Raw genomic sequence first — 56,253 nt, 5'->3', positions numbered from 1 at the left:
ACAGCAGCAGCACGGCCTTGATGATCTGCACCCAGGTGGTTGCCGTCATGCCGCCGAACAGCACGTACACCATCATCAGCACGCCCACGATGATCACCGCGAAGATGTAGTCCAGGCCAAACAGCAGCTTGATCAGCTGGCCGGCACCCACCATCTGGGCGATCAGGTAGAAGGCCACCACCACCAGCGTGCCGCAGGCGGCAAACGCACGGATCGGGCCCTGCTGGAAGCGGTAACCGGCCACGTCGGCAAAGGTGAACTTGCCCAGGTTGCGCAGGCGCTCGGCCATCAGGAAGGTAATCACCGGCCAGCCGACCAGGAAGCCGATGGAGTAGATCAGGCCGTCATAGCCGTTGGCCATCACGGCAGCGGAAATGCCCAGGAAGGACGCCGCCGACATGTAGTCACCGGCAATCGCCAGGCCGTTCTGGAAGCCGGTGATGCCACCGCCTGCCGTGTAGAAGTCGGAAGCCGACTTGGTCTTGGAGGCAGCCCATTTGGTGATCCACAGCGTGGCCAGCACGAAGATGCCGAACATGATGATGGCCGTCCAGTTGGTGGACTGCTTGGCGGTTTCGCCTACGTCACCACCGGCCGCCATGGCGGCGCCGGCAGCCAGCAGGGAGCCCAGTGCAAAAGCGGTTTTTTTCATTTGCTGGCGTCCTTCAGGATGTCTGCGGTGATGGCGTCATATTCCGTATTGGCGCGACGCACGTAAATGACGGTGATGATGATGGTGAACACGATGACGCCCATGCCCAGCGGAATACCCAGCGTGGTGACGCCGGAACCAATCGGCTGCGCCAGGAATTCCTTGTTGAAGGCGATCAGGGCGATATAGCCGTAATACACGATCAGCATGATGATGGCCAGCGTCCAGCCAAAGCGATTGCGCTTGGCTTTCAGCTCCTGGTACTTGGGGTTGTTGCTGATCTTCTGGACCATCGGATCGAGCACAACGTTGGGATCACTACTCATGGGCATGTCTCCTTGTTGATAAATGGATATGGGCTGCGTTCACGGGGGCTTTTTCCAACTGGAACAAACTCGCAGCGCACACTGCAACCGGAGGGAATTAGACCGGGTTACAAGACGTCACATACATGGAGAAAACCCGTAAATTCACAAAAAATGTTGCAGCGCATGAGCTGGTTTTGATGCAGATCAGTATTCACGATTTTTCTGCTAGGGATTAACCCTGAACTTGCGCGTAACGGGACTCAGGGTTAGCCCGGAGATGCAGTGATGCTGTACACAACGCACCACACAGGGTCTGCACCACTGCCGCCCTTGCCTGCTTGACGCTAGACTGACAAAAGCTATTTCCCCGCTTTTTGCCATGCCCAACGCCTTCAATTTCTCCGCTTCCCCGTTCGACAGCCTGAGCAAGGGCGAACAGCAACTGGTCCGAGACAATATCGATATCGCCTATTTCCGCAAGGACGATGTCATCCTGGATACCGGGGACGTCCCCCGCTTCCTGTACGTGGTGATCAAGGGCCATGTGGCCCAGATGGAGGGCAACGAACTGCTCTACATGTACGGCCCCGACGACACCTTTGACGGCCGCGGGCTGGTATCAGGAAAGAGCAGCCACCGCTTCGTGGCCCAGGAGGAGGTACTGGCCTACGAGCTGGCGCAGGACACCGTGCTGTCGCTGATTGCCGACAATGCCACCTTCAGCGCCCTGCTGTTCTCCAATCTGGGCGACAAGCTCAGCGCCCTGTCGCAGCGCCACGACGAGCAGGAAATGCAGTCGCTCACGCTGGCACGGCTGGACCAGGCCGTGATGCACCCGCCACACTACGTGGATGCCGATACCGACATCGTGGAAGTGGCACGCGTGTTTTCAGCGCACAACACCTCGCACGTGCTGGTGCGCGACGACACCGGCACCCTGCCGCGGCTGGGCATTTTCTCCAGCACGGCCCTGCCCAAGGCGATTCTGGATGGCCGGCCGCTGCACGACTTGCCGGTGGGCGACCTGGCCACCTACAACCTGATCACGCTGCCGCCCGAAAGCCTGATGGGCGAGGCGCTGACCATGATGCTGCGCCATCGCATCCACCGCATCGTGGTGTCCGGCAAGGACGGCGTGCAGGGCGTGATCGAATCGCTGGACGTGTTCAGCTTCCTGTCCAACCACTCGCATCTGATCCTGACCCGCATCGACCAGGCCACCAGCCTGGACATGCTGGCCGATGCCGCCGGCCAGACCCGGGGCATGGTGCAGCAGCTCTACCGCAGCGGCACCAATGTGGGCCTGATCGGCAGCCTGGTGCAGGAAATCAATGCCCGCCTGTTCGAGCGCGCCTGGGAAATGGTGGCGCCGAAAGAACTGGTGCAGAACAGCTGTCTGATCGTGATGGGCAGCGAGGGCCGTGGCGAGCAGCTGCTCAAGACCGACCAGGACAACGGCCTGATCCTGCGCGACGACTACACCCCGCCCGACAACCTGCAGCAGATCTGCGATGCCTTCTCGGCCGCGCTGACCCGTTTTGGCTACCCCGAGTGCCCGGGCCGCATCATGCTGAACAACCCGGAATGGCGCGGCAGCCGTGCCGAATGGGTGACCCGCACACGCGGCTGGCTGATTGGCGGCCAGCCCGAAGGCATGATGAACCTGGCGATTTTCCTGGACGCCCATGCCGTGGCCGGGGATGGCCGCCTGCTCTCGCACGTCACCGAGCGCCTGTGGGAACTGTCCACCGACAACGATGCCACCCTGAACCGCTTTGCCGCTGCCATTGACGCCTTTGGCAGCGGCAGCAGCTGGCTGGGCCGCATGTTTTCCATCGGCGAGGACAGCGACCTGCTGCACATGAAGAAAATGGGCATTTTCCCCATCGTGCACGGCATGCGCAGCCTGGCGCTGGCCAACCGCATCCAGGCCACGGGCACCGTGGAACGCATCCAGGCCATGGTGCTGAACGGCCAGTTCAAGCAGGACTGGGGCGACGAGCTCACCCACGCCCTGCACTTCTTCATGGGCCTGCGGCTCAAGGCCGGGCTGAAGGAACTGGAAATGGGCCGCCCGGTCAGCGGCGAGGCCGACCCCAAGGAAATGAGCAGCCTGGACCGCGACCTGCTGAAGGACAGCCTGACCGTGGTCAAGCGCTTCAAGGCCACCCTGCGCCAGCGTTTCCGGCTGGATGCCCTGTAAGCGGGGGCAGCCATGGTCTTCGGCAATCTTGCACCTTCCGCCTGGCTGGCCGGCGTACGCCAGGGCTGGCAGAAGAAACATCTCGCCTCGCCCGAGTTCAGCTTCGTGTTTGACGAGCCGCCACCTGACGAATACGTGGCGCTGGACTGTGAAACCACCGGCCTCAACGTCCGCTCCGACGACATCATCTCGATCGGCGCGGTCCGCATCAAGGGCCGGCGCATCATGAGCAGCGAGCGCCTGGAGCTGCTGGTACAGCCGCAGGGCGCAGTCTCGGCCGAAAGCATCCGCGTGCACCGGCTGCGCGAAGCCGATGTGGCCTGCGGCATTCCGGTGGACATCGCCATGCTGCAGCTGCTGCGCTTCATCGGCAGCCGACCGCTGGTAGGCTATTTCCTCGAATTCGATGCCGCAATGATCAACCGCGCCATGAAGCCGATTCTGGGCATCAAGCTGCCACATCGCCAGATCGAGGTCTCGGCCATGTACTACGACTACAAGTTCAAGCGCCTGCCCTCGTACAAGCAGCTGGACAATGCCGATATCGACTTGCGCTTCGATACCCTGATGGAAGACTTGGACCTGCCCAAGCGCGATGCCCACGATGCGCTCAACGATGCCGTGATGGCGGCACTGGCCTTCATCAAGCTGAAGGAGTTGGGACAGTCCTGAAGCTGGCGCGGTTTCCGCCGTGACAGAGTGCAGGGTGCGGGCAGCCGGCTAAAATCGGAAGCATGACTACACATGCACCGACACCCCCTGCTGCGGCCGAAGACACCGGCAGCAAACCGAGCAACTTTCTGCGCCAGATCATCGAAACCGATCTGGAACAGGGTACCCATGCCCAGCGCCACTGGGGTGGCTCACCGGGCGATGCCGCCCACCACCAGGCTGGCGCGCTGGATCCGGCGCGCATCCGCACGCGTTTTCCGCCCGAACCCAACGGCTACCTGCACATCGGCCATGCCAAGAGCATCTGCCTGAACTTTGGCCTGGCACAGGACTACAACGGCGTCTGCCACCTGCGCTTTGACGACACCAATCCGGAAAAGGAAAGCCAGGAATACGTGGACGCCATCATCGAGGCGGTGCACTGGCTGGGCTTTGACTGGACCAGCAACCTCAACGGCCAGCCCGAAACCCACCTGTATTACGCCAGCAACTACTTCGACCTGATGTACCGCGCGGCGGTCTACCTGATCGAACAGGGTCTGGCCTATGTGGACGAGCAGAGCCCGGAAGACATGCGCAAGTCTCGCGGCGATTTCACCACGCCCGGTACCGACAGCCCGTTCCGCAGCCGCAGCGTGCAGGACAATCTGGACCGTTTCACGCAGATGCGCAACGGCGAGCTGGCCGATGGTGCTGCCGTACTGCGCGCAAAGATCGACATGGCGCACCCCAACATCAACATGCGCGATCCGGCAATCTACCGTATCCGCCGCGCCCACCACCACAATACCGGCGACCAGTGGTGCATCTACCCGATGTACACCTTTGCCCATCCGATCGAGGATGCGCTGGAAAACATCACGCACAGCATCTGCACGCTGGAGTTCGAGGACCAGCGCCCGTTCTACGACTGGCTGCTGGAGCACCTGGCTGCTGGTGGCATCGTCAATACGCCGCCCTCGCGCCAGTTCGAATTTGCCCGCCTCAACCTGACTTACGTGGTCACCAGCAAGCGCAAGCTCAAACAGCTGGTCGATGAGGGCCATGTGCAGGGCTGGGACGATCCGCGCATGCCAACCCTGGCCGGCCTGCGCCGCCGTGGCTACACGCCGGAAAGCCTGCGCCTGTTCTGCGAGCGCATCGGCGTGACCAAGGCCGACAGCTGGATCGATTACGGCACGCTGGAAGGATCGCTGCGCGATGTGCTGGATCCGGTGGCCCCGCGCGCCATGGCGGTGCTGGATCCGCTGCGCGTGACAATTACCAACTGGGACGCGCTGATGGGCGCCGATACGCTGGAAGACTGTCAGGCTCCGGTGCACCCGCACCACCCGGACATGGGTCAGCGCCGCATGCGTCTGGGCCGGGAGCTCTGGATCGAGCGCGAGGATTTCATGGAGGTGCCGGAAAAAGGCTATCGCCGCCTGTATCCGCCGCACACCCATGCCAGCGGCCAGACCGTGGAAGGCAACAAGGTACGTCTGAAGTACGGCTATGTGGTGGCCTGTACCGGCTTCAACAAGGATGCCGACGGCCATATCACCGAGGTGCTGGTCGAGCTGATCCCCGATACCAAGAGCGGTACGCCGGGCGCGGACAGCGTCAAGGTCAAGGGCGTGATCGGCTGGGTGGGTGCCGCAGACGGTGTGCAAGCCGAAGTGCGCCTGTACGACCGCCTGTTCAGCGAAGCCCAGCCGGATGCCGGTGACCGGGATTTCCTGACGCTGCTGAATCCGGACAGCCTGAAGACGGTCACGGCCTGGATCGAGCCTTCGGTGGCCGACGCTGCACCCGAAAGCCATTTCCAGTTCGAGCGCCTGGGTTACTTTGCCACGGACCGGATCGATCACCGCAGCGGCAAGCCGGTGTTCAACCGCGTGACCGGACTGAAGGACAGCTGGGCGAAGTAAGGCGACCAGCCAGTTCCTGCACAACAGGGTGGTCAACATGGCCACCCTTTTTTGTGCGAAAACAGCATCCGGCTTGCTGCAGCCGGTCTGGTTCACTACAATCTACAAATCATGAATATATTGACCACTCCGTTCCCGCATGGCTGGCTCCACTATTTGGTGGGCGGCATGTTCATTGGCCTGGGTGCCGCGCTACTGTACGTGCTGACCGGCCGCTTCGGCGGCCTCAGCCCGGTCTACACCACCACCTGGTCGTTTTTTCTCAAGCATCCGTTCTTTCAGCAGGCGCGCTTCATCGCATCGCGCAACTGGCGGCTGGTATACGCCCTGGGCGTGATCCTGGGCGCTCTTGCCTGGTGGCTGCTGCTGGGTAACGGCGAGCGCGTCACCACCACGATTCCGGGCTGGCAACTGCTGCTGGGTGGCCTGTTCGTGGGCTATGGTGCCCGTCTGGGCGGCGGCTGCGCCTCCGGCCACGGTATCTGTGGAATCGGATCCTTCCATCTGCCCTCGGTCGTCGCGGTGCTGACCTTCATGGCCACCGGTCTGCTGACGGCCAACCTGATCACGAGGTGGTTCTGATGGCAAAGACCCTATCCACCCTGCTGGCCGGCCTGCTGTTCGGCTTTGGCCTGGCACTCTCGACCATGATGATGCCGGAGATCGTGCTGGAATTCCTGATGCTGGATGACCTTGGCCTGATGCTGGTCATGGGCGGCGGCATTGCCGTGGCCACGCTCGGCCTGGTACTGGGACCGAAACTGCTGAAGAAACCCGTGTTTGCCGAGACCTTCGACCGCTATACCAGCGGCGTCACGCGCAACATGCTGGTGGGCTCTGCCCTGTTCGGGATCGGCTGGGGCCTGTCGGGCGTTTGCCCCGGCCCGATGCTGGCCGGTCTGGGGGTCGGCAACTGGGATGTGCTGTGGGGCATTACCGGCATGGCGCTGGGTGCGCTGGCACACGGCCTGACGCAATCCCCGAAACAGTAAGCTTTACAGCTTCTTGGCCGCCGGCGGCATGCCGGTGCTCAGGGCCTCCGTATCCACCTTGGGTTCGGAGGCCTTGCTGTCTGCAGGCTCCATCTCGTGCATGGCCTCGGTCGGCGCAATCACCGCATGGTCTGTCAGCGTGCTGCCTTCGGCAGCTTGCTCGGCCTGTACTTCATTCAGGGAATCGGCGGTGCTGACCACGGCTGCGGCGCCCTGGGCCACGGCGGCCGAACAGGCGGCAGCGGCGATCGCGGCGACCATGGCCTGGGCAAAGTTCATGCGGGTAGCGGGTGTAGACATGGTGTTCTCCGGTTATCTTGAACAATGTCTTCACTATAGAAAAGCCGCTGCCGCCAGTGTGTAGGACACGAACCAGCATCGTTGCCGGAATCAGGATTGCAGCAGATCGCGGATGACGACCAGATGGCTGTGTTGCGGATCGCGTGCGGCAGTCAGCAGCGTGACTTGTCCATGCTGCTGCTCCAGCAGACGGATACGTGCCAGGGCCTGTTGCGCATCGGGCTGTGTCAGCTCCTCGCGCAGACGCTGGACAAAGGCATCGAAGCGATGCTCCCGATCCTCGTGGAACCAGACACGCAGGGCGCTGGAAGGCGTGGCCGCCTTTTCCCAGCTGACCTCCTGCAGATGTTCCTTGCGTACGCCGCGTGGCCAGAGCCGGTCCAGCAGGACGGCCGGCAGATCACTGGCCGCATCGAAATCCTTGACGCGCATCAGGGTGTACATGACAGCTCTCCGGCAACAGCGATGCTTCCCATGATACGGATCCGGCCATGGCCGGGCCGACCTGCCCCACTGTCAGCAGGGTCATGCGCTCAACGCATCGCCTGTACCAGCTGCGTCACGTTGTAGCGCATCAGGCTGACATAGCTGTTGGCCGGACCATCGACCGGGCTGAGTGCGTCCGAGTACAAGGGCTGCTCCTGGACGGTCACGCCCGCCTCCCGGCTGATCTGCTCCACCAGACGCGGATCCTTGATGTTTTCCACAAACACGGCCTTGACCTGCTCCTTGCGGATCTGGGCAATCAGGGCGGCCACGGTGCGCGCCGAAGGCTGGCTGTCGGTGCTGACGCCTTGCGGAGCCAGGAAACTGACCTGATAACGCTGACCCAGGTAGGCAAAGGCATCGTGGCCGGTCACGACCTTGCGCTGTGCCTGCGGAATGCCCGCAAACTGCGTTTCGGCCCAGCTGTCCAGCTCACGCAGAATCTGCTGATAAGCGGCCAGACGCTGCTGATAGGCCTCTCTGTGCGCCGGATCGGCCTGGATCAGGGCCTGGGCCACGTTGGCGGCATACGTCTGCATCAGCACCGGGTTCTGCCAGATGTGCGGATCGGGCGCACCGGCATCGTGCCCATCGGCCTTGTCGTCATGGGCATGACCATGGTCATGATCATGGCCGTCATCATGGGCATGACCGCCCTTTAGCGGCTCGATGCCTGCGCTGGCCAGTGCCAGCGGCACCTGGCTGTCACGCACGGCGCGTTCCAGGGCAGCGCCCTCGTAGCCGAGTCCGTTCATCAGCACCAGCTGCGCTTCGCGCAGGCGACGGATATCGGCCGGCGTGACCTGGTAGACATGGCCGTCCTGGCCCGGGCCGACGATGTCCGTGACCTGCACCTGCTCGCCGCCGATCTGGCGTGCCACATCACCAAGGATGCTGAAACTGCTGATGACGCGAAGCGGCTGTGCCGTGACCGCTGCGGCAGACGCGCCGCTGGCGGCTGCACTGGCAGCCGGTTGTGCCGTCTGGCGCTCGCCACAGCCGGCCAACAGCAACAGGCCGGCAACTGCGCCGGTCAGCGTCAGGCGACGCCCGGGTGAATGTCGATGCATGTCGATTTACTCCTTGTGGTCCTGGGGATCAAAACCGGCACGCTGATGGCGCCGGTGCGACAGCCAGCGCGGCAACAGGCCGCCCTGGCTGGCAAACAGCAGTGAAAAGAAATACATGGCACCACACAGCAGGATGATGGACGGGCCCGATGGCAGGTCCAGGTGGTAGGACAGCAGCAGACCGCCGTAGCCGCCCAGCCAGGCCAGCAGCGCCGCCAGCAGCATGATGCTGCCCATGCGCACCTGCCAGAGTCGTGCCGTAATCGCCGGCAACATCATCAGGCCCACCGCCATCAGCGTGCCCAGCGCCTGGAAACCGGCCACCAGGTTCAGCACCACCAGCATCAGGAACAGCACGTGCCAGACCGCACCGCGGCTGCCGACCGACTGCAGGAAGACCGGATCGATGATCTGCACCACCAGCGGCCGATAAATCAGCGCCAGCACGATCAGCGTGATGCTGGACACGCTGGCCACCAGCGTGAGTGCCGCTGCGTCCACCGCCAGCACCGAACCGAACAGCAGGTGCAGCAGATCGACCTGGCTGCCGCTGACGCTGACCACCAGCACGCCAATCGCCAGGCAGCTGAGATAGAAGGCGGCAAAGTTGGCATCCTCGCGCAGCGTGGTGTAGTGGCTCACCAGACCGACGCCGAGTGCCACGACCAGCCCGGCCAGCAGCCCGCCCAGCCCCATCGCCATGACGTTGAAGCCGGCCAGCAGAAAGCCTGCGGCCACGCCCGGCAGCACGGCATGGGCAATCGCATCGCCCATCAGGCTCATGCGGCGCAGCAGCAACAGCACGCCGATAGGCGCAGCGCTGAGCGACAGGAACAGCACGCTGGCAAGCGCGCGGCGCATGAAGGCAAACTGGACAAAAGGCTCCAGCAGCAAACCGTACAACAGGGTATCGCTCATGGCCGGTCTCCGTGCGCATGGGCGTGATCGTGATCGTGATCGTGATCATGCACATGACCATGGCCGATCTGCTCCGGCTGGACGCGGCACCATTCGTCGTCGGTAGCGGTATCCTGACGGAAACTGCTGGCACGCTGCAGATTGGCATCGGACAGCACCTGCTGCGCCGGGCCGCAAGCCATGACCTCGCGCGCCAGCAACAGCGCCTGATCGAACCACTGGCGCGCCTGCGCCGCATCATGCACCACGGCGATGATGCCCTTGCCCTGCTGCTGGCACTGCCGCAACAGCATCAGCAGCGATTGCGTGGTGTAGGCATCCATGGCGTTGAAGGGCTCATCCAGCAGCAGGAAGCGCGCGTCCTGCACCAGCATGCGCGCAAACAGCACGCGCTGGAACTGCCCGCGTGACAGCGCCGCGATCTGGCGCTGCGCAAACGCCGCCATGCCGACCTGCTCCAGTGCCTGCAGCACACGCGCGCGCTGCGCACGACGGATGCCGCCAAACGCCCCCAGCTCATGCCACAAGCCGAGAGCCGTCAGCTCGGCCACTGTCATCGGCAGGCTGCGGTCGATTTCCGCCTGCTGCGGCAGATAGGCCAGGTCACGACGCTGCAGGCCCTGCCATTGCACACTGCCGGTGTCGCAAGGCAGCAGGCGCATGACGGCCTTGAGCAGCGTGCTCTTGCCGGCCCCGTTGGGACCGAAAATGGCCCAGGAGCTGCCCGGTTCGAAGCGCGCATAGGCATGGTGGACCGCCGGCACGCTGCGGTAGCTCACGGTGATGTTGTCGAGCACGATCGCCATGCTTACACCACCAGGGCGTAGACCAGCCAGATCAGCAGCACCAGCAGCAAGGCGATCAGCAGGCGGAAACCTGCGCCGCGCAGCAGCCAGGAAGAGGATTCCGGTGGGGAAGAGGATGGGGAACGCATGGGATCGGGCAGGCAACAGCAGCAGTCTGCTGCCTCATTATTGCAACAATGTTGCGATTATACGCCTGATCCGTTCATGGCTTGCCACGCGGCATTTGCCCGCATGCTGCAGCGCGGCGATAATTCCCTGTTGCGCGTATCTGCGCTTTGCTTTTCAACTTCATGGCCTACCAGATCAAGGAAATCTTCTACACGCTGCAGGGCGAAGGCCTGCAGGCCGGTCGCCCCGCCGTGTTCTGCCGCTTTGCCGGCTGCAACTTCTGGAATGGCCGCGAGCAGGATCGCGCCCAGTCCATCTGCAACTTTTGCGATACCGATTTCATCGGCACCGACGGCACGCTGGGCGGCAGTTTTCGCGATGCCGGCACGCTGGCACGCCACATTGCCGCGCAGTGGCCGGCCGGCTTGCCCGGCAAGCCCTATGTGGTGCTGACCGGTGGCGAGCCGCTGTTGCAGGTCGATGACACCCTGGTCGATGCGCTGCATGCCGAAGGCCTGGAAGTGGCTGTCGAAACCAATGGCAGCATCGCCGCTCCCGCCGGCATCGACTGGATCTGTGTCAGCCCGAAATCGCTGCAGCACTGGGTGCAGCGCAGCGGCAACGAGCTCAAGCTGGTCTGGCCACAGCCGCACATGACGCTGCAAGCGATGCTGGACGACACCGATTTCACGCACTACCTGCTGCAGCCGCTGGACGACGCACAACGCGCACAGCACACGCAGACCTGCATCGACGCCTGCCTGCAGGATCCGCGCTGGCGGCTGAGCCTGCAGACCCACAAGATCACCGGGATCCGCTGAGCCCCATCATGCAATTCGAACTCTCCCAGACCTTCTTCTTCGAAGCCGCGCACACGCTGCGCCGCAAGCTGGATGATGCCGCCGAAGTGGCCGGCAGCAAGCGCATCCACGGCCACACCTACCATGCCTCGGTCAGCCTGTCCGGCACCCCGGCAGCCGATTCCGGCATGGTGATGGATCTGGCACTGCTGCGCGCCCAGATCGCCACGCTGCGCAGCCAGCTGGATCACCATTTCCTGGACGAGGTCGAAGGCCTGGGCCAGCCAACGCTGGAAAACCTCTGCCTCTACATCGCGCGCCACATGCAGGAACAAGGCACCCGGCCCAGCCAGGTTCGTGTCTGGCGCGAAGCCAGCGGCGACAGCTGCACGCTGACGCTGTAAGTCCCGGCCTGCAGTCATGCCGGCATTGCTGCCTTCCCTGCTGGCGATTGCCATCGGCGCTTCGGCCGGCGCCGTGCTGCGCTGGCTGCTGGCACTCTGGCTCAACGCCCTGTGGCCGGCGCTTCCGCCCGGCACCCTGCTGGCCAACCTGATCGGCGGCTACCTGATCGGTATCGCGCTGGTGTTTTTTGCCCACCACGCCGAGCTGTCACCCGTCTGGCGGCTGCTGGTAATTACCGGCTTTCTGGGCGGGCTGACCACCTTCTCCACCTTTTCCTCCGAAGTCTCGCACCTGCTGCTGCAGGGACGGCTGCTGCTGGCCACTGGTGCCATCGGTCTGCATGTGGCCGGATCACTGCTGATGACGCTGCTGGGCATGGGCACGGCACAGTGGCTGCGGCGCTGGCTGGCCTGACCCATCCGTTTTACCGCCCCGTTTGCAAGGTCATGCCAGCCGTGCGACCATGAACCGATCCCCGTTTCCCCCGAAAGAAGAAAGGACTGTTCATGTCACTGTTGGCGCAAACCCGACTTTCCATGCTCGATCTGGTACCCGTACGTGAAGGGTCCGGCGTGGCCGATGCGCTGGCCCAGGCCGTGCGCACCGCGCAACATGTGGAACAGCTCGGCTTTACCCGCTACTGGCTGGCCGAGCACCACAACATGGCCGGTATCGCCAGTTCCGCGACCGCCGTGCTGATCGGCCATATCGCCGGCCAGACCCGCAGCATCCGCGTCGGTTCCGGCGGCGTGATGCTGCCCAACCACGCGCCACTGGTGGTGGCCGAGGCCTTCGGCACGCTGGCCACGCTCTATCCGGACCGCATCGACCTGGGTCTGGGCCGGGCCCCCGGCACCGACCCGGTCACCATGCGTGCACTGCGCCGCAACCGCACCGAATCGGCCGATGACTTCCCGCAAGAAGTCGCCGAGCTGATGCACTACCTGGACGAGGTGCAGCCGGGCCAGAAAGTGATTGCCAATCCGGGCAACGGCACCCGGGTGCCGGTCTGGCTGCTCGGCTCCAGTCTGTTCAGCGCCCAGCTGGCCGCCGAGCGCGGCCTGCCCTACGCCTTTGCCTCACACTTTGCGCCGCAAATGCTGCTGCAGGCGATCGAGCTGTATCGCCGCAACTACCGGCCGTCGCCTCGCCATCCCGAACCCTATGTGATGATTGGCGTGCCGGTGGTGGCCGCCCCCACGGACGACGAGGCGCAATTCCTCGCCAGCAGCAGCTACCAGCGCGTGCTCAGCATCCTCACCGGCCAACGCGGACTGCTGCAGCCCCCGGTGGAGAACTTCCTGCAGCAGCTCGGCCCGCAGGAGCTCAACGGCATCCGCCAGTTCCTGGCCTGTTCGGTGGTCGGCAGTCCGGACACCGTGCGCCAGGGTTTTGACCAGCTGCTGGAAGCCACGCGCGCCAACGAACTGATTCTGGTCAGCGACCTGTATGATCCGGACTTGCGCCTGCGCTCGCTAGGCATTGCTGCCGGGGTCTGGCAGCAGGCACGTGCATCTGCCACCTGATACCGACTGCCATGACCCGACTGTTGCGCCTGTTGCCCCTGCTCCCGTTTTGCCTGCTGCTGCAGGGCTGCGGCGTCACCGCTGTTGCCGGCGCTGCCGTGGGAGCGGCGATCAGCGTCACGGGCGCAGTGGTATCCACCGGCGTCAAGCTGACCGGCAAGGCCATCGGAGCCGGTATCGATGCCGTCAGTGGCAGTGATGCTGCCGCAGAAGGCGTTGCCGTGGGCCAGCAGGCCGCACCAGTGCCGGCCACCGAGCCCGTGGCGACACCGGCACCCGCCTACTGATTCCGCCATGTCGCTGCCGCAACGCCTGCTGCACCCCCTGCGCTATGCCTGGCACCTGCTGCAGACCACGGCACGCGAATGGCTGGATGACGGCTGCCCGCAGTACGGGGCAGCGCTGTCCTATTACGCCGTGTTCAGTCTGGCCCCGCTGCTGGTGATTCTGGTGGCGCTGGTCGGCCTGTTCATTGGCAGCGGTGCGGCCCAGCAGCAACTGATCGGCGAAATTGCCCAGATGGCCGGCCCCCGGGCCGGGGAACTGGCGCAATCCCTGCTGCAGGCGGTGAACCGGCCGGGTGAAGGCACGCTGGCCTCGCTGATCGCGCTGACCGTGCTGCTGGTGGGCGCCACCGGCGTGCTGGTACAGCTGCGCACCGCACTCGACCGCATCTGGCTGCACCGGCCACAGCCGCAACCGCAAGGCCAGCTGCTGCATACCGTCTGGCGCACCATCTGCACGCGCATGCTGTCGCTGTCGATCCTGCTGGCGATCGGCTTTCTGATGCTGGTATCGCTTGCTGCTTCGGCCTATCTGTCGGCGCTGGACCGCTGGATTGCCGGCCAGACCTCGGGCATGCTGGAGTTGGCGCGCGTGCTCAACCCGCTGCTGTCCATGGCCGTGCTCACCTTCTTTTTCGGCATTCTGCTGGCCGGACTGCCCTCGCGGCCACTGGGCTGGCGGCAGATCCTGCCCGGCGCGCTGCTGGCAGCCGTGCTGTTTACCGTGGGCAAAAGCCTGATCGGGCTGTATATCGGCAGCACCTCCACCACCTCGGTCTACGGCGCTGCCGGATCGCTGGTAGCCTTGATGATCTGGGTCTATTTCTCGTCGCAAATCCTGCTGTTCGGCGCCGAATTTGCCTGGGTGCTGCACATGACACCGGCCGGCCAGCTGCCCGGCTCACCGGCCTATCTGCAGGCGGCCGGACAGGCGCTGCGTCGCTACCAGCGCCAGCTGCTCGACAACGCGGACCCGCCCGGCAAGGCGCCGGCCAGCTGATTCAGGCCAGCCGCTCGATCGCCTGATCGGCCACCGCCTGCAGCATTTCCGGCGGCACCAGTTCCGCATCGATTTCGGCCAGCGGTACCAGCACGAAAGCACGCTGCAACATGCGCGGATGTGGCAGCTCCAGCTCCGGCGTCTGCTGGCGGACACCGCTGTACAGCAGCACATCCAGATCCAGTGTGCGCGGCGCATTGCGGTAGGGCCGTTCACGGCCAGCCTGCTGCTCCAGCCCTTGCAGCGCCTGCAGCAGCGCCAGCGGGGCCAAGCTGGTGCGCAAACGCGCCACGGCATTGATGAAATCCGGCCCGCTGGCATCCACCGGTGCCGTGCGGTACAGCGACGAAGCGGCCTCCAGCCGGGTCTGCGGCAGCGCATCCAGCGCCTGCAGGGCCTGCTGCACCGACTGTCGCGCATCACCCAGATTGCCCCCCAGCGCAACCCAGGCCAGCGACGGTGCCACGATGGCGGACGTCATGCGTCTGCGCCGGAGTCGCTGCCGGCATCGCCTGCCGGCTTGCGGCGGCGGCGCGGCTTGCGCACAGCAGCAGTGTCGTCCTGCGCCGGCAAGCTGTCTGCCGCCTCGTGCGCCACAGGGGCTGCGCCATCTGCCGCTGCGGCCGGCTTGCGACGGCGGCGACGGCGTTTTTTCGGCGCGTCGGCATCGGGCAGTACCGATTCCCCGGCCACCTCGGCTGCCGGCTTGCTGCTGACCAGATGCACCTTGCCGCCGGCACGTCCCTGCTGCTGGACTTCACGTTGGCGCTGACGCTGCTGTTCGCGCGCGGTCGCGATCAGGTCTTCGCGCAGCGCATCGTTGGTGGTGCCGCTGAAGGTCTGCCACCAGTCCGCCAGCGATTCCTCCACCTCGCCGACGTGCGAACGCAGACGCAGGAAGTCGAAGCCGGCGCGGAAGCGCAGCTGCGCCACCAGGCTGTAGGGACTGTTGCCGCTGCGCTTTTCGAAGCGCGGCTGCATCATCCAGATCTCGCGCATGTCGGCGGCCAGCTTGCCGCGGCCGGAGACATCGCCAATGCAGGCGTCGAACACCTCGTCGATCGCCTCCTGCAAGCCGACAAACGGCGGCTTGCGCTCGGCGGTCTTGCGCGCCCAGGCCTCGCGCACATCCTGCCACAACAGGCAGGACAGCAGAAAGCTCGGGGCCACCGGCTTGCCCTCGCCCACCCGGCGGTCGGTATCCTGCAAGGCGGCGTTGACGAAGGGATCATCGGCCCGCTGCACCGCCAGCGTCAGTAGCGGATAGATGTTGTCGGTCAGCTGGTGCTTGCGCAGAATGCCGATGGTGCCCAGCGCATGGCCGGTCTGCAGCAGCTTGAGCATTTCGTCGAACATGCGGCTTTGCGGCACGTCGTGCAGCAGCGGCAGCGCCTCGCGGATCGGCGCCGAAGTCGCCTTGTCGAGACGGAAATCGAGCGGGCTGAGCTTGGCCGCAAAGCGGATGGCGCGGATGATGCGCACCGGATCCTCGCGGTAGCGCGCCATGGCATCACCAATCATGCGGATGGTGCGGTTCTTCACGTCCGCCATGCCCTTGTGGTAGTCCACCACTATCTGGCGCTCCGGATCGTAGTACATGGCGTTGATGGTGAAGTCACGGCGTGCCGCGTCCTCGTCCTGCGGGCCCCAGACGTTGTCGCGCAGCACGCGGCCGGAGGCATCGACTGCATGCTGCACGCCCTCGAGCGCGCGGCGGCTGGTCTTTTCGTTGCCGTTCACATGGGCGGCATCGGAGGCATGCAGATAGGCGCGGAAGGTCGAGACCTCGATCACCTCATGCTCGCGGCCACGGCCGAACACCACGTGCACGATGCGGAAACGGCGGCCAATAATGAAGGCGCGGCGGAACAGGCTCTTGACCTGCTCGGGCGTGGCATTGGTCGCCACATCAAAGTCCTTGGGCCGCATGCCGACCAGCAGGTCGCGCACCGCACCGCCGACGATATAGGCTTCGTAACCGGCTTTCTTGAGCGTCTGCACCACATTCAGGGCCCGCTCATCCACCAGGGAGACATCGATCTGGTGCACCGACTGCGGCACCTCGACGCGCTTGCCGAAATGCGGCTGCACCTGCTCCTTGCCCAGCAGCTTGTTGATGAATCGCTTGATCATGGCTTACGCCTTGGGAAACAGGTCGAGAATGCGCCAGCCACGGGCCTGGGCCAGTGCGCGCAGGCGCTCATCCGGGTTGGTGGCCACCGGCACATCGGCACGCTCCATCAGGGGCGCGTCGTTGATCGAGTCGGAATAGAAGCTGATATGGGTATCGCTCCAGTCCAGCTTGCGCCTGGCCAGCCACTGGGTCATGTTGTGCACCTTGCCTTCACGCAGATTGGCCATGCCCTCGACATTGCCGGTAAACCAGCCGTCGGGACCGCGCTCCAGCTCGGTGGCGATGATGTTCTCGTCCTCGAAGCCCAGCAGCGTGCCGATCGGGCCGGCGATGAAGCGGTTGGTGGCGGTGATCAGTACCAGGGTATCGCCGGCATCGCGGTGCTGCTGCAGCAGGTCCAGCGCCGGCTGGCGGATCGCCGGCTGCACGTACTCGGCCAGATAGCGCGCATGGGCGGCATGGGACTCGTCGGGCGTGTGCTCGCGGATGGCGCGCGTGACGAAGCGCACGTATTCGTTCATGTCGAGCACGCCCTGCTCGTACTGCTCGTAGAACACATCGTTCTGACGCAGCGATTCTTCGGCATCGGTCCAGCCAATGGCATTGGTAAAGTGGGCCCACATGAAGTCCGAATCGATCGGCAACAGGGTGTGGTCCAGGTCAAAAAGCGCAATATTCATGAGTCATTCATCATTTGCTTCAGCAGCGGCACGGTGATCGCGCGGCGCGTTTCAAGGGCATAGTCGTCCAGCATGGCCAGCAGCTGGCTCAGGCTCCCCAGGTCGCGGGAAAACCGGCTGAGCATGTAGCGCAGCACCTCGTCCGACAGATCCAGGCCACGCGCCTGCGCTTCCTGACGCAGGGCACGCTGTACATCGTCCTCGGCCAGCGGCTGCAGGCCGAACACCTGGCCCCAGCCGAGCCGGGTACGCAGATCTTCGCGCAGCGGCAGATCGGTTACCGGCAGGCGGCCGGCAGACAGCACCCAGCAGGGTTCGCCCTGCTGCGGCGTCATGGCATGGATGAACCAGTTGAACGCCGTGTGCTGCTGCTGCGGGCCATAGGCATCGACCTCGTCCAGCAGCACCACGCTCCAGCGCGGATCGAAGGGACGGGCATAACCGCCACAGGGCGTGGAGGCATCCAGCCAGCCGGCTTCACGTCCCTGTTCACGCAGCGCCTGCAGCACACCCTGCAGCAGATGGGTCTTGCCGCTGCCCTCTGGTCCCCAGATATAGGTGGGGCGCAAAGAGGGGCGGTTGTCATGGAGCACCGACTGCACGTGCGCCAGTACCGCGGCATTCGGACCGGGAATCCAGGAGTCCAGCCGCGGGCTGGGGGCCAGGCCGATATCGAGCGGAAGTTGTTTCATGGGGGGAGACACGCCGTCATTTTACGGGATGCAGCCGTTCCCCGCCGGAGGCCGTCAGTTGTTGTACAGGTCGCTTCTGAAATAACGCTCGCGCAGGCGGCGTACCGCCACCAGCAGCACGGCACTGCAGGGCAGCGCCACCAGCACCCCGACAAAGCCGAACAGCTGGCCAAATGCCAGCAGCGCAAAGATCACCACCAGCGGATGCAGGCCGATGCGCTCACCCACCAGTCGCGGCGTGAAATAGTAGCTCTCGATCATCTGGCCCGAGGTATACACCACGCCGACCATGATCAGCGTCTTGGTCAGACCGAACTGCAGCAGGCCCAGGACCACGGCAATCACCGTGCCGACACCAAAGCCCAGGTAAGGCACAAACACCGCCAGACCGGTAAAAATGCCCACCGGCCAGGCCAGATCCAGCCCGAACAGCATCAGGCCGACACTGTAATAGGTGGCCATGATGATCATCACCAGCAGTTGGCCGCGCAGGTACTGGCCAAGCAGGGTATCGGCTTCCTGCACAAAGCTGGTCACGCCCTCGCGCATGCGCAGCGGCACCAGGCGGAATACGGTGGCGATGAACTTGTCCCAGTCCAGCAGCAGGTAGAACAGCGCAATCGGAATCAGCACCAGATTGCCAATGACCGACAGCGCCACGCTGCCACCGATCATGAGCGAATTCAGCAGCGACTTGACGAAGCTCGGCTCGCCGGGTGCCGCCGGGGTGCTGCTGCTATTGCTGAGCCATTCAATCACCACGCCGCGCAACGATCCCAGATTGACCTCGAACGGAATGCCGTAACGGTCGAACATCTGTTGCACCCAGATCACGCCGCGATCCAGCAGCACCGGCAATTGCTGGCGGATGATCGGACCTTCCTTGATCACCACCGGCACGATCAGCATCGCCACGCCCAGCACGGCCAGGATGAACACCAGCATCACCAGCACCACCGCCAGCCAGCGCGGCACACGCCCGCCCAGCCAGCCGCTGATGCGGTCGACCAGCGGATTGAGGGCATAGGCCAGCACGGCCGCCACGATGAACGGCGTCAGCACCGGACCCAGCGCCCACAGGATCAGGCCGAGCACCAGAACCAGCAGGGTTCCGTTCAATGTCCGTTTCAGGTTGGGGCTCAATTCGATCATGGAAGGAGGAAGGTCTTTACAATACGGGCAAGGCCATGGTCAGGCAGCAAGTGCCTGCGCTGACAGCACGATACCCCAAGTTTGTGCATTCCGTTTATCGCAATCCGAATTTTCCCCATGCAAACTCCCATTTCCTACAAAGACGCCGGCGTTGACATCGATGCAGGCGATGCCCTGGTTGAACGCATCAAGCCGTTGGCCAAGAAGACCATGCGCGAAGGCGTGATGGCCAGCATTGGCGGCTTCGGCGCCCTGTTCGAGGTCCCCAAGCGTTACCAGGAGCCGGTGCTGGTTTCCGGCACTGACGGTGTCGGCACCAAGCTGCGCCTGGCCTTCGAGTGGAACATGCATGACACGGTCGGCATCGACCTGGTCGCCATGAGCGTGAACGATGTACTGGTACAGGGTGCCGAGCCGCTGTTCTTTCTCGACTACTTTGCCTGCGGCAAGCTCGATGTCGATACCGCTGCGGCGGTGGTCGGCGGCATCGCCAACGGCTGCGAGCAGAGCGGCTGCGCCCTGATCGGTGGCGAGACCGCCGAAATGCCCGGCATGTATCCCGATGGCGAATACGACCTGGCCGGCTTTGCCGTCGGCGCAGTCGAAAAGAGCAAGATCCTGACCGGCCAGAACGTGCAGGCTGGCGACGTGGTGCTGGGTCTGGCCAGCCACGGCGTGCACAGCAACGGTTTCAGCCTGGTGCGCAAGTGCCTGGAACGCGCCGGCAGCAACCTGCCGGCCACGCTGGACGGCATGCCGTTCCGCGAAGCCGTCATGCGCCCGACCCGGCTGTACGTGAAGCCGGTACTGGCCGCACTCGACCAGCATCCGGTCAAGGCACTGGCCCACATCACCGGTGGCGGCCTGCTGGAAAACATCCCGCGCGTGCTGCCCGAGGGCATGGTGGCACGCCTGGTCAAGGGCAGCTGGCCGCAGACCGAGCTGTTTGCCTGGCTGCAGGAAACCGCCGGCATCGACGACATCGAGATGAACCGCACCTTCAACAATGGCATCGGCATGGTGCTGGTGGTGGATGCGGCCCACGCCGAAGCCACCGCTGCCACGCTGCGCGAACTGGGCGAGACCGTCTACACCATCGGCCGGATTGCCGCTGCCGATGGCGCGGCCAAAGTCACCGTGGCCTGAGCCTTTTCCGCCGCTTTCGCGCACAGGCCGCATCCGCAAGGGTGCGGCCTTTTGCATGACACCAAACTGTCCCTGAAACGCCATTCTTTCGTCATGTACGCTGCCTAGACTGCCTGCTGTCATCGTCCGCTCCTGCCCACGCAGCAGCAGCTACACAGGGAGTTTTCCATGCAAAGACGGGAGTTGCTGCGTCGCAGTGCAGCCTTTTTCAGTGTCATTACCGCCGGCTCCGTGCTGTCTGCCTGTGGCGGCGATGACGACGCTCCGGCAACGGAACCCGGCCCACCGGAAGGCAGCTTCCGCTTCGATCTGGGCGTGGCCAGCGGCGATCCGCGTGCTGACAGTGTGGTGCTGTGGACGCGGGTGCAATCCAGCGGCAACACACAGCCGGACAGCATTCCCCTGACGCTGCAGGTCTCGTTGCAGGAAGATTTCGCCACCCTGCTGGTGGAACAGCCCCTGGATGCCAGTGCGCGCTACGACCACACGGTGCGTGCCAAGATCCGCCAGCTGCAAGCCGCCACGCGCTACTACTACCGCTTCAAGGCCGGCAGCGATGTCAGCACCACCGGCATCAGCAAGACGGCTCCGGCCACCGATGCGCAGCTGTCCAGCCTGCGCTTTGCCTGGTTCACCTGCCAGGACTGGAGTGTCAACCACTGGGGCGCCATGGAGTTGCTGGCCGCCGAGCAGGATCTGGACTTTACCGTCCACGTGGGCGACTACATCTACGAAACCGTGGGTGCCGGCTTCCAGACCGGCCAGGTCGAAAGCACCCATCCGCCCATCACCCTGCCAGACGGCATGCCGCTGGCCGATGGCTCCACGGCGGCCCTCACCCTGGCCGATTACCGCACGCTGTACCGCACCTATCGTGGCGATGCGCGCCTGCAGGAAGTGCACCGCAAGTTTCCCTTCATTGCCGTCTGGGACGACCACGAGTTCAGCGATGACTGCTGGCAGGATCACCAGACCTACAACAACGCCAACCAGCAACAGACCGGCCGCCGCCGCGCTGCCAACCAGGCCTGGTTCGAGTACATGCCGGTGGACATGGGCGATGTCGCCTTCGACCTCGACAATGCCCGCTACGACAACATCCGCATCTACCGCGACTTCCGCTTTGGCCAGTTGATGCATCTGGTCATGACCGACCAGCGCCTGTACCGGGACGACCACGCCATCCCCGAGGTGCTGGTGCCGCTGGCCCAGGGCGCACCGCTGGATGCCGCCCTGCAGATGGACACCTCGGTCGGATCGCGCTATTTCACGCCGCTGCCCACCCTGCTGCAGGCCCAGTCGTTCGACCTGATGGCACAGCAGCCCCGCGCTGCCGCCCCGTCGGTACTGGGCCAGACCCAGACCCAGTGGTGGAAGGACACCATGCGCCAGTCGAATGCGACCTGGAAAATCTGGGGCAACGAGCTGTCGCTGTCCCGCATGTGGGCCGATTTGCGCCAGCACCCGATGGTGACCGATCCCGCCCTGCAGCAGGTGTTTGCCATCAACGCCGATTGCTGGGACGGCTATCCGGTGCATCGCACCGAGCTGATGCAGTTCCTGACGCAGCACAACATCCGCAACGTGGTGGCCATTACCGGCGACCTGCACGCCTTCCAGTGCGGCATCGTGCGCGACCAGATCGGCTATGACCCGCGCCAGCCCCAGGCCGCCATCAACCCTCCTGCTGGCCAGCTGGAAGTCCGCTTCCACAAGGTCAAGCCGCTGCAACAGGGCCAGGCCCCGGCCAGCCCGCTGCTGCACACCACCCGCATCACCGTGCCGGCAGGCAGCACTTTCCCGGTCGTTCACTGAAACGCCCTTTTTCCTGTACAACGGAGACTCTTCCCATTCCCGGTCGTTCACTGAAACGCCCTTTTTCCTGTACAACGGAGACTCTTCCCATGCACCAGCGTCCTTTTTCCCTGGCCCTTCCGGCACTGCTGTCGGTCGCCGGCGCCACCCTGCTCACCGCCTGTGGCGGCGATGACGACAACGTACCGTCCACCCCGCCCGTCGTCGCCAAGCCGCTGGAGCTGACCATCGCCCACGTGGACGATAGCCACTCCAACCTGGACAGCATGAACCGCACCTTTGCCCTCGCCGGCAAGGATCTGACCGTGGATGCCGGCGGCTTCCCGCGTGTCACCGCCATGATCCAGGCGATTCGCGACAGCAACAAGAACGTGCTGGCCCTGCATGCCGGCGACGCCCTGACCGGCACGCTGTACTTCAACCGCGCCGGCCAGCCGGGCGAGGCCGATGCCGCGCTCATGAACACCGTCTGCTTTGATGCCTTCACGCTGGGCAACCACGAATTCGACAAGGGCGACAGCGGCCTGAAGCAGTTCATCGATTTCCTGCACAAGGATCCGGCCCAGTGCAAGACGCCGGTGCTGTCGGCCAACGTGCAGTTCGGTGCCAACTCCGCCCTGCAGCCGCAAAAGGCACCCGGCTATGTGCAGCCGCATATCGTGGTCGAGCGTGACGGCCAGAAAATCGGCATTGTCGGCCTGACCGTGGCCGGCAAGACCAAGGAATCCTCCAGCCCCGATCCCGATACCACTTTCGACAACGAGGCCACGGCCGCCCAGCGCAGCATCGACCAGCTGAAGGCCGATGGCGTCAACAAGATCATCGTCATGTCGCACATCGGCTATGTCGCCGACAAGGCACTGGCAGCCCAGCTGCGTGGCGTGGACGTGATCGTCGGCGGCGATTCGCACACCCTGCTCGGCCCGGACAGCCTGACGAGCTACAAGGCCGGCAGCCCGGCTGGCGAATACCCGACACGCCTGCAGAACGCCGATGGCGACAATGTCTGCGTGGTGCACGCCAATGAATACGCCAAGGTGGTCGGCGAGCTCAAGGTCAACTTCGATGCCGAAGGCAAGGTCACCAGCTGCACCGGCACGCCGCACGTGCTGATCGGCGACAACTACAGCGTCAACAAGGCGGCTCCGGATGCCGCCACGCTGAAGGCCATCCAGGACGACGTGCAGGCCAGCGGTTTCCTGCAAGTCGTGCAGCCGGACGCCAAGGCGCTGGACGTGCTGAAGCCGTTCAAGGATCTGGTAGAGGTGTTCAAGGCCAAGATCGTGGCCAGCGCCCCGCAGGAAATCTGCAGCCGCCGCGTACCGGGCGGTGAAGGCAGCGTCGACTACAGCCGCTCCGGCGCCGAGTGCAATGCCATCGGTGACGTCAGCCTGCACGGCGGCGATATCCAGCAGCTGGTCGCCCAGGCCTATCTGGAGGTGGCTGACAAGGACTACGGCGGTGCCGACATCACGCTGCAAAGTGGTGGTGGCGTGCGCGTGCCGCTGCGCGGCGAGGTGACAGCCGCCAACGTGATCGAAGTGCTGCCTTTCGGCAACATGCTGTGGCGCCTGGACATCACCGGTGCCGAAGCCAAGGCCATGATCGAGGACGGTCTGGACGCCACCTTCAAGCCGGGCGGTTCGACCGGCCCCTATCCCTACTCCGCCGGCCTGCGTTTCGACGTCGATGCCAGCAAGTCCAAGGGCCAGCGCGCCAGCAATCTGCAGGTATTCGACAAGGCCGCCAACAGCTGGAAAGCCATCGACATGGGCAAGACCTATCGCCTGTTCGTGCTGAGCTTCAACGCCACCGGTGGTGACGACTACACCACGCTGGCGAATATCCCGGCCGAGCGCCGCCTCGACATCGGCGTGCTCGATGCCGACGTGCTGCAAACCTGGATCGATCGCATCGCGGAGAAGGATGGCGCTGGCCGCCCGGTGATCCGCAAGCTGCCGCTGGACAAGTACAGCACGCAGTTCTTTGCCGCTCCCTGAGTCTGACAGCTGACAGCTGATAGCTGATAGCTGAATGAAACAGGGCTGCCTCTTGCGGGGCAGCCCTGTTTTTTCTGGGCGAGCAAGTGCCGTGCCTAGCGGCGTACCAGCTGTCGCAGCTTGAAGCCCGACAGCGCCAGCGCACCAAAATAGATCAGCACCGCGCCCAGCATGACGCCGGCAAACTGCAGCAGGCGTGTCAGCTTGCTGTGGACATCGACCCAGGCCAGGCCATCGGCCCAGAGCAGAAAGGCCGACAGCAGCAGCGTGGCAGCCAGCACGCGCAGCAGCAGCAAGGCCCAGCCCTTTTCCGGGCGATAACTGCCACGACGCAACAGGCCGGCCAGCAGCAGGCCGGCGTTGACCATTGCCGCCAGCGCGATCGACAGCGACAGGCCACCAACCGCCAGCAGCGGCACAAACACCAGGTTCATCAGCTGCGTGGCAATCAGTACGCCAATCGCGATCTTCACCGGCGTCTTGATGTCCTGGCGCGCATAGTAGGCCGGTGCCAGCACCTTGATCGCCACCAGACCAATCAGGCCGGCACCATAGCCCATCAGCGCCAGCGTGGTCTGCTGTACATCGGTCGCGGTAAAGGCACCGTAGTTGTACAGCACGCTGACCAGCGGCTGCGAAAAGCACAGCAGCGCCGCCGCGCACGGCACCGACAGCAGCACCACCAACCGCAAGCCCCAGTCCAGCATGGCCGAATATTCGTGCGGATTGTCCGCCGCCTTGGCGCGCGCCAGCTGCGGCATCAGCACCACGCCCAGCGCCACGCCCAGCATCGCCGTCGGGAACTCCATCAGGCGATCGGCATAGCTCAGCCAGCTGACACTGCCCGGGGCCAGATGCGAGGCAATCTGCGTATTGATCAACAGCGAGATCTGCGCCACGCTCACGCCCAGAATGGCCGGCAGCATCAGCTTGCCGATACGGCGCGTGTGCGGATCGGCCAGGGCCTCACGCATGGCGCGCCAGCTCAGCCCGATGCGCGGGAACATGCCCAGCCGCGCCATTGCCGCCAGCTGGACACCAAGCTGCAGCACGCCACCCACCATCACGCCCACGCACAGCGCATAGACCGGCTGGATGCCCATGCTGGCAAACCACGGGCCGCCAAGCCAGGCCGCCAGAATCATCGCGATATTCAGCAGCACCGGCGTGGCCGCCGGCACCGCATAACGCTTCCAGGTGTTCAGCACGCCAGCCGCCAGCGCCACCATGGACATGAAGCCGATATAGGGGAAGATCCAGCGCGTCATGGTGACTGCGGCATCAAAACCCTGCGGATCCTGCTGCAGGCCACTGGCCAGCAGCCACACCAGGAACGGTGCCGCCAGCACGCCGATGGCGCAGAAGAACAGCAGCACCCAGAACAGCACCGTCGCCACGCGGTCAATCGTCGCGCGCGTGGCAGCATCGCCCTCCTGCTCGCGTGCGGCTGCCAGCACCGGCACAAAGGCCTGGCTGAACGCCCCTTCGGCAAACAGGCGGCGGAACATGTTCGGAATGCGGAACGCCACGTTGAAGGCATCGGTAAAGGCACTCGCCCCGAAAGCCGAGGCAATCAGCAGCTCGCGGATCAGTCCCGTGATGCGCGACGCCAGCGTCAGCAGAGAAACAATGGAAGCAGATTTGAACAGGCTCACGATGCGTATCCGGTAGTGTGCGCGGCAGGCTGGCGCAGACGTGCAAGTGTAGCCGTTGCACGGACGGGTCACGCGGCCCTGTGCCACCTGATGACAAATTCATCAGGTACGGCTATAATCTTCGGTTCCTCTGACATCATCCTTCAACACAAGGAATCACATCATGGCTTCTACCAAGAAGAAAAAGAACCCCCGCCTGGCGTCTGGCCGCAAGCGCGCACGCCAGAACGTCAAGCTGAACGCAGCCAACACCTCGCTGCGTTCCAAGTACCGTACCGCTGTCAAGAACGTCGAGAAGGCCGTCCTGGCCGGTGACGTGGAGAAGGCTAAGGACCTGTTCGGCAAGATGCAGTCCGTGGTGGACATCGTCGCCGACAAGGGCATCTTCCACAAGAACAAGGCTGCTCGCGACAAGAGCCGCCTGTCTGCCAAGGTCAAGGCCCTGGCTACCGCCGCCTGATTTTTCAGGCAACGCCCGGTGCGGTTCATCCGCACTGCCGTTTGTCCGGGTGCGCTGTCAGCAGGAAAACAAAAACCGCCTTCGGGCGGTTTTTTCATGGGTGGCTGATTGTCATCAGCCTGTCAGCACGTCAGGGGCGGGCATCCGGCATCAGGCAGGCCTCCACCACCTGCAGGTCGTTGTCCCTGGCAAAACTCATGACAAAGTTCCAGGCCATGGGTTCGACCTCTTCGAGCTCGCGATTCAGGATCACGCACTTGGTGCCGCCGACGATGTTGGGCGTACACCACGGCGAATAGCTCAGGTGGGCACCGGGATGGCTGGCGCCACCGGGACGGAAATGACTCATGACGCCGGCCAGGCGCTCGGCCCAATCGCTGGGACGAAACTTGCGGCCTTCGGAGGTCAGGCCCATGATGAATACTTCTTTGCTGCTGGGAGTGGTAGTCATGAATCCGCGGTTCTGTGTGGGCTGGTGACCCGATGCGGCGTCTGGCCCGCCGCTGGCACTGCGGCCCCGATTCTACTACCAGCCCATCATCCGCACAGGCTGGCATGCCATACCGCTTGTGTTCTACAATGGTTTTTGGCAGATGCCTGCCTCCATTTCCGTTCCTGCCCCCTGCCCTCCGGCCGGCGGGCAGTTTTTCCTGTTTTCGGAGCCCTGCATGACCACCCCCGTTGCCGCCGCCTCTCCCCATGTCATGAATACCTACGGCAGACTGCCGGTCGCCCTGTCGCATGGCAAGGGCTCCCGCGTCTGGGACGTCAACGGCAAGGAGTACCTGGACGGACTGGGTGGCATCGCCGTCAACACCCTGGGCCACGCCCATCCCGATTTCGTCGCCGCCATGCAGGATCAGCTTAGCAAGATGATCCACTGTTCCAACTACTTTCACATCCCCGGCCAGGAGGCACTGGCAGCGAAACTGGTCGAGATCAGCGGCCTGAGCAATGCCTTCTTCTGCAACTCCGGCCTCGAAGCCAACGAGGCCGCCATCAAGCTGGCGCGCAAGTTTGGCCATGACAAGGGAATCAGCAACGCCCAGATCGTGGTGTTCGACAACGCCTTCCACGGCCGCAGCATCGCCACCCTGAGCGCCACCGGCAACCCCAAGATCCAGGCCGGTTTCGAGCCGCTGGTGCCCGGCTTCATCCGTGTCCCGCGCAATGACATCGAAGCCCTCAAGCGCGCTACCGAAGGCAACCCGGATGTGGTTGCCGTGCTGCTGGAGCCGATCCAGGGAGAAGGCGGCATCCACGAGATGACGGCCGAGTTCATGCGCCAGCTGCGCCAGCTGTGCGACGAGCGTGACTGGCTGCTGATGCTGGACGAGATCCAGTGCGGTTTTGGCCGTACCGGCAAGTGGTTTGCCTACCAGTGGGCCGACATCCTGCCAGACTGCATGAGCCTGGCCAAGGGTCTGGGTTCCGGCATGCCGATCGGCGCGCTGGTGGCCGGGCCGCGCGCTGCCAACGTGATGCAGCCGGGCAACCATGGCTCCACCTTCGGCGGCAACCCGCTGGCCATGCGCGCCGGTCTCGAAACCATCCGCATCATGGAACAGGAACAGCTGCTGGAAAATGCCGCCCGCATGGGAGACTACCTGCGCCAGGGCCTGCAGCAGGCCTTTGCCAACGATGCCGGCGTGCTGGAAGTGCGCGGCCACGGCCTGATGCTGGGTATCGAGCTGGATCGCCCCTGCGGCGCCCTGCTCAACACCGGACTGGAGCGCGGCCTGCTGTTCAGCGTCACCGCCGACCGCGTGATCCGCCTGGTGCCGCCGCTCAACCTGAGCCAGGCCGATGCCGATGCCATCATCGCCATCCTGGTCCCCATGGTGCGTGAATTCCTGGCCACCTGAACGCCAGGCCACCACCCTCCCCTGTTAGTTAGCCGAAAGCCTCGCATGACGACCATCCGCCACTACCTGCAGTTCACCGACCTGAATGCCGACGAGTACGCCTACCTGTTCCGCCGTGCCGCACAGATCAAGGCCAGGTTCAAGCGCTACGAGAAGCACCAGACCCTGGCAGACCGCACCCTGGCCATGATTTTCGAGAAAGCCAGCACTCGCACCCGCGTCAGCTTCGAGGCCGGCATGTACCAGCTTGGCGGCACGGTGGTCAACCTGACGGCCCAGGGCAGCCAGCTCGGCCGCTCCGAACCGATCGAGGACACCGCACGCGTCATCAGCCGCATGGTCGACCTGGTGATGATCCGCACCTTCGAGCAGGAGCGCATCGAGCGCTTTGCCGAATTCTCGCGCGTGCCGGTGATCAACGGCCTGACCAACGAATACCATCCGTGCCAAATCGTGGCCGACATCTTCACCTACATCGAGCACCGTGGCGCCATCCAGGGCAAGACCGTGGCCTGGGTTGGTGACGGCAACAACATGGCCAACACCTGGCTGCAGGCAGCCAAGCTGCTGGGCTTTACCGTGCATGTCAGCACGCCCAGCGGCTACGACATCGACAGCACGATTCCTGGCGTGGAACTGGGCGATCACGTCAAGTTCTTCAAGACCCCGCACGAGGCCTGCGCGGGCGCCGATCTGGTCACCACCGACGTCTGGACCAGCATGGGCTGGGAAGCCGAAGATGCCGCGCGCCAGGCCGCCTTTGCCGACTGGTGCGTGGACAGTGAAATGATGGCCTGCGCCAAGCCCGATGCCCTGTTCATGCACTGCCTGCCGGCGCACCGCGGCGAGGAAGTCAGCGCCGAGGTGATCGATGGCAGCCAGTCCGTGGTCTGGGACGAGGCCGAAAACCGCATGCACGGCCAGAAGGCACTGATGGAATTCCTGCTGCTGGGCCAGCTGGACGACTAATCCTGCTCCGGCAGCCACGTGCTGCCGGGTCCTGCAGGTCCCAGCAAGGCGGGCCTGGAGCCCGCCTTGTCATGTCAGCGTGCGGCGCGCGGCAGCACGCGGAAAACGTGCCACTGGCCATTGTTCATCATGTCCCCGCTCATGTCGCCGGGACGCGCATCCTTGCTCCAGTAGTACAGCGGCTTGCCGACCAGCGCCCACTGCTTGCGACCGTCATCGCGCTGAAACACGGAGAAATCGCCGCGGTTGACCGCCTTGGCATCGGCCAGCAGGGGCGGCCAGTTCTGCGCGCACTGGGCATTGCAGTTGGACTTGTTGACGCCATCCTGATCAAAGGTGTAGAGCGTCATGCGGTTGGCTGTCCCCACCATCACGCCGCTCACATTGATGGCCGGCGGCATCTCGCTGCTGCTGGGTGCCTGACTCTGGGTATTGGCGCAGCCTGCCAGCAGGGCGCTTGCCAGGCCGGCAGCCAGCGCCAGGGATCGGGTATGCAATCGGATGGTCATCATGTCTCGCTCCTTGTGCTCAGGGTGGTGGAGCCATCATACGCCTTCACACCACGCACTGCCCATAGAGCCAGGGCACATCGATCAGACGCTCTCCCAGCAGGCGCATGCCGGTATCACGCCCCCAGCGCAGCCAGCCGGTGCTGTGGAAGATGCCGCCATTGCGGATCGAGCGCTGCTGCACGCGCGAGACACGCTGCCAGCGCTGTTGCGCATACTGCTGCAGGGCCTGCGGTCGCTGTCCCTGCGCCTGCAGACACTGTGCCAGCACGGCCGCATCCTCGATCGCCATGCCGGCACCCTGTGCCAGAAACGGGCGCATCGGATGGGCGGCATCGCCCAGCAGGGCGACCTGCCCCTGCGCCATTTCACGTGCCGCACGAACCGGCGGGCGGTCGCAGAGCGGCCACAAGCGCCAGGACGCGATGGCATCGGCCAATCCGCGCACCGGCAGCGCCGTATGCTGCAGGGCTGTGCGCAGATGACCGGCATTGGCCGCATGGTCCCAATCCTGCAGATCCTCCGGTCGTGGTCCCCTGATCATGATCACCACATTCAGGTGGCTGCCGCCCCGCACCGGGTACTGCACCGCATGCAGATCCGGTCCGAGCCACGCCGTGACCTGGCGGCTGCGCAAGCAGGCCGGCAACGTGGCCTGCGGCACCAGTGCCCGGTAGGCCAGAATGCCGCTGTAACGCGGCTCGGCCTCGCCCGGCAACAACTGCTTGCGTACCCGGCTCCACAGACCATCGGCACCAATCAGCATCGGTACCTGCAGCTGCTCGGTCACGGCCTCCGCGCCCGTCCCGTGCAACTCCACCTCCAGCCCGCCATCAGCGCATGTCCGGTACCGTTCGATGCGCCGCTGCAACTGCGGCTGTATACCGTACTGACGCAGCACCTCGTCCAGCAGCACGCGATGCAGATCGGCGCGGTGTACCGTGGCGTAGGGGGCACCGTAACGCAGCCCGAACTGGGAATCAAAATGCAGCACGCCCAGCATGCGGCCATTGAGTGCATCGCGCACACGCAGCATCTGCGGGAACGATGCCATCTCCTGCAGCGCATCGCCCAAGCCCCAGCTCTTGAGCACACGCACCACATTCGGCCCCAACTGGATGCCCGCACCAACCTCGGCCCAGGCATCGGCCTGTTCAATCACGCGGGAAGGAATCTGCTGGCGTGCCAACGCCAGTGCGGCAGCGAGCCCGCCAATGCCGCCGCCTGCTATCAGCAAAGGTGTATCCATATGCAGATTGTGAACCGAAACTGTGCCTTTCTGAACACATCGTCCGGTATCGATATGCAATAGCTCGCAGATGGCGCCTTGCTTTCCTCCTCCCGTCTCGCCAACTGGAGCAAAAAACAGGACAATAGGGAGTTACATGAATTGCCTTCCTGGCAAGGCGCAGCCTTGCCGATCCTGCATGACCACTCCCCTGAAAGCCCCCGAGCTGCTGCTGCCTGCCGGCAGCCTCGACAAGATGCGTGCCGCCTACGATTACGGCGCCGATGCCGTCTATGCCGGTCAGCCGCGCTACAGCCTGCGTGCGCGCAACAACGAATTCCGCCTGGAACAGCTGCAACAAGGCATTGCCGAAGCCCACGCGCGTGGCAAGAAACTGTTCGTCACCAGCAACCTGCTGCCGCACAACGACAAGGTACGCACCTACATACGCGACATCGAGCCGGTGATTGCCTTGCAGCCCGATGCCCTGATCATGGCCGACCCCGGACTGATCATGATGGTGCGCGAGAAATGGCCGGAGATGCCGATCCACCTGTCGGTGCAGGCCAATACCGTCAACTACGCCGCCGTCAAATTCTGGCAGCGCATGGGCGTGGCGCGCATCATCCTGTCGCGCGAACTCAGCCTGGACGAGATCGAGCGCATCCGCCAGGAATGTCCGGACATGGAGCTCGAGGTATTCGTGCACGGCGCCCTGTGCATTGCCTACAGCGGCCGCTGCCTGCTGAGCGGCTACTTCAACCGGCGCGATCCCAACCAGGGCACCTGCACCAACGCCTGCCGCTGGAACTACGCCACACACGACGCCGACATCGATGCCAATACCGGCGATGCCATCGGCACGAAGATGGACCAGGATTTCAGCTTCGAATCCGAACGCGAGCAGGCCGAAAAGTCCTTTGCCGCCACCAGCCGCGAACAGGCGGCCACCGGCGATGGCCAGCGCCATCCGCTGGCCGACAAGGTCTACCTGATCGAAGAGATCGGTCGCCCCGGTGAACTGATGCCGATCATGGAAGACGAGCACGGCACCTACATCATGAACAGCAAGGATCTGCGTGCCGTCGAATATGTCGAGCGCCTGACGCAGATCGGCATCGACTCGCTCAAGATCGAAGGCCGCACCAAGTCGCTCTACTACGTCAGCCGCACCGCCCAGATCTATCGTCGCGCGATCGACGATGCCGTCGCGGGTCGGCCGTTCAATCCGGAACTGATCACCGAGCTGGAAGGTCTGAGCAACCGTGGCTACACGGCAGGCTTCCTGGAGCGCCGCCCGGCCAACCACTACCAGAACTACGAAACCGGCAGCTCGCAAACCCAGCGCAGCCAGTTCGTCGGCGAAGTCAGCAAGACCGAAGCGCGCCACGGCTGGCTGCAGGTCGAGGTCAAGAACCGCTTCGCCGTCGGCGACCGGCTCGAGCTCATCCACCCCTCCGGCAACCAGATCATCACGCTGCAATCCATGCAGAACGCCGACGGCCTGGACATCCAGATTGCCAACGGCAGCCCGCTCAAGGTCTGGCTGCCGCTGGAGGCACGTTACCAGGGAGCGCTGCTGGCGCGCCTGACCGGAGAAGTGACATGAAGCCATCCACCAACCCCTCCAAGACCGCCTTCTGGATCGGCAACGCCCTGCTGGCAGTGGCACTGTTGATGCTGTTCTACATGAATCCGCTGGCCGAGCGTTTCGGCATGCTGGCCTTTGTCGGCTGGGTCATCGTCGCAGCGCTGGGCGTGTACCTGGTGGTCAAGGACCGGCACGAGGAGCCGCCACTGTAAGACGGCCAAAGGCGCACGCGCCCATGAAAAAACGGCCCGCAGGGGCCGTTTTCTCGTTTCCGGGTACCCGTCACCGGGTACCCAGACCGTCAGCGCAGCAGCATTCAGACGCTCACGCCCTTGGCCACTTCTGCATACTCCTCGATCTGGTCGAAGTTCATGTAGCGGTACACGCTGGCCTTGTCGGCATCAATGATGCCCATTTCGGCACGGTACTCTTCCACCGTCGGGATGCGACCCAGCTTGGAGCAGATGGCAGCCAGTTCCGCACTGCCCAGGTACACATTGGTGTTCTTGCCCAGACGGTTCGGGAAGTTGCGGGTGGAGGTGGACATCACCGTAGCGCCTTCACGCACCTGTGCCTGGTTGCCCATGCACAGCGAGCAGCCCGGCATTTCGGTGCGCGCACCGGCCGTGCCGAAGGCGGCGTAGTGGCCTTCCTTCATCAGCTCGTCCTGGTCCATCTTGGTCGGCGGTGCCACCCACAGCTTGACCGGGATATCGCGCTTGCCGCCCAGCAGCTTGGCTGCGGCGCGGAAGTGGCCGATGTTGGTCATGCAGGAGCCGATGAAGGCTTCGTCGATCTGGGTGCCGGACACTTCGGACATGAACTTGGCATCATCCGGGTCGTTCGGGCAGCAGACGATGGGCTCCTTGATGTCAGCCAGATCGATCTCGATCACGGCGGCGTACTCGGCATCGGCGTCGGCCTCCAGCAGCTGCGGGTTGGCCAGCCACTGCTCGACCTTCTCGATGCGGCGGGCTAGCGTCTTCGCGTCTTCGTAACCGTCGGCGATCATGTTCTTCATCAGCACGACGTTGGAGTTCAGGTACTCGATGACGGGTTCCTTGTTCAGCTTGATCGTGCAGCCGGCAGCGGAACGCTCGGCGGAGGCATCGGACAGTTCGAACGCCTGCTCCACCTTCAGGTCCGGCAGACCCTCGATTTCCAGCACGCGGCCGGAGAAGATGTTCTTCTTGCCAGCCTTCTCGACCGTCAGCAGACCGGCCTTGATGGCGTACAGCGGGATCGCATGCACCAGGTCACGCAGGGTCACGCCAGGCTGCATCTCGCCCTTGAAGCGCACCAGCACGGATTCGGGCATGTCCAGCGGCATCACGCCGGTGGCAGCACCGAATGCCACCAGACCAGAGCCAGCCGGGAAGCTGATACCGATCGGAAAGCGGGTGTGGCTGTCGCCGCCGGTACCCACGGTATCGGGCAGCAGCAGACGGTTCAGCCAGCTGTGGATCACGCCATCGCCCGGACGCAGGGCCACGCCGCCGCGGTTGCTGATGAAGGCGGGCAGCTCGCGGTGCATCTTGGCATCGACGGGCTTCGGATAGGCAGCGGTGTGGCAGAAGGACTGCATCACCATGTCGGCACTGAAGCCCAGGCAGGCCAGATCCTTCAGCTCGTCGCGCGTCATCGGGCCGGTGGTGTCCTGGCTGCCGACGGTGGTCATCTTGGGTTCGCAGTAGGTGCCCGGACGGATGCCCTGGCCTTCCGGCAGGCCGCAGGCACGACCGACCATCTTCTGGGCCAGCGTGAAGCCCTTGCCGGAATCGACCGGGGACTTGGGCAGACGGAACACGGTAGAGGCCGGCAGACCCAGCTCTTCACGCGCCTTGGCCGTCAGGCTGCGGCCGATGATCAGGTTGATACGGCCACCGGCACGCACTTCGTCCAGCAGCACATCGCTCTTCAGGGCGAAGTCGGCGATCTTCTGGCCATTCTTCTCGATCTTGCCGTCATAGGGATAGACATCCAGCACGTCGCCCATTTCCATCTGGGTCACATCGACCTCGATCGGCAGGGAGCCGGAGTCTTCCTGGGTGTTGAAGAAGATCGGGGCAATCTTGCCGCCCAGCGTCACGCCACCGAAACGCTTGTTCGGCACGAAGGGAATGTCTTCACCCGTAGCCCAGATCACGGAGTTGGTTGCGGACTTGCGGCTGGAACCGGTACCCACCACGTCACCCACGTAGGCCACGATGTTGCCTTTCTGCTTCAGGTCCTCGATGAACTGCATCGGGCCGCGCTTGCCGTCTTCCTCGGGCTTGAAGGCCGCGTCAGGACGGGTGTTCTTCAGCATCGCCAGATAGTGCAGCGGAATGTCGGGACGGCTCCAGGCATCGGGAGCGGGCGACAGGTCGTCGGTGTTGGTCTCGCCGGGCACCTTGAACACGGTCACGGTGATCTTCTGGGCCACTTCGGGACGGCTGGTGAACCATTCGGCATCAGCCCAGCTTTGCAGCACTTCCTGGGCCTTGGCATTGCCGGCCTTGGCCTTGACCGCCACATCGTTGAAGAAATCGAACATCAGCAGGGTCTTCTTCAGACCCTCGGCGGCGATATCGGCCACTTCGGCGTCATCCAGCAGCTCAATCAGCGGATGGACGTTGTAGCCACCCACCATGGTGCCCAGCAGCTCGGTCGCCTTGGCCTTGCTGACCAGGCCGACCTGGATGTCGCCATGCGCCACGGCAGCCAGGAAGCTGGCCTTGACCTTGGCGGCATCATCCACGCCCGGCGGCACACGGTGGGTCAGGAGATCCACCAGGAAAGCTTCCTCGCCTGCCGGCGGGTTCTTGATCAGCTCGATCAGCTCGGACGTCTGCTTGGCGTCCAGTGCCAGCGGGGGAATGCCGAGTGCGGCGCGCTCGGCCACATGGTCGCGGTAGGCTTTCAACATGGGTTTTCTCCTGGGTTAGTGGTATTCGGATGGCTGCCGCAGCGGCGGCAGCACGGGGATTTATTTCAGTAGATCAACAGGGTTGAGCTTCAGCTCTTCCTCGCGGGCTGCCTGCACCTCGTTGCGGCAACCGTCGGCCATGCGCTGGCCCAGCTTCTGGTTCATCAGCATGGACTTGTTGCCCAGCTGCATCCAGGTGGCGCCGGCCTGCTTGTCTTCCAGACGCACGACACCCGTGGTGGTGGGCACCTGGCGCATGGCATAGGTCGGGCCGCGGGACAGCTGCACGGTGTACAGATAAGGATCGGCTGCGTCCGGCGTCACGGTCACGGTCTGGTTCATGTCACAGCGCATGGCTCCGGCAAACACCGGGAGGCCTGCCGCCGGGAAGGCCACGCCCGGGCCCGGGGGCAGCGGCGCAGCGGGCGCGCTGGCACCAGTGATCGGATTGACGGCCAGGCGCTCGCGCAGCGGCGACTGGGCAGCGGGCTGGGCCGGCTTTCTGGCCGGGGCCGCCTTGCGCGTGGTAGTGGTCTTGCGGGCCGCCGGCTTCTTCGCCGCAGCCTTTTTCTTGGCAGCCGTCTGGGTGGCGGTCGCCTTCTTGGCGGTGCCGGCCTTGCTGCTGGTCTGGGCCATGGCGCCAGTGCTGGCAATGGCCAGGGCAGAGAACAGGATCAGTGCAGGTTTCATGACATCCTTTACGTGCAAAAATGAAGATGCGTGCATTATGGAATCAAAAGCTTCAGGCAAAGAAGCCCTGAACGCTATCCGGTAACGGTTTGCCAGTGGCGTGGGCACGCTCCAGCAGCTGCCAGTAGTACCTGTAACTGGCGCGATCATGCAGTTTCTTCTTGTGACTCACCGGTGCCCATTCGGCCGCCATGGCTGCCAGGATGATCTCGGCGGCATCGCCAATCTCGGCCTCGGTGGGTGCAAAGGCCTCGACAATGGGGCGGATCTGCGTCGGGTGGATACTCCACATGCGGGTGTAGCCCAGCTCGCGTGCCGCACGGGCAGCCGCATGGCGAATGGCTTCCACGTCGCTGAATTCGGTCACCACGCAGTGCGAGGGAGCCTTGCCATGGGCATGGCAGGCTGCGGCCAGCTCCAGCTTGGCGCGCATCACCAGCGGATGGCTGAACTGGCCATCCAGCCCCATGGCTTCACCGGGAATGGCGCCCCCGTGGGCAGAGACAAAATCCATCAGGCCGAAGCTGATCGACTGCACGCGCGGGTGAGCCGCAATCTCGAAGGCATTGCGGATGGCCAGCGAGGATTCCAGCAGCACCTGCAGCGGCAGCGCGCTGCCGCCATGGGCATCCACATGCTGTACCGCCAGCTCGACATCGGCAATCGATTCCACCTTGGGAATCATGACATGGCGCCAGAGGCCTGCTCCCTGCCCCACCAGCGTGGCGACATCGGCGGCAAAGGCGGCATGGTCCACCGGGTGCACGCGCACGGACACGCGGGCCTCGGGCGAAGCGGAGCGCGCCAGCTCCAGCACCATGGCGGCATGCTCGGCCTCGCCGCCCACGGGGGCACCGTCCTCGCAATCCATGGTCAGATCGAACACGCAGGCACCGAATTCCTCGCGCATCTCGTCCTGCAGCTGCAGGCTCTTGCGGATACGCGCTTCCACCCCGCAATAGTGGTCGCAGGCAGGCAGCTGTCCGGTGGTTCCCTGGGAACCCAGAAGGACATCGCGCGGATGGGCCGTATTTAGGTCTGTCATCGTGTGGTTGTGGCAGGCTGGCGCAGGCCGGAGCCTGCATGATCAAAATCCACCCAAGCACACCATCCATGCGCTTGGGTAGATGCCCTGGCAAACCAGGGCAAAGGTAGCTGCCACGATCGTGGCAGCCAGCCGACAGCAATTACAGCAGGTGCTGCACGCCTTCCTTCTCGCCTTCCAGCTCGGCCAGGGTCTTGTTGATGCACTCCTGGCTGAAAGCGTCAATTTCCAGGCCTTCGATCACGGTGTACTGGCCGTTTTCGCAAGTCACCGGGAAACCGAACATCACGCCTTCGGGGATGCCGTACCAGCCCTTGGACGGGATGCCCATGGTGACCCACTTGCCATTGGTGCCCAGAGCCCAGTCACGCATGTGGTCGATGGCGGCGTTGGCAGCCGAAGCGGCAGAGCTCAGACCGCGCGCCTCGATGATGGCGGCACCGCGCTTGCCCACGGTGGGCAGGAAGGTGTTGCGGTTCCAGTCCTCGTCGTTGATCATGTCCTTGACCGGCTGGCCATCGATGGTGGCAAAGCGGTAGTCAGCGTACATGGTGGGAGAGTGGTTGCCCCACACGGCCAGCTTCTCGATGGCGGACACGGGCTTGCCGGTCTTCTCGGCGATCTGGCTGGCAGCACGGTTGTGGTCCAGGCGCAGCATGGCAGTGAAGTTCTCGGCCGGCAGATCGGGAGCGCTCTTCATGGCAATATAGGCGTTGGTGTTAGCCGGGTTGCCCACCACCAGCACCTTCACGTTGCGGTCGGCCACGGCGTTCAGGGCCTTGCCCTGGGCCGTGAAGATCTGGGCGTTGGCCGCCAGCAGGTCGGCACGCTCCATGCCGGGGCCGCGCGGACGGGCACCCACCAGCAGCACGTACTGCGCACCCTTGAAGGCGGTCATCGGGTCGGAGTGGGCTTCCATGCCGGCCAGCAGCGGGAAAGCGCAATCCTGCAGCTCCATCATCACGCCCTTGAGCGCGTTCTGGGCCTTCTCGTCGGGAATTTCCAGCAGCTGCAGGATGACCGGCTGGTCCTTGCCCAGCATTTCGCCGGAAGCAATACGGAACAGCAGGGCATAGCCAATCTGGCCAGCAGCGCCAGTGACGGCAACGCGAACGGGAGTTTTGCTCATGAGAAGTCTCCAGGATGAGAGAGGGATAAATGGAAAAAAGGCATGGCCAGGCCATGCGCGTGCATCCGTGTGCCGGCAGCGCTTCACTGAGCGCCTGCCCGGCGCGTGCATAGTGTAACGCTGAAACCTGTCCATGCACAACTTGTCTTATGTCTTATATAAGATATCATTTAGGCAGGAACCCGACAATGTGTACGGGATACCACTCTTTCCACTGGCAGGCGGCTGTCGCCTGCCCCAGAACCATGACATCACCCACCACCGCCCCACCGGAAGCGAGTCGCACGGGTGCGATCGCCAGCCCGGGAGAACCTGCCGGCACCCCCACCTTCAGCCCGCTCTACCAGCAGATCAAGCAGGCGATGCTGCACAGCCTGCAAGCCGGTGAATGGAAGCCGCAGGAAGCCATTCCCAGCGAGATGGAGCTGGCCAAGCGCTACAGCGTCAGCCAGGGCACGGTACGCAAGGCCATCGACGAACTGGCAGCCGAGAACCTGGTGGTACGCCGCCAGGGCAAGGGCACTTTCGTGGCCAGCCACAACGAGCGTCATGTCGAATACCGCTTCCTGCGTCTCTACCCCGACCAGGGCACACTCGACAGCGAAGGCCCGACCCAGCGCACCATCCTGGAATGCCGCCGACTGCGTCCGCAAGCCGAGCTGGCCCAGGCGCTGCAACTGGCACCCGGCGAATCGGTGCTGCAGATCCGCCGCATCCTGTCCCTGGGCGGCAGACCGACCATCCTGGAGGACATGTGGCTGCCGGCACAGCTGTTCAAGGGCCTCACGGCCGAGCAGCTGTCCAGCCACCAGGGCCCCACCTACGGCCTGTTCGAGCGCGATTTCGGCGTGCGCATGACACGTGCCGAGGAGCGTCTGCGCGCCACCCTGCCCGATCCGGAACAGGCCCGCCTGCTGCAGGTCGATGCCGGCACGCCCCTGCTGCAGGTCGAGCGCATCAGCCTGACCTACAACGACATGCCGGTAGAGGTGCGCAAGGCCCTGTATCGCACCGATACCCACCATTACCGCAACACCCTGAGCTGAGGCGAACGACCATGCGAAAACCTGGCCCACCAACAGGCAGAGTGTCGTTAACCTGTCAATTTTGTGCGTTTCAGGGGCGCAGACCTGCAGAACCTGTTGTATTGCCGCTAAAATCGGCAGCGCTCTTGTAACGATATTTGTCACGCGTGACGCGCACAACCGTGTCGTGCGTGACTTGTTTCGCTTCTTAGACTCTCACAAGGCTGACTATGTCCACTACTACCAAACCCACGAAGCGGCCCGAATTCCGCAATATCAACCTGTCGGATCTCATGGGCTACGCCAGCAAGATGCCGATTGCCGCCAAGGTGTCCATCCTGCACCGCATCAGCGGCATGCTGATGTTCCTGCTGCTGCCTTTCATCGTCTGGCTGTTTGACAACTCTGTCAGCTCCCAGGTGTCCTGGGAGCGCTTCACCGGCCTGTTCAGCGGCACCCTGGGCATGCCCGGCTGGTTCTACAAGCTGATCGCGCTGGCCCTGATCTGGGCTTTCCTGCACCACCTGATTGCCGGCCTGCGCCACCTGTACATGGACGTCAGCCACAGTGCCGTCAACAAGGCCTTCGGCCGTTCTTCCGCCATCTTCACGCTGGTGCTGAGCCTCGGTCTGACCGTGCTGCTGGGCGCCAAGCTGTTCGGCCTGTTCTGATTTCACGTTCAAGAGGTAACCCATGTCTTCTGTCAACTATGGTTCCAAACGCCGCGTGATCGGCGCCTCCCACTACGGTGTGGGTGACTGGCTGGTGCAGCGCGCCACCGCCATCGTCATGGCCGTCTTCACGCTGGCCCTGATCCTGGCCGTGATCTTCACCTCCGGCCCCCTGACCTACGCTTCCTGGTCCGGCATCTTTGCCGCCACCTGGATGAAGTTCCTGACCTTTGCCACCGTGATCTCCATCTGCTGGCACGCCTGGATTGGCGTGCGCAACGTGTTCATGGATTACATCAAGCCGGTCGGCATCCGCCTGGCCCTGCAACTGTTCGCAGCCGTGTGGCTGATTGGCTCTGCCGGCTGGGCAGCTCAAGTTCTGTGGAGACTGTAAACAATGACTTCGATTCCCCAATCCCTGCCCCGCCGCAAGTATGACGTCGTGATCGTGGGCGCCGGTGGTTCCGGCATGCGTGCATCCCTGCAACTGGCCCGCGCCGGCCTGAGCGTTGCCGTACTGACCAAGGTGTTCCCCACCCGCTCCCACACCGTGGCGGCACAGGGCGGCGTCAGCGCCTCGCTGGGCAACATGAACCCCGACAGCTGGCAAGACCACTTCTACGACACCATCAAGGGCTCCGACTGGCTGGGCGACCAGGACGCCATCGAGTTCATGTGCCGTGAAGCACCCAACGTCGTGTACGAGCTGGAACACTTCGGCATGCCGTTCGACCGCAACCCGGACGGCACCATCTACCAGCGCCCCTTCGGTGGCCACACGGTAGACGCCGGCGACGGCCACCGCAAGCTGGTGGAGCGCGCCTGCGCGGCTGCCGACCGTACCGGCCACGCCATGCTGCACACCCTGTACCAGCAGAACGTGTCGGCCCGCACCCAGTTCTTCGTCGAATGGATGGCACTGGACCTGGTGCGCGACGCCAGCGGCGACGTGGTGGGCGTGACCGCCATGGAAATGGAGACCGGCGAGGTCTTCATGCTGGAAGCCAAGACCACCATGCTGGCCACCGGCGGTGCCGGCCGCATTTTTGCCGCTTCCACCAACGCCTTCATCAACACCGGTGACGGTCTGGGCATGGCTGCCCGCGCCGGCATCGCGCTGCAGGACATGGAGTTCTGGCAGTTCCACCCGACCGGCGTGGCCGGAGCCGGCGTGCTGCTGACCGAAGGCTGCCGCGGCGAGGGCGCCTACCTGGTGAACAGCGAAGGCGAGCGCTTCATGGAGCGTTATGCCCCCGAATACAAGGACCTGGCACCGCGTGACTTCGTGTCCCGCTGCATGGACCAGGAAATCAAGGAAGGCCGTGGCTGCGGTCCCAACAAGGACCACATCCTGCTGAACTTCTCCTACCTGGGTGCCGACAAGATCCACCAGCGTCTGCCCTCCGTGTATGAAATTGGCGTCAACTTCGCCAACGTCGACATCACCAAGGAGCCGATCCCGGTGGTGCCCACCATCCACTACCAGATGGGCGGCATCCCCACCACCATCAACGGCCAGGTGGTCGAGCACGTGAATGGCGAAGACCGCGTCATCAACGGCCTGTACGCCGTGGGCGAGTGCTCCTGCGTGAGCGTGCACGGCGCCAACCGCCTGGGCACCAACTCCCTGCTGGACCTGCTGGTGTTCGGCAAGGCTGCCGGCAACCACATCATCAAGTACAACAGCGAGAACAAGACGCACAAGGATCTGCCGGCCAACGCCAGCGACTTCACCCGTGCCCGTCTGGACAAGCTGAACAACAACCCGAACGGCGAGTACGCCCAGGATATCGCCAACGATATCCGCAACGCCATGCAGCAGCACGCTGGTGTGTTCCGCACGCAGACCGGCATGGATGAAGGCGTGGCCAAGATCGCCGCCATCCGCGAGCGCGTCGCCAATGTCGGCCTGAAGGACAACTCCATGGTGTTCAACATGGCCCGCCAGGAAGCCCTGGAAGTGGCCAACCTGATCGAAGTGGCACAGGCCACCATGGTGTCCGCCGCTGCCCGCCACGAGTGCCGCGGTGCCCACACCGTGTACGACTACGAGCATCCGGCCGACCACCCCACCGCCCCGCTGGGCCGTGACGACGCCAACTGGATGAAGCACACCCTGTGGGACAGCGCCACCAACAGCCTGAGCTACAAGCCGGTGCGCACCAAGCCCCTGACGGTTGAGACCGTGCCGCCGCGCGTCCGTACCTTCTGACCCGGCAGCCGCGCCAAAGACAACCGATTCGGAGTTATCTCATGCAAAAACGTACCTTCAAAATCTACCGCTACGATCCGGACAAGGACGCCAAGCCGTACATGCAGACCATCGAGCTGGAGCTCGAAGGCCATGAGCGCATGCTGCTGGACGCCCTGGTCAAGCTGAAGGCCGTGGATCCCAGCCTGTCCTTCCGTCGTTCCTGCCGTGAAGGCGTGTGCGGCTCGGACGCCATGAACATCAACGGCAAGAACGGTCTGGCCTGCCTGACCAACCTGCGCAGCCTGAAGGACCCGATCGTCCTGAAGCCGCTGCCGGGCCTGCCGGTGATCCGTGACCTGATTGTGGACATGACCATGTTCTTCAACCAGTACCACTCGATCAAGCCGTACCTGATCAACGACACGCCGCCGCCCCAGAAGGAGCGCCTGCAGAGCCCCGAAGAGCGCGAAGAGCTCAACGGCCTGTACGAGTGCATCCTGTGCGCCAGCTGCTCGACCAGCTGCCCCAGCTTCTGGTGGAACCCGGACAAGTTCGTGGGTCCGGCCGGCTTGCTGCAGGCCTACCGCTTCCTGGCCGACAGCCGTGACCAGGCTACCAGCGAGCGTCTGGACAACCTGGAAGATCCCTACCGCCTGTTCCGCTGCTACTCCATCATGAACTGTGTGGATGTTTGCCCCAAGGGCTTGAACCCCACCAAGGCTATTGGCAAAATCAAGGAGTTGATGGTGCGTCGTACCGTCTGATCGGATCACACCGATGGACGAACTCGACGATCGCCTCACGCCGGTCGAATACAGCAAGCTGCAGTGGCGCTGCCGCCGCGGTTTGCTGGAAAACGACCTGTTCATCCAGCGCTACCTGGACCAGTACGGTAGTGCCATGACAGTCAGGGAAGCCAGGGCCATGTATGCCCTGATGGACCTGTCGGACAACGATTTGCTGGATCTGCTGCTGCGCCGCAAGGAAGCCGAAGCACCGCTGGACACCCCGGACGTGCTGAAGCTGCTGGAGCGCATGCGCACTCCGCTACCCCAGTAAGGTGCCGGTGTGGGTTTTCCTCCCACCGGCCTTTTTTCCAGTTAACGCACTTTCTCAGGAGACACCCATGAAACTCGCCGATAACAAAGCGACACTGTCCTTCAGCGACAACAGCCCCAGCGTCGAACTGCCCATCTACCAAGGCAACATTGGTCCGGACGTCATCGACATCCGCAAGCTGTATGGCCAGACCGGCATGTTCACCTATGACCCCGGCTTCCTGTCCACCGCCTCCTGCCAGTCGTCCATCACCTATATCGATGGCGACAAGGGCGAGCTGCTGTACCGTGGTTACCCGATCGAGCAGCTGGCCGAGAACTGCGATTTCCTGGATACCTGCTACCTGCTGCTGAAGGGTGATCTGCCCGACCAGCAACAGCGCGGTGACTTCCACAAGACGGTGCTGAACCACACCATGGTGAACGAGCAGATGCAGTTCTTCCTGCGTGGCTTCCGCCGCGATGCCCACCCCATGGCCGTGCTGACCGGTCTGGTGGGTGCCATGTCTGCCTTCTATCACGAGAGCACCGACATCCACAACCCGGTGCACCGCGACATCGCTGCCACGCAGCTGATCGCCAAGATGCCGACCCTGGTGGCCATGGCCTACAAGTACGGCAAGGGCGAGCCCTACATGTACCCGCAGAACAACCTGAGCTATGCCGGCAACTTCCTGCGCATGATGTTCGGCACCCCCTGCGAAGAGTACAAGGTCAACCCGGTGATCGAGAAGGCACTGGACCGTATCTTCATCCTGCACGCCGACCACGAGCAGAACGCCTCCACCTCCACCGTGCGCCTGTGCGGCTCCTCCGGCACCAACCCGTTTGCCGCCATCGCCGCCGGCGTGGCCTGCCTGTGGGGCCCTGCCCACGGTGGTGCCAACGAAGCCTGCCTGAACATGCTGGAAGACATCCAGAAGATGGGTGGCGTGGCCAAGGTGGGCGAGTTCATGGAGCAGGTCAAGGACAAGAACTCCGGCGTGCGCCTGATGGGCTTTGGCCACCGCGTGTACAAGAACTACGACCCGCGCGCCAAGCTGATGCAGGAAACCTGCGACGAGGTGCTGGCCGAGCTGGGTCTGGAAAACGATCCGCTGTTCGCGCTGGCCAAGGCGCTGGAAAAGATCGCCCTGGAAGACGACTACTTCGTGCAACGCAAGCTGTACCCGAACGTGGACTTCTACTCCGGCATCGTGCAGCGCGCCATCGGCATCCCGGTCAACCTGTTCACCGGCATCTTTGCCCTGGCCCGTACCGTGGGCTGGATTGCCCAGCTGAACGAGATGATCGCCGACCCCGAGTACAAGATTGGCCGTCCGCGCCAGCTGTACACCGGTTCTCCGCGTCGCGACGTGCCGGCCGACTTCCAGCGCATCGCCCGCTGATAGCCCCTGCCCTGCCGGACGGCCCTGACTGTCCGGCTCCGCAGCCACGCCCGCCCTGCTCTTGTGCACGGCGGGCGTTTTTGCGCCCGGATCGTGAAACAGCAGGTGAGGCATCGCAGCAGGAGATGGCAGAAAGCATCAATTGATGGGAGAATGGCTTATCCCTTCTTCAACCAAGATGCTTCACCCCCTGCATGGCCGCTGACCGTTCCCTTGCCCGTCATGTTGACCTGATGTCGCTGCAGCTGTTCGTCAGCGTGTGCGAACTCGGCAGCATCGGCCGTGCCGCCGAACGGGAGTTTATTGCCGCCTCGGCGGTGAGCAAGCGCATGAGCGATCTGGAGGCGGTGTTCCAGACCCCCCTGCTGGAGCGTCATGCCCGCGGCGTGACACTGACAGCCGCCGGCGAAAGTCTGCTGCACCACGCGCGCACCATCATCTACGGCCTGGACAAGATGCAGGCCGAGCTGGGCGAATATGCCAAGGGGGTACGCGGCCATGTGCGCGTACATGCCAGCATTTCGGCCATCGTGCAGTTTCTGCCGGAAGACCTGGGCAGCTTTGCCCAGGCCCACGAGCACATCAAGATCGATCTGGAAGAGCACCTCAGCAGCGAAGTGGTGCGTGCCGTGCAGGAAGGTGCGGCCGACCTGGGCATCTGCTATCTGGCGCTGGAGCAGCAGGGCCTGCAAACGCGCGCCTATCGGCAGGACCAGCTGGTGCTGATCACCCCGCGCCGGCATCCGCTGGCCGGGCGCCGCGCCATCGATTTTGCCGACTCCCTGGCCTATGACCAGGTAGGCTTGCACAGCAACAGCTCCATCAACCGGCTGATGCGCCAGGCGGCGCTGCGGGCCGGCCAAAGCATCCGGCTGCGCATCCGCGTGACCGGGCTGGATGCCATGTGCCGCATGATCGATAACGGGCTGGGCGTGGGCGTGATGCCGCGCCGGGCCTTTGAATGGCTGCACGGGGCCGGCACTCTGGCCTGCATTCCGTTGCAGGATGACTGGGCTACCCGCCAGTTGCAGCTGGTGGCACGCGATTTCTCCACCCTGCCACAGCCGGCCCGGCTGCTGGTGGACCACCTGACGGCCGGCCCATCCCGGGCCGCAGCCGCGTAAAATCAATGGCATATCCAACAAGGAAGACCATGGCACAGACCCTCTACGACAAGCTCTGGGACGAGCACAGCGTCCACACCGAAGACGACGGCACCACGGTGCTGTACATCGACCGCCATCTGGTGCACGAAGTCACCAGCCCGCAAGCCTTCGAAGGCCTGCGCGTGGCCGGTCGCAAGCTGTGGCGCATCAACTCGGTGGTGGCCACGGCCGACCACAACACCCCCACCACCGGCTGGGAGCTCGGCTATGACGGCATTACCGATCCGACCAGCAAGGAGCAGGTCACCACGCTGGATACCAACATCCAGGAATTTGGTGCCGGTGCCTATTTCCCGTTCCTGAGCCAGCGCCAGGGTATCGTGCACGTGATGGGCCCGGAAAACGGTGCCACCCTGCCCGGCATGACCGTGGTGTGCGGCGACAGCCACACCAGCACGCACGGCGCCTTTGGCGCGCTGGCACACGGCATCGGCACCAGCGAGGTCGAGCATGTGATGGCCACGCAGACGCTGCTGGCCAAGAAGGCGAAGAACATGCTGGTGCAGGTGGACGGCGCGCTGCAGCCCGGCGTCTCGGCCAAGGACGTGGCGCTGGCCATCATTGGAGCCATCGGCACCGCTGGCGGTACCGGCTACACCATCGAGTTTGGCGGCAGCACCATCCGCAGCCTGAGCATGGAAGGCCGCATGACGCTGTGCAACATGGCGATCGAAGCCGGTGCGCGCGCCGGCATGGTCGCCGTGGACGAGAAAACCATCGAGTACGTCAAGGGCCGCCCGTTTGCCCCGGGCACCGATCCCGCAACCGGCGCCTTTGTGGGCGGCGAGGAATGGGAAGCCGCCGTGGCCTACTGGAACACGCTGAAGTCCGACAGCGGCGCACAGTTTGACCGCGTGGTCGAACTGGATGGCAGCGCCATCGAGCCGCAGGTGACCTGGGGCACCAGCCCGGAAATGGTGGTGGGCGTGTCGGGTCGCGTACCGAACCCGGCGCAGGAAACCGATGCCAGCAAGCGTTCGGCCATGGAACGCGCGCTGGTCTACATGGACCTGCAGGCCGACACCCCGATCCAGCAGATTGCCATCGACAAGGTGTTCATCGGCAGCTGCACCAACAGCCGCATCGAGGACATGCGCGCCGCCGCTGCCATGGTGCAGCAGCTGGGCAAGAAGGTGGCGCCCAACGTCAAGCTGGCCATGGTGGTACCGGGCTCCGGTCTGGTCAAGGCCCAGGCCGAACAGGAAGGCCTGCACCAGATTTTCATCGATGCCGGCTTTGAGTGGCGCGAGCCGGGCTGCAGCATGTGCCTGGCCATGAACGCCGACCGCCTGGAGCCGGGAGAGCGCTGCGCCTCCACCTCCAACCGCAACTTTGAAGGCCGTCAGGGTGCTGGCGGCCGCACGCACCTCGTCAGCCCGGCCATGGCCGCGGCGGCCGCGGTACACGGACATTTCGTGGATGTCCGTGCCTTTGCATGATGGGCCGGCAACGGCCGATTCACGTCACTACGACCAGGAGAATCCCATGAAAAAAATCGCTTCCATCTGCGCTGTACTGGCTGCCATGCTGACGCTGAGCGCCTGCAACACCATCCAGGGTGTGGGCCAGGACGTGCGCGCTACCGGCAACGCCATCGAACGCGCTGCCCAGTAAGACCTCCTTCCCTCCGGCTGCGGCCGGAGGGCCTGATTTTTCACCCCACGACATCATGCAAAAGTTCACCGTTCACCAGGGTCTGGTGGCTCCTCTCGACCGCGAAAACGTCGATACCGATGCCATCATCCCCAAGCAATTCCTGAAATCGATCCGCCGTACCGGCTTTGGCCCCAACCTGTTTGACGAATGGCGCTACCTGGACAAGGGCGAGCCCGGCATGCCGGAAGGCGAACGCCAGCCCAACCCCGATTTCGTGCTCAACCAGCCGCGCTACCAGGGCGCCAGCGTGCTGCTGACACGCAACAACTTTGGCTGCGGTTCCAGCCGCGAGCACGCGCCCTGGGCACTGGAGCAATACGGCTTCCGCGCCATCCTGGCACCCAGCTTTGCCGACATCTTCTTCAACAACTGCTTCAAGAACGGCCTGCTGCCGATCGTGCTGCCCGAGGCCACCATCGAAACCCTGTTCCAGGAAGTGGCAGCCCAGCCCGGCTACCAGCTGACCGTGGATCTGGAGCGCCAGGTCATCGTCAAGCCCGATGGCAGCGAGCTCCCGTTCGAGGTGCAGCCGTTCCGCAAGGAATGCCTGCTCAACGGCTGGGACGACATCGGCCTGACGCTGCGCCACGTGGACAAGATCCAGGCCTATGAAGCCGAGCGCCTGGCGGCCAAACCCTGGCTGGCCGGCGCACGCGCCCTCTGAGCCCCCTCCCCTTTGCGGCCCTGCCCGTGCGGCAGAGCTTCCTGTTGTGATCCTTTACGAGAATATCCATGAAAATCGCAGTTCTTCCCGGTGATGGCATCGGCCATGAAATTGTTGCAGAAGCCGTCAAGGTGCTGCAGGCGCTCCAGTTGCCGCTGGAGCTGGAATATGCCGATGTCGGCGGTACCGCCTACGACAAGCACGGCCATCCGCTGCCCGAACACACGCTGAAGCTGGCGCTGGAATCGGATGCCGTGCTGTTTGGTGCCGTGGGCGACTGGAAGTACGACAAGCTGGAGCGCCATCTGCGTCCCGAACAGGCCATTCTGGGCCTGCGCAAGGCCATGGGCCTGTACGCCAACTTCCGCCCGGCCATCTGCTACAAGGAGCTGGTCAATGCGTCCAGCCTGAAGCCCGAACTGGTAGCCGGCCTGGACATCCTGCTGATCCGCGAGCTGACCGGCGATATCTATTTTGGCCAGCCGCGCGGTCGTCGTACCGCCAGTGATGGCCATTTCCCCGGTGCCGAGGAAGCCTTTGACACCATGCGCTACAGCCGCCCGGAGATCGAGCGCATTGCCCATACCGCCTTCCAGGCGGCACAAAAGCGCAGCAAGCGCGTGACCAGCGTGGACAAGAACAACGTGCTGGAAACCTCGCAGCTGTGGAAAGACGTGGTCGAGGACGTGGCCAGGCAGTACCCCGACGTGGCGCTGGACCACATGCTGGTGGACAACGCGGCCATGCAGCTGGTCAAGGCCCCAAAGAAGTTCGACGTGGTGGTGACCGGCAACATGTTTGGCGACATCCTGAGCGATGAAGCCGCCATGTTGACGGGCTCCATCGGCATGCTGCCGTCGGCCAGCCTGAACGACAAGAACCAGGGCCTGTACGAGCCCAGCCACGGCAGCGCGCCCGACATTGCCGGCCAGGGCATTGCCAACCCGCTGGCGACCATCCTGAGTGCCGCCATGATGCTGCGCTTCTCGCTGAACCAGCCCGAAGCCGCTGCCCGTATCGAGGCTGCCGTGCAGAAGGTGCTGGAACAGGGCCTGCGCACCGGCGACATCTGGAGCGAAGGCACGACCAAGGTGAACACGCAGCAGATGGGTGATGCCGTGGTGGCAGCGCTGTAAGCGTTACTGCCGGCTCATGCCAAGCGCGCCCTGGTGGCGCGCTTTTTTTGTTTCAGCAATCCACCTGCCGTACCGAGAAGGTAACGGCCAACCCGCCCAGCGAGGTTTCCTTGTAGCGGCTTTGCATGTCGCGGCCGGTTTCGCGCATGGTGGCAATGGCCTGGTCCAGACTGACCATGTGCACCCCCGTTCCCAGCAGCGCCATCGAACAGGCATTGATGGCCTTGACTGCCCCCATGGCATTGCGCTCGATGCAGGGCACCTGCACCAGACCGGCAATCGGATCGCAGGTCATGCCCAGATGGTGTTCCAGCGCGATTTCGGCAGCATTCTCGATGCGCGCATTGCTGGCACCCAGCGCGGCTGCCAGGCCTGCAGCCGCCATGGCAGCGGCCGAACCCACCTCCCCCTGGCAACCGACTTCGGCACCGGAAATGGACGCGTTGCGCTTGCACAGACCGCCCACGGCCGCCGCTACCAGGAAAAAGCGCTGCACCGCCTCGGCCGCCTGGCCATGGCGCTCGGTGAAATAGCGCAGTACGGCCGGCAGTACGCCAGCTGCGCCATTGGTGGGTGCCGTGACCACGCGGCCACCGGCGGCGTTTTCCTCGTTCATGGCAATGGCCCAGGCGCTGACCCAGCTCATGCTGGCCTCACCGGCCGCCAGCGGTGCGGCCATCAGCTGCTCGGCCATGCCGCGGGCGCGGCGCGGGACCTGCAGCACGCCGGGCAACACGCCTTGGGCGCGCATGCCGCGTGCCACGCCGTCCAGCATCAGCTGCTGGATGCGCTGGATGAAATCGATGGTGCTGTCGTGGCCATGCAGCGCCACTTCGTTGGCCATCAGCAGATCGCTGATCGGGCGCTGGGCACGTTCCGCCAGCTCCAGCAGTTCCTGCATGGTGGCAAAGGGATACGGCACCTCGACTTCGGCGCCCCGGGCCGAACCGACGAAGTGCTCTTCGGCATCGACCACGAAACCGCCGCCGATCGAATACAGCTCGCGCTCGGCCAGCAGCTGGCGCTGCTCATTCCACAACCGGAAGCGCATGCCGTTGGTGTGCAGCGGGAGCTCATCGACAAAGTTGAAGAGCAGATCCTGCGCCGGATCGAACGGCACCGTGTACTGGCCCATGAGCGCGATGCGCTGCTGCGTCTGGATGGCCTGCACACGCCCGGGGATGCTGTCGGTATCGACATCATCCGGAATTTCGCCACACAGGCCCATCAGCACGGCACGATCGGTGCCGTGGCCCACGCCGGTGTGCGCCAGCGAGCCAAACAGCTCGACCTGGACCCGTGCCGCCTGCTGCAGCGTGCCTTCAGGCAACTCCAGCAGAAAACGGCGCGCCGCGCGCATCGGGCCGACGGTGTGCGAGCTGCTGGGCCCGATACCGATCTTGAACATGTCCTGCAGGCTGATGTACATGGTGCTGTCCTCAGGCTTGACGAGAACGCGTGCCCACCACGGCTGCGCCCACGATCAACAGTGTAGCCAGCCCCAGCGTGGGCGTGAATGGCTGGCCACTGGTCCACAACAGCAGCATGGTGGACAACAGCGGCGTCAAAAAGGCCAACAGGCCCACGGTGCGAGCATCAGTACGCTTGAGGGCGGCATCCCAGACAAAGAAGGCACCTCCGAGCGGGCCCAGCCCCAGCAAGGCCATCAGCAGCCAGTCCCGCAGGCTGAGCTGCACGGCTGGCTCGAACAGCACATGACACAGCAGCGACAAGCCGCCCGCCAGCAGGCAGAAACCGCCAATGGCGGCGGTGCGAAACGGCGGTACACGCTGTGTGAGCAGGGAATAACTGGACCAGGTCAGGGCTGCTGCCAGCGCCAGGCCATAGCCCAGCCAGCGCTGCGGGAAGGCATCGCCCGCCTGGCTGCTGCCAGAAGCCGCACCGCCATCCAGCAAGGCCAGCACAGCCCCGGCAAAGCCGATCAGCGCCGCCGCCACATGCACCCAACGCCAGTGCAAGCCACGCAGGTACAGCGGCGCCAGCACCACAATGCCCAGCGGCCACAGGTAGTTGACCAGATTGGTCTGTAGGGGCGGCGCGAAGCGGAAGGCGGCAAACAGCAGCACGTGGTAGCCAAACAGGCCGATCACCCCCACGGCCAGGGTCGATACCGGCACTTTCCAGTGCGCCCAGTTGCCGCGTGACAGCGGCAGCGCCACCAGACTGCCGACCAGCAGGCCAATGCCGGTGAGCAGAAACGGCGGCACGTGACGCAGGCTGACGCCGAGGGCGGCCAGACTGCTCCACAGGGCGATGGCGGCGAGGGCGAAGAGGATGCCGTTGCGGGGGGAGGTGGTGGGGAGGGGGTGAGGCATGGCGCGGGGGGATCGGAGGGTGCGTTATTGTGGCATTTCTGTTGGAAGTGCCACATGCGGCTTCGCACGTTCGAGCTGCATCCTGGAGCCGAAGATGCTCGCACACACAAAACTCCGGATCGCCGAAAGCTAGTTACCCCAAGTGTTGTCCAAGATGCCCTTTCCTACCACAGAAAGGCGAACGCCCTGCATGCAGGGCGTTCCATTTGGTGCATCTTTCAGCTTGTTAGCGTCCAGAGCGCATTTCCCAATAGTCTTGGTGATAACTATTATACGGAATTGGGAACACATACGCAGAGTTCCATTAAGATGTTACAAACAACTTCTGGAGTCTCTTGCATGCCGGCACCTTTGGCTACCCCATACCGCCTCGCTTTGGATCTTGGTTCTACCTCTCTCGGATGGGCTATCTTACGACTGGCGCCCACGGGAGACACAGATTACAAGCTTAAGCCAACAGCCATCATCCGAGCTGGCGTCAGGATTTTCAGTGACGGACGGAATCCAAAGGACGGCTCTTCACTGGCCGTGACGCGCCGCGCAGCGCGTGCGATGCGCCGACGACGTGACCGCCTGCTGCGTCGCAAAGTACGCATGACAGAAAAGTTGGTTGAGCATGGATTTTTTCCGGCTGATCAGGAAGAGCGTAAAAAGCTGGAGGTACTGAATCCTTACGAATTGCGTGCAAAAGGGCTGGATCATGCCCTGACGCCCGGGGAATTTGCTCGCGCCCTCTTCCACATCAATCAACGACGTGGCTTCAAGAGCAATCGCAAAACAGATAAGAAAGAAAACGATAGCAGCGCGCTTAAAGCTGCCATCAACGGTTTGCGACAAGCCATGATTGATCAAGACTGTCGCACAGTTGGAGAGCTGCTCTACCGCCGTCTTACCGATACGGCCCTCCCTGCCGAACGGCGCACTGTTCGTGCCCGCTATCGTGAAAAACGCCTTGAAGTCGATGGCAAAAACCGCATTGAGAAAAGCTACGACTTGTACGTCGATCGCCAGATGATTGCAGACGAATTTGACGCGCTCTGGAACAAGCAATCTGCATTGAATCCAGCTCTCTTCAACGAGGCCACTCGCTTTGACCTGCGTGATACCCTACTCTTCCAGAGGCCGCTTCGTCCCGTACGCCCTGGTCGTTGCACGCTGATACCGGATGAGGAGCGCGCACCCCTGGCACTTCCCAGTACACAGCGGTTTCGCATTTACCAGGAGGTCAACCATTTGCGCCTACTGAGCGAATCTGATTTACAGCAACGCGTTTTGACACGTATGCAGCGGGATCAAATTGTCGAAGCCTTGGAGAAAAACACAAAACGCAGCTTCGATCAACTGAGAAAGCTTCTTGGCTTAGATGGCACCGTCCGCTTCAACTTGGAAGATGAAAAGCGCAAGGAGCTCAAGGGGAACTCTACAAGCTCCACTCTAGCTAAAAAAGAGTATTTCGGATCAGCATGGTATGAGTTCGATTCCAATTTGCAGGATGAAATTGTCATGCAGCTCCTCATGGAGGAAAGTGAAGCCAGGCTTGTAAACTGGCTCCGAGAAACAACCGGACTCAGCGAAGAACGCGCACTGGCGACAGCCAACACGGGCTTACCTGAAGGCTATGGCAGTCTGAGCCGAAAAGCCCTGGAGCGCATAGTTCCTGCACTGATAGACTGCGATCTGGTGGAAGATACTGCCATACCTCGCACCTATGACAAAGCGGTATTGGCTGCCGGCTTTGATCACCACAGCAAGCTTGGTTTCAGTTTTGACTTCGATGATGATGAGGTCGAGCAGCTCGTTGATGTTGAAACAGGTGAGATTACACCCATTTTCAAGCAACTTCCCTATTACGGAAAAGCGTTACAACGCCACGTGGCCTTCGAAAAAGAAAATCCACGTAACGATGAAGAGCGATATGGAAAAATTGCCAACCCTACGGTACATATCGGCTTGAATCAAGTACGTATAGTCATCAATTCCTTGATCCGACGCTACGGTCGACCTACAGAAATTGTGGTAGAGCTGGCTCGCGACCTTAAGCAGAGTCGCGAGCAAAAACTGGAAACACACAAGCGTCAAGCTGAAAATCAGCGACGCAACGAGCGTATCCGCAAAGCAATCGCCACAGTTTTGGACTGCAACGAAGAGCGCGTTAAGCGCGCAGACATCCAAAAATGGATCTTATGGGAAGAGTTGAGCTACGACGTTGCTGACCGTCGTTGTCCATACAGTGGTATCCAGATCAGTGCCAACATGCTGCTGAGCGATGAAGTTGAGATCGAGCACATCCTGCCATTCTCGATGACACTTGACGATACGCTCAACAATAAAACTGTATGCATGCGACGCGTCAACCGCGTCAAAGGCAACAAGACTCCATGGCAGGCACGTGACGATTTTGCACATCAGGGTTGGTTCTATACTGATATCGAACATCGTGCTAGTCGCATGCCCAAAGCCAAGCGATACCGCTTTGGCGCTGACGGTTACGAACAGTGGCTGCGTGATGACAAAGGATTCCTCGCAAGAGCACTCAACGATACGCGATATTTGTCTCGAATTACCAAAGAGTATTTGTCATTGATATGCCCTGGTAGCGGTGTGCGTGTCATACCAGGCCAGATGACAGCCATGCTACGCCAGAAGTTTGGTCTCAATGATGTGCTAGGCCTGCGTGGCGAGAAGAATCGTAATGACCACCGGCACCACGCGGTGGACGCCTGCGTCATCGGCGTTACAGATCAGGGGTTACTACAACGTTTTGCCAATGCTAACGCAACAACACGCAGTCAAGGCATCACGCGGTTAGTAGAGGATATGCCTAAACCGTGGTCAACCTATTATGATCACGTCGAACGAGCTGTAAGAAACATCTGGGTCAGCCACAAACCTGATCATGGCCATGAAGGTGCGATGCACAATGATACTGCATACGGCCTCCTTGGCGAGGGCCGTGTATTTACGCATAAACGCATTGATGGCATCAAACAACGTATTGAAGAAAATCTCAAAGTGCTACCCTTTGCTAACGCAAAAATAATTCATGCAACAAACAAGCCTTGGTTCAACTCCCCACATCACAACCCTGATGCCCCCTACAAAGGATACAAAGGAGATAGCAATTACTGCGTCGAAATAACCGAAAACGAAAAAGGAAAATGGGAAGGAAAAATCATATCAACCTATGAAGCCTATCAACTAGCAAAAAATACAAAAGGAAATAAATCAAATCTATTGAGCAACCTCAATAACTCATACGGCTTAAATGGAAATAAGCTTATAGCCAGATTAATGAGAGGCGATATGGTTAGAATTTTACACGAAGGAGAAACCAGAACATTACGCATTGCTTTCATAAAATCCTCTGGGCAAATGGGATTTGCCGATCACAATGAGAGCAACGTGGACAAACGAACCAGGCAGAAAGAAATGTCCTACATTTTAAAAACCCCAGGAACATTCCAAACATCATATGGGAGAAAAATTTTTATTAACCCTGATGGAGTACTGACCGACCCCGGTTCTTCTTTTTGAAACTTCAACATGATTGGCCGCATTTTAGAAATTGCAGACGACCGTCGCCACTTGTTTGTCAATCGTGGCTTCATGGTCGTTCGCGACAGCGAAGGCGATCGCAAGGAGTTGGGACAGATTCCCCTGGACGATATTGCGGCCGTCATAGCCAATGCGCACGGCATCACATACACCAACAACCTGTTGGTCGCATTGGCAGAACGTGGAACGCCATTCGTACTCTGCGCAGCAAACCACAATGCTGTTGGTGTCCTCATAACATTGGATGGCCACCACGTGCAATCAAAACGCATAGAAGCACAAATTGCAGCTAGCCAGCCTACGCACAAGCGCATGTGGGCTGCAGTTGTGAAATCCAAGCTGGAACAACAAGCCTCCGCATTGGAAGCCACTGGTGCCCCTTCAGCCCCCTTGACCGCCTTAATCAAGAAGGTCAAGAGTGGCGATCCGGCCAATGTAGAGGGACAAGGAGCCAAGCGTTATTGGGGGTTGCTCTTTGGCGAAGGGTTTCGCCGGGATCAAAGCGGCGACGGCATCAATGCCCTACTCAACTATGGCTACACCATCGCTCGCTCAGCTACGGCACGTGCAATAGTGGCTGCAGGCCTTCATCCGAGCATAGGTCTACACCACAGCAATGATGCAAACGCAATGCGTCTCGTTGATGATTTGATGGAGCCCTTCCGCCCCGTCATTGACCTTAAGGTCTGGCAGTTACACCAGCAAGGCGAGAGCCACGTCACACCAGAAACCAAACGCGCTTTGGTACGTACGCTCTATGACGATATGCAATCTGCGGCAGGAGCGACACCAGTCATGGTCTGCATGCAAAAGCTAGCCACATCCCTGGCGCAGGTCTATCTGGGCGAGAGGGAGAAGCTGGAATTACCCTTACCCGGCCTGCCACTAACGTTGGCAGGAAGCCTAGAGAGCGACTGAGCCATGTTGACGGGGTACAGACTCATGTGGATGCTTGTGATGTTTGATCTCCCGGTGATCGAAAAAGCTGAGCGCAAAGCCGCATCGGACTTTCGCAAGTCCTTGTTGGACATGGGTTTTGAGATGAGTCAGCTAAGCGTCTACATGCGGTTTTGCACAAGTCCTGCTCAGGTTGAGACCTATGCCAAACGCGTCGAGTCCTGTCTTCCACAGGGTGGTAAGATCAACATCTTGCAGTTCACCGACAAACAGTACGAACGCATCTTGACCTACCATGGCAAGGCCAAGCAGCCCGCCAAAAAAACACCTGATCAGTTCGATCTTTTCTGAGCTTACAAGATGCTTTTCACCCCATGCAGATGCGAAAAACCCCTTGAA

At 62.9% G+C, this 56,253-nt stretch carries 57 protein-coding genes (1 of these 57 only partly in view); 34 read left to right on the top strand and 23 right to left on the bottom strand.

Annotated features, from left to right (window positions below; genetic code table 11):
* Both C513_RS0106375 and C513_RS0106370 read right to left on the bottom strand, forming a co-directional pair.
* A protein-coding gene (locus C513_RS0106375) for a cation acetate symporter (protein WP_018715206.1) crosses the window boundary here: on the bottom strand, positions 1–652 show its beginning. 1,067 nt of this gene lie to the left of the window's left edge; the window shows 652 of its 1,719 coding nt (coding positions 1–652); its start codon is at positions 650–652; its stop codon lies beyond the left edge, outside the window.
* The gene (locus C513_RS0106370) at positions 649–957 is read right to left on the bottom strand and encodes a DUF485 domain-containing protein (protein WP_026320618.1); all 309 of its coding nucleotides are present in this window, start codon (positions 955–957) and stop codon (positions 649–651) included. The genes C513_RS0106375 and C513_RS0106370 overlap by 4 nt, the downstream gene beginning before the upstream one ends.
* A gap of 382 nt (positions 958–1,339) precedes the next feature.
* On the opposite strand from C513_RS0106370, the gene C513_RS0106365 reads away from it, so the two are divergent.
* The 5 genes from C513_RS0106365 to C513_RS0106345 all read left to right on the top strand — a co-directional run bounded on the left by C513_RS0106365 (position 1,340) and on the right by C513_RS0106345 (position 6,737).
* A complete protein-coding gene (locus C513_RS0106365) occupies positions 1,340–3,163 on the top strand; it encodes a DUF294 nucleotidyltransferase-like domain-containing protein (protein ID WP_018715204.1) in 1,824 nt (607 codons plus the stop codon).
* 12 nt (positions 3,164–3,175) lie between these two features.
* Positions 3,176–3,835 carry a 3'-5' exonuclease gene (locus C513_RS0106360; RefSeq protein WP_018715203.1) on the top strand — a complete coding sequence of 220 codons (660 nt, stop codon included), beginning with the start codon at positions 3,176–3,178 and terminating at the stop codon, positions 3,833–3,835.
* A 62-nt stretch (positions 3,836–3,897) separates the two neighbouring features.
* Positions 3,898–5,745, top strand: coding sequence for a glutamine--tRNA ligase/YqeY domain fusion protein (locus tag C513_RS0106355; RefSeq protein WP_018715202.1), 1,848 nt, complete (start codon positions 3,898–3,900; stop codon positions 5,743–5,745).
* Positions 5,746–5,856: 111 nt separating this feature from the next.
* Entirely contained in the window at positions 5,857–6,327 is a 471-nt protein-coding gene (locus tag C513_RS0106350) for a YeeE/YedE family protein (RefSeq protein WP_026320617.1), read from the top strand.
* Positions 6,327–6,737, top strand: coding sequence for a DUF6691 family protein (locus C513_RS0106345; protein ID WP_018715200.1), 411 nt, complete (start codon positions 6,327–6,329; stop codon positions 6,735–6,737). Before C513_RS0106350 ends, C513_RS0106345 begins: the two co-directional genes overlap by 1 nt.
* A 3-nt stretch (positions 6,738–6,740) precedes the next feature.
* On the opposite strand, the gene C513_RS0106340 is transcribed toward C513_RS0106345, so the two are convergent.
* From C513_RS0106340 to C513_RS14675, 6 genes are all read right to left on the bottom strand, one after another.
* A complete protein-coding gene (locus C513_RS0106340; protein ID WP_156816056.1) occupies positions 6,741–7,037 on the bottom strand; it encodes a hypothetical protein in 297 nt (98 codons plus the stop codon).
* A gap of 90 nt (positions 7,038–7,127) precedes the next feature.
* The gene (locus C513_RS0106335; RefSeq protein ID WP_018715198.1) at positions 7,128–7,481 is read right to left on the bottom strand and encodes a DUF488 domain-containing protein; all 354 of its coding nucleotides are present in this window, start codon (positions 7,479–7,481) and stop codon (positions 7,128–7,130) included.
* 89 nt (positions 7,482–7,570) lie between these two features.
* Complete coding sequence (locus C513_RS0106330) at positions 7,571–8,593, bottom strand: metal ABC transporter solute-binding protein, Zn/Mn family (protein WP_018715197.1); 1,023 nt, start codon at positions 8,591–8,593, stop codon at positions 7,571–7,573.
* 6 nt (positions 8,594–8,599) lie between these two features.
* Positions 8,600–9,511: a metal ABC transporter permease gene (locus C513_RS0106325; protein WP_018715196.1), complete on the bottom strand. Its 912-nt coding sequence runs from the start codon at positions 9,509–9,511 to the stop codon at positions 8,600–8,602.
* Positions 9,508–10,317: a metal ABC transporter ATP-binding protein gene (locus tag C513_RS12870; protein WP_018715195.1), complete on the bottom strand. Its 810-nt coding sequence runs from the start codon at positions 10,315–10,317 to the stop codon at positions 9,508–9,510. Before C513_RS12870 ends, C513_RS0106325 begins: the two co-directional genes overlap by 4 nt.
* A gap of 2 nt (positions 10,318–10,319) precedes the next feature.
* Positions 10,320–10,445, bottom strand: a complete 126-nt coding sequence (locus tag C513_RS14675; protein ID WP_018715194.1) for a hypothetical protein — start codon at positions 10,443–10,445, stop codon at positions 10,320–10,322.
* Positions 10,446–10,607: 162 nt separating this feature from the next.
* On the opposite strand from C513_RS14675, the gene queE reads away from it, so the two are divergent.
* The 6 genes from queE (at position 10,608) to C513_RS12860 (ending at position 14,440) form a co-directional block, all read left to right on the top strand.
* A complete protein-coding gene (gene queE / locus C513_RS0106310; protein WP_018715193.1) occupies positions 10,608–11,246 on the top strand; it encodes a 7-carboxy-7-deazaguanine synthase in 639 nt (212 codons plus the stop codon).
* An 8-nt stretch (positions 11,247–11,254) separates the two neighbouring features.
* Complete coding sequence (locus C513_RS0106305; RefSeq protein ID WP_018715192.1) at positions 11,255–11,629, top strand: 6-pyruvoyl trahydropterin synthase family protein; 375 nt, start codon at positions 11,255–11,257, stop codon at positions 11,627–11,629.
* Positions 11,630–11,645: 16 nt separating this feature from the next.
* Complete coding sequence (crcB, locus tag C513_RS0106300) at positions 11,646–12,044, top strand: fluoride efflux transporter CrcB (protein WP_018715191.1); 399 nt, start codon at positions 11,646–11,648, stop codon at positions 12,042–12,044.
* 92 nt (positions 12,045–12,136) lie between these two features.
* A complete protein-coding gene (locus C513_RS0106295) occupies positions 12,137–13,156 on the top strand; it encodes an LLM class flavin-dependent oxidoreductase (protein ID WP_018715190.1) in 1,020 nt (339 codons plus the stop codon).
* An 11-nt stretch (positions 13,157–13,167) separates the two neighbouring features.
* Positions 13,168–13,443 carry a hypothetical protein gene (locus C513_RS12865; protein WP_018715189.1) on the top strand — a complete coding sequence of 92 codons (276 nt, stop codon included), beginning with the start codon at positions 13,168–13,170 and terminating at the stop codon, positions 13,441–13,443.
* Positions 13,444–13,450: 7 nt separating this feature from the next.
* Positions 13,451–14,440 (top strand): YihY/virulence factor BrkB family protein, encoded by a 990-nt coding sequence (locus tag C513_RS12860; protein ID WP_018715188.1) that lies wholly within the window; start codon positions 13,451–13,453, stop codon positions 14,438–14,440.
* Between the two features lies 1 nt (position 14,441).
* Here the strand turns inward: C513_RS12860 and folK are convergent, their stop codons facing one another.
* From folK to C513_RS0106260, 5 genes are read right to left on the bottom strand one after another with little or no spacing between them, the layout of a single operon-like run.
* Positions 14,442–14,921 (bottom strand): 2-amino-4-hydroxy-6-hydroxymethyldihydropteridine diphosphokinase, encoded by a 480-nt coding sequence (folK, locus tag C513_RS0106280; RefSeq protein WP_018715187.1) that lies wholly within the window; start codon positions 14,919–14,921, stop codon positions 14,442–14,444.
* On the bottom strand, positions 14,918–16,573 hold the full coding sequence (gene pcnB / locus C513_RS0106275; RefSeq protein ID WP_018715186.1) for a polynucleotide adenylyltransferase PcnB: 1,656 nt from the start codon (positions 16,571–16,573) through the stop codon (positions 14,918–14,920). The genes folK and pcnB overlap by 4 nt, the downstream gene beginning before the upstream one ends.
* A gap of 3 nt (positions 16,574–16,576) precedes the next feature.
* Complete coding sequence (locus tag C513_RS0106270) at positions 16,577–17,254, bottom strand: HAD family hydrolase (RefSeq protein ID WP_018715185.1); 678 nt, start codon at positions 17,252–17,254, stop codon at positions 16,577–16,579.
* Complete coding sequence (hda, locus tag C513_RS0106265; protein ID WP_018715184.1) at positions 17,251–17,946, bottom strand: DnaA regulatory inactivator Hda; 696 nt, start codon at positions 17,944–17,946, stop codon at positions 17,251–17,253. Before hda ends, C513_RS0106270 begins: the two co-directional genes overlap by 4 nt.
* 54 nt (positions 17,947–18,000) lie before the next feature.
* Positions 18,001–19,098 carry an AI-2E family transporter gene (locus tag C513_RS0106260; protein WP_051084403.1) on the bottom strand — a complete coding sequence of 366 codons (1,098 nt, stop codon included), beginning with the start codon at positions 19,096–19,098 and terminating at the stop codon, positions 18,001–18,003.
* A 117-nt stretch (positions 19,099–19,215) separates the two neighbouring features.
* Here C513_RS0106260 and purM point away from each other — a divergent pair, with 117 nt between their 5' ends.
* From purM to C513_RS0106245, 3 genes are all read left to right on the top strand, one after another.
* Positions 19,216–20,244: a phosphoribosylformylglycinamidine cyclo-ligase gene (gene purM, locus C513_RS0106255; protein ID WP_018715182.1), complete on the top strand. Its 1,029-nt coding sequence runs from the start codon at positions 19,216–19,218 to the stop codon at positions 20,242–20,244.
* Between the two features lie 168 nt (positions 20,245–20,412).
* A complete protein-coding gene (locus C513_RS0106250) occupies positions 20,413–22,059 on the top strand; it encodes an alkaline phosphatase D family protein (RefSeq protein ID WP_033394911.1) in 1,647 nt (548 codons plus the stop codon).
* Positions 22,060–22,148: 89 nt separating this feature from the next.
* On the top strand, positions 22,149–24,059 hold the full coding sequence (locus C513_RS0106245) for a bifunctional metallophosphatase/5'-nucleotidase (RefSeq protein WP_018715180.1): 1,911 nt from the start codon (positions 22,149–22,151) through the stop codon (positions 24,057–24,059).
* A gap of 95 nt (positions 24,060–24,154) precedes the next feature.
* Here C513_RS0106245 and murJ read toward each other — a convergent pair whose 3' ends face one another.
* Entirely contained in the window at positions 24,155–25,714 is a 1,560-nt protein-coding gene (gene murJ / locus C513_RS0106240) for a murein biosynthesis integral membrane protein MurJ (RefSeq protein ID WP_018715179.1), read from the bottom strand.
* A gap of 163 nt (positions 25,715–25,877) precedes the next feature.
* On the opposite strand from murJ, the gene rpsT reads away from it, so the two are divergent.
* Positions 25,878–26,174, top strand: coding sequence for a 30S ribosomal protein S20 (rpsT, locus tag C513_RS0106235; RefSeq protein WP_018715178.1), 297 nt, complete (start codon positions 25,878–25,880; stop codon positions 26,172–26,174).
* 130 nt (positions 26,175–26,304) lie between these two features.
* Here rpsT and C513_RS0106230 read toward each other — a convergent pair whose 3' ends face one another.
* Positions 26,305–26,625 (bottom strand): DUF3579 domain-containing protein, encoded by a 321-nt coding sequence (locus C513_RS0106230; RefSeq protein ID WP_033394910.1) that lies wholly within the window; start codon positions 26,623–26,625, stop codon positions 26,305–26,307.
* Between the two features lie 217 nt (positions 26,626–26,842).
* Between C513_RS0106230 and C513_RS0106225 the strand changes: the two genes are divergently transcribed.
* Together C513_RS0106225 and argF are read left to right on the top strand one after the other, a co-directional pair.
* Complete coding sequence (locus C513_RS0106225; protein WP_026320614.1) at positions 26,843–28,039, top strand: aspartate aminotransferase family protein; 1,197 nt, start codon at positions 26,843–26,845, stop codon at positions 28,037–28,039.
* Between the two features lie 45 nt (positions 28,040–28,084).
* Positions 28,085–29,008, top strand: coding sequence for an ornithine carbamoyltransferase (gene argF / locus C513_RS0106220; RefSeq protein ID WP_018715175.1), 924 nt, complete (start codon positions 28,085–28,087; stop codon positions 29,006–29,008).
* A 74-nt stretch (positions 29,009–29,082) separates the two neighbouring features.
* Here the strand turns inward: argF and C513_RS0106215 are convergent, their stop codons facing one another.
* Positions 29,083–29,520 (bottom strand): COG4315 family predicted lipoprotein, encoded by a 438-nt coding sequence (locus C513_RS0106215; RefSeq protein ID WP_018715174.1) that lies wholly within the window; start codon positions 29,518–29,520, stop codon positions 29,083–29,085.
* Positions 29,521–29,563: 43 nt separating this feature from the next.
* On the bottom strand, positions 29,564–30,766 hold the full coding sequence (locus C513_RS0106210; protein WP_026320613.1) for an FAD-dependent monooxygenase: 1,203 nt from the start codon (positions 30,764–30,766) through the stop codon (positions 29,564–29,566).
* 178 nt (positions 30,767–30,944) lie between these two features.
* On the opposite strand from C513_RS0106210, the gene trhP reads away from it, so the two are divergent.
* Positions 30,945–32,354 (top strand): prephenate-dependent tRNA uridine(34) hydroxylase TrhP, encoded by a 1,410-nt coding sequence (gene trhP / locus C513_RS0106205; RefSeq protein WP_018715172.1) that lies wholly within the window; start codon positions 30,945–30,947, stop codon positions 32,352–32,354.
* A complete protein-coding gene (locus tag C513_RS0106200) occupies positions 32,351–32,548 on the top strand; it encodes a hypothetical protein (protein ID WP_018715171.1) in 198 nt (65 codons plus the stop codon). Before trhP ends, C513_RS0106200 begins: the two co-directional genes overlap by 4 nt.
* Positions 32,549–32,652: 104 nt before the next feature.
* Here C513_RS0106200 and acnB read toward each other — a convergent pair whose 3' ends face one another.
* The 4 genes from acnB to C513_RS0106180 form a co-directional block, all read right to left on the bottom strand.
* A complete protein-coding gene (gene acnB, locus C513_RS0106195; RefSeq protein ID WP_018715170.1) occupies positions 32,653–35,244 on the bottom strand; it encodes a bifunctional aconitate hydratase 2/2-methylisocitrate dehydratase in 2,592 nt (863 codons plus the stop codon).
* 60 nt (positions 35,245–35,304) lie between these two features.
* Positions 35,305–35,934: a hypothetical protein gene (locus tag C513_RS0106190; RefSeq protein WP_018715169.1), complete on the bottom strand. Its 630-nt coding sequence runs from the start codon at positions 35,932–35,934 to the stop codon at positions 35,305–35,307.
* Between the two features lie 52 nt (positions 35,935–35,986).
* Entirely contained in the window at positions 35,987–36,979 is a 993-nt protein-coding gene (locus tag C513_RS0106185) for an HpcH/HpaI aldolase/citrate lyase family protein (RefSeq protein ID WP_076342715.1), read from the bottom strand.
* A 142-nt stretch (positions 36,980–37,121) separates the two neighbouring features.
* On the bottom strand, positions 37,122–38,108 hold the full coding sequence (locus C513_RS0106180) for a malate dehydrogenase (RefSeq protein WP_018715167.1): 987 nt from the start codon (positions 38,106–38,108) through the stop codon (positions 37,122–37,124).
* A gap of 245 nt (positions 38,109–38,353) precedes the next feature.
* Here C513_RS0106180 and C513_RS0106175 point away from each other — a divergent pair, with 245 nt between their 5' ends.
* From C513_RS0106175 to leuB, 12 genes are all read left to right on the top strand, one after another.
* Positions 38,354–39,154, top strand: coding sequence for a GntR family transcriptional regulator (locus C513_RS0106175; protein WP_018715166.1), 801 nt, complete (start codon positions 38,354–38,356; stop codon positions 39,152–39,154).
* Between the two features lie 209 nt (positions 39,155–39,363).
* Positions 39,364–39,804, top strand: a complete 441-nt coding sequence (sdhC, locus tag C513_RS0106170; RefSeq protein ID WP_018715165.1) for a succinate dehydrogenase, cytochrome b556 subunit — start codon at positions 39,364–39,366, stop codon at positions 39,802–39,804.
* Between the two features lie 22 nt (positions 39,805–39,826).
* Positions 39,827–40,198 carry a succinate dehydrogenase, hydrophobic membrane anchor protein gene (sdhD, locus tag C513_RS0106165; RefSeq protein WP_018715164.1) on the top strand — a complete coding sequence of 124 codons (372 nt, stop codon included), beginning with the start codon at positions 39,827–39,829 and terminating at the stop codon, positions 40,196–40,198.
* 3 nt (positions 40,199–40,201) lie between these two features.
* The gene (gene sdhA / locus C513_RS0106160; protein WP_018715163.1) at positions 40,202–42,016 is read left to right on the top strand and encodes a succinate dehydrogenase flavoprotein subunit; all 1,815 of its coding nucleotides are present in this window, start codon (positions 40,202–40,204) and stop codon (positions 42,014–42,016) included.
* A gap of 41 nt (positions 42,017–42,057) precedes the next feature.
* A complete protein-coding gene (locus C513_RS0106155) occupies positions 42,058–42,762 on the top strand; it encodes a succinate dehydrogenase iron-sulfur subunit (RefSeq protein ID WP_018715162.1) in 705 nt (234 codons plus the stop codon).
* A gap of 13 nt (positions 42,763–42,775) precedes the next feature.
* Positions 42,776–43,057, top strand: coding sequence for an FAD assembly factor SdhE (locus C513_RS0106150; protein WP_018715161.1), 282 nt, complete (start codon positions 42,776–42,778; stop codon positions 43,055–43,057).
* A gap of 67 nt (positions 43,058–43,124) precedes the next feature.
* Positions 43,125–44,444, top strand: a complete 1,320-nt coding sequence (locus C513_RS0106145; RefSeq protein ID WP_018715160.1) for a citrate synthase — start codon at positions 43,125–43,127, stop codon at positions 44,442–44,444.
* Between the two features lie 233 nt (positions 44,445–44,677).
* Positions 44,678–45,568, top strand: coding sequence for a LysR family transcriptional regulator (locus tag C513_RS0106140; protein WP_018715159.1), 891 nt, complete (start codon positions 44,678–44,680; stop codon positions 45,566–45,568).
* A 29-nt stretch (positions 45,569–45,597) separates the two neighbouring features.
* Positions 45,598–47,049: a 3-isopropylmalate dehydratase large subunit gene (leuC, locus tag C513_RS0106135; RefSeq protein WP_018715158.1), complete on the top strand. Its 1,452-nt coding sequence runs from the start codon at positions 45,598–45,600 to the stop codon at positions 47,047–47,049.
* 46 nt (positions 47,050–47,095) lie between these two features.
* Positions 47,096–47,224, top strand: a complete 129-nt coding sequence (locus C513_RS0106130; protein ID WP_018715157.1) for an entericidin A/B family lipoprotein — start codon at positions 47,096–47,098, stop codon at positions 47,222–47,224.
* Between the two features lie 55 nt (positions 47,225–47,279).
* Positions 47,280–47,930, top strand: a complete 651-nt coding sequence (leuD, locus tag C513_RS0106125) for a 3-isopropylmalate dehydratase small subunit (RefSeq protein ID WP_018715156.1) — start codon at positions 47,280–47,282, stop codon at positions 47,928–47,930.
* Positions 47,931–47,998: 68 nt separating this feature from the next.
* Positions 47,999–49,066: a 3-isopropylmalate dehydrogenase gene (leuB, locus tag C513_RS0106120; protein ID WP_018715155.1), complete on the top strand. Its 1,068-nt coding sequence runs from the start codon at positions 47,999–48,001 to the stop codon at positions 49,064–49,066.
* Positions 49,067–49,118: 52 nt separating this feature from the next.
* On the opposite strand, the gene C513_RS0106115 is transcribed toward leuB, so the two are convergent.
* A complete protein-coding gene (locus tag C513_RS0106115) occupies positions 49,119–50,495 on the bottom strand; it encodes an L-serine ammonia-lyase (protein ID WP_018715154.1) in 1,377 nt (458 codons plus the stop codon).
* A gap of 10 nt (positions 50,496–50,505) precedes the next feature.
* Positions 50,506–51,402 (bottom strand): DMT family transporter, encoded by an 897-nt coding sequence (locus C513_RS0106110; protein ID WP_018715153.1) that lies wholly within the window; start codon positions 51,400–51,402, stop codon positions 50,506–50,508.
* 339 nt (positions 51,403–51,741) lie between these two features.
* Between C513_RS0106110 and cas9 the strand changes: the two genes are divergently transcribed.
* Genes cas9 through cas2 form a run of 3 tightly spaced genes read left to right on the top strand, consistent with a single transcriptional unit; the run spans position 51,742 to position 56,205 of the window.
* Positions 51,742–54,936: a type II CRISPR RNA-guided endonuclease Cas9 gene (cas9, locus tag C513_RS13880; RefSeq protein WP_076342714.1), complete on the top strand. Its 3,195-nt coding sequence runs from the start codon at positions 51,742–51,744 to the stop codon at positions 54,934–54,936.
* A 9-nt stretch (positions 54,937–54,945) separates the two neighbouring features.
* Positions 54,946–55,875 (top strand): type II CRISPR-associated endonuclease Cas1, encoded by a 930-nt coding sequence (gene cas1, locus C513_RS12855; RefSeq protein ID WP_033394909.1) that lies wholly within the window; start codon positions 54,946–54,948, stop codon positions 55,873–55,875.
* A gap of 3 nt (positions 55,876–55,878) precedes the next feature.
* Positions 55,879–56,205, top strand: coding sequence for a CRISPR-associated endonuclease Cas2 (gene cas2, locus C513_RS0106070; RefSeq protein ID WP_018715145.1), 327 nt, complete (start codon positions 55,879–55,881; stop codon positions 56,203–56,205).
* Positions 56,206–56,253 lie beyond the last annotated feature (48 nt).

The sequence above is a fragment of the Allobrachymonas chironomi DSM 19884 genome (assembly GCF_000374625.1).
GTDB lineage: Bacteria > Pseudomonadota > Gammaproteobacteria > Burkholderiales > Burkholderiaceae_C > Brachymonas > Brachymonas chironomi.
This window is presented reverse-complemented; position numbering and strand designations above follow the sequence as displayed.

Coding starts and splice junctions, on each gene's coding strand:
- C513_RS0106365 (WP_018715204.1), top strand. CDS start 1,340: ATGCCCAACGCCTTCAATTTCTCCGCTTCCCCGTTCGACAGCCTGAGC.
- C513_RS0106360 (WP_018715203.1), top strand. CDS start 3,176: ATGGTCTTCGGCAATCTTGCACCTTCCGCCTGGCTGGCCGGCGTACGC.
- C513_RS0106355 (WP_018715202.1), top strand. CDS start 3,898: ATGACTACACATGCACCGACACCCCCTGCTGCGGCCGAAGACACCGGC.
- C513_RS0106350 (WP_026320617.1), top strand. CDS start 5,857: ATGAATATATTGACCACTCCGTTCCCGCATGGCTGGCTCCACTATTTG.
- C513_RS0106345 (WP_018715200.1), top strand. CDS start 6,327: ATGGCAAAGACCCTATCCACCCTGCTGGCCGGCCTGCTGTTCGGCTTT.
- C513_RS0106340 (WP_156816056.1), bottom strand. CDS start 7,037: ATGTCTACACCCGCTACCCGCATGAACTTTGCCCAGGCCATGGTCGCC.
- C513_RS0106335 (WP_018715198.1), bottom strand. CDS start 7,481: ATGTACACCCTGATGCGCGTCAAGGATTTCGATGCGGCCAGTGATCTG.
- C513_RS0106330 (WP_018715197.1), bottom strand. CDS start 8,593: ATGCATCGACATTCACCCGGGCGTCGCCTGACGCTGACCGGCGCAGTT.
- C513_RS0106325 (WP_018715196.1), bottom strand. CDS start 9,511: ATGAGCGATACCCTGTTGTACGGTTTGCTGCTGGAGCCTTTTGTCCAG.
- C513_RS12870 (WP_018715195.1), bottom strand. CDS start 10,317: ATGGCGATCGTGCTCGACAACATCACCGTGAGCTACCGCAGCGTGCCG.
- C513_RS14675 (WP_018715194.1), bottom strand. CDS start 10,445: ATGCGTTCCCCATCCTCTTCCCCACCGGAATCCTCTTCCTGGCTGCTG.
- queE (WP_018715193.1), top strand. CDS start 10,608: ATGGCCTACCAGATCAAGGAAATCTTCTACACGCTGCAGGGCGAAGGC.
- C513_RS0106305 (WP_018715192.1), top strand. CDS start 11,255: ATGCAATTCGAACTCTCCCAGACCTTCTTCTTCGAAGCCGCGCACACG.
- crcB (WP_018715191.1), top strand. CDS start 11,646: ATGCCGGCATTGCTGCCTTCCCTGCTGGCGATTGCCATCGGCGCTTCG.
- C513_RS0106295 (WP_018715190.1), top strand. CDS start 12,137: ATGTCACTGTTGGCGCAAACCCGACTTTCCATGCTCGATCTGGTACCC.
- C513_RS12865 (WP_018715189.1), top strand. CDS start 13,168: ATGACCCGACTGTTGCGCCTGTTGCCCCTGCTCCCGTTTTGCCTGCTG.
- C513_RS12860 (WP_018715188.1), top strand. CDS start 13,451: ATGTCGCTGCCGCAACGCCTGCTGCACCCCCTGCGCTATGCCTGGCAC.
- folK (WP_018715187.1), bottom strand. CDS start 14,921: ATGACGTCCGCCATCGTGGCACCGTCGCTGGCCTGGGTTGCGCTGGGG.
- pcnB (WP_018715186.1), bottom strand. CDS start 16,573: ATGATCAAGCGATTCATCAACAAGCTGCTGGGCAAGGAGCAGGTGCAG.
- C513_RS0106270 (WP_018715185.1), bottom strand. CDS start 17,254: ATGAATATTGCGCTTTTTGACCTGGACCACACCCTGTTGCCGATCGAT.
- hda (WP_018715184.1), bottom strand. CDS start 17,946: ATGAAACAACTTCCGCTCGATATCGGCCTGGCCCCCAGCCCGCGGCTG.
- C513_RS0106260 (WP_051084403.1), bottom strand. CDS start 19,098: ATGATCGAATTGAGCCCCAACCTGAAACGGACATTGAACGGAACCCTG.
- purM (WP_018715182.1), top strand. CDS start 19,216: ATGCAAACTCCCATTTCCTACAAAGACGCCGGCGTTGACATCGATGCA.
- C513_RS0106250 (WP_033394911.1), top strand. CDS start 20,413: ATGCAAAGACGGGAGTTGCTGCGTCGCAGTGCAGCCTTTTTCAGTGTC.
- C513_RS0106245 (WP_018715180.1), top strand. CDS start 22,149: ATGCACCAGCGTCCTTTTTCCCTGGCCCTTCCGGCACTGCTGTCGGTC.
- rpsT (WP_018715178.1), top strand. CDS start 25,878: ATGGCTTCTACCAAGAAGAAAAAGAACCCCCGCCTGGCGTCTGGCCGC.
- C513_RS0106230 (WP_033394910.1), bottom strand. CDS start 26,625: ATGACTACCACTCCCAGCAGCAAAGAAGTATTCATCATGGGCCTGACC.
- C513_RS0106225 (WP_026320614.1), top strand. CDS start 26,843: ATGACCACCCCCGTTGCCGCCGCCTCTCCCCATGTCATGAATACCTAC.
- argF (WP_018715175.1), top strand. CDS start 28,085: ATGACGACCATCCGCCACTACCTGCAGTTCACCGACCTGAATGCCGAC.
- C513_RS0106215 (WP_018715174.1), bottom strand. CDS start 29,520: ATGATGACCATCCGATTGCATACCCGATCCCTGGCGCTGGCTGCCGGC.
- C513_RS0106210 (WP_026320613.1), bottom strand. CDS start 30,766: ATGGATACACCTTTGCTGATAGCAGGCGGCGGCATTGGCGGGCTCGCT.
- trhP (WP_018715172.1), top strand. CDS start 30,945: ATGACCACTCCCCTGAAAGCCCCCGAGCTGCTGCTGCCTGCCGGCAGC.
- C513_RS0106200 (WP_018715171.1), top strand. CDS start 32,351: ATGAAGCCATCCACCAACCCCTCCAAGACCGCCTTCTGGATCGGCAAC.
- acnB (WP_018715170.1), bottom strand. CDS start 35,244: ATGTTGAAAGCCTACCGCGACCATGTGGCCGAGCGCGCCGCACTCGGC.
- C513_RS0106190 (WP_018715169.1), bottom strand. CDS start 35,934: ATGAAACCTGCACTGATCCTGTTCTCTGCCCTGGCCATTGCCAGCACT.
- C513_RS0106185 (WP_076342715.1), bottom strand. CDS start 36,979: ATGACAGACCTAAATACGGCCCATCCGCGCGATGTCCTTCTGGGTTCC.
- C513_RS0106180 (WP_018715167.1), bottom strand. CDS start 38,108: ATGAGCAAAACTCCCGTTCGCGTTGCCGTCACTGGCGCTGCTGGCCAG.
- C513_RS0106175 (WP_018715166.1), top strand. CDS start 38,354: ATGACATCACCCACCACCGCCCCACCGGAAGCGAGTCGCACGGGTGCG.
- sdhC (WP_018715165.1), top strand. CDS start 39,364: ATGTCCACTACTACCAAACCCACGAAGCGGCCCGAATTCCGCAATATC.
- sdhD (WP_018715164.1), top strand. CDS start 39,827: ATGTCTTCTGTCAACTATGGTTCCAAACGCCGCGTGATCGGCGCCTCC.
- sdhA (WP_018715163.1), top strand. CDS start 40,202: ATGACTTCGATTCCCCAATCCCTGCCCCGCCGCAAGTATGACGTCGTG.
- C513_RS0106155 (WP_018715162.1), top strand. CDS start 42,058: ATGCAAAAACGTACCTTCAAAATCTACCGCTACGATCCGGACAAGGAC.
- C513_RS0106150 (WP_018715161.1), top strand. CDS start 42,776: ATGGACGAACTCGACGATCGCCTCACGCCGGTCGAATACAGCAAGCTG.
- C513_RS0106145 (WP_018715160.1), top strand. CDS start 43,125: ATGAAACTCGCCGATAACAAAGCGACACTGTCCTTCAGCGACAACAGC.
- C513_RS0106140 (WP_018715159.1), top strand. CDS start 44,678: ATGTCGCTGCAGCTGTTCGTCAGCGTGTGCGAACTCGGCAGCATCGGC.
- leuC (WP_018715158.1), top strand. CDS start 45,598: ATGGCACAGACCCTCTACGACAAGCTCTGGGACGAGCACAGCGTCCAC.
- C513_RS0106130 (WP_018715157.1), top strand. CDS start 47,096: ATGAAAAAAATCGCTTCCATCTGCGCTGTACTGGCTGCCATGCTGACG.
- leuD (WP_018715156.1), top strand. CDS start 47,280: ATGCAAAAGTTCACCGTTCACCAGGGTCTGGTGGCTCCTCTCGACCGC.
- leuB (WP_018715155.1), top strand. CDS start 47,999: ATGAAAATCGCAGTTCTTCCCGGTGATGGCATCGGCCATGAAATTGTT.
- C513_RS0106115 (WP_018715154.1), bottom strand. CDS start 50,495: ATGTACATCAGCCTGCAGGACATGTTCAAGATCGGTATCGGGCCCAGC.
- C513_RS0106110 (WP_018715153.1), bottom strand. CDS start 51,402: ATGCCTCACCCCCTCCCCACCACCTCCCCCCGCAACGGCATCCTCTTC.
- cas9 (WP_076342714.1), top strand. CDS start 51,742: ATGCCGGCACCTTTGGCTACCCCATACCGCCTCGCTTTGGATCTTGGT.
- cas1 (WP_033394909.1), top strand. CDS start 54,946: ATGATTGGCCGCATTTTAGAAATTGCAGACGACCGTCGCCACTTGTTT.
- cas2 (WP_018715145.1), top strand. CDS start 55,879: ATGTTGACGGGGTACAGACTCATGTGGATGCTTGTGATGTTTGATCTC.